The sequence below is a fragment of the Klebsiella sp. KTE92 genome (assembly GCF_000398905.1).
Classification (GTDB): domain Bacteria; phylum Pseudomonadota; class Gammaproteobacteria; order Enterobacterales; family Enterobacteriaceae; genus Klebsiella; species Klebsiella variicola.
On the sequence record NZ_KB976100.1, the window covers coordinates 89,300 to 132,599 of the forward strand.

At 55.2% G+C, this 43,300-nt stretch carries 34 protein-coding genes, 6 tRNA genes, 2 rRNA genes, 1 riboswitch and 1 other annotated feature (1 of these 44 only partly in view); of the genes, 28 read left to right on the forward strand and 14 right to left on the reverse strand.

Going from position 1 to position 43,300, the window contains the following annotated elements; all coding sequences use genetic code 11:
* The 3 genes from rrf (at nt 1) to birA (ending at nt 2,519) form a co-directional block, all read left to right on the forward strand.
* Nucleotides 1-105, forward strand: a 5S ribosomal RNA gene (gene rrf, locus A1WC_RS24415).
* A 426-nt stretch (nt 106-531) separates the two neighbouring features.
* The gene (gene murB / locus A1WC_RS24410; RefSeq protein ID WP_016160085.1) at nt 532-1,560 is read left to right on the forward strand and encodes a UDP-N-acetylmuramate dehydrogenase; all 1,029 of its coding nucleotides are present in this window, start codon (nt 532-534) and stop codon (nt 1,558-1,560) included.
* Entirely contained in the window at nt 1,557-2,519 is a 963-nt protein-coding gene (birA, locus tag A1WC_RS24405) for a bifunctional biotin--[acetyl-CoA-carboxylase] ligase/biotin operon repressor BirA (protein WP_008808010.1), read from the forward strand. Before murB ends, birA begins: the two co-directional genes overlap by 4 nt.
* 26 nt (nt 2,520-2,545) lie before the next feature.
* On the opposite strand, the gene coaA is transcribed toward birA, so the two are convergent.
* Nucleotides 2,546-3,496, reverse strand: coding sequence for a type I pantothenate kinase (gene coaA / locus A1WC_RS24400; RefSeq protein ID WP_012543215.1), 951 nt, complete (start codon nt 3,494-3,496; stop codon nt 2,546-2,548).
* A gap of 418 nt (nt 3,497-3,914) precedes the next feature.
* Here coaA and A1WC_RS24395 point away from each other — a divergent pair.
* The 14 genes from A1WC_RS24395 (at nt 3,915) to dcuB (ending at nt 19,955) form a co-directional block, all read left to right on the forward strand.
* Nucleotides 3,915-3,990, forward strand: a tRNA-Thr gene (locus A1WC_RS24395).
* 10 nt (nt 3,991-4,000) lie between these two features.
* A tRNA-Tyr gene (locus A1WC_RS24390) sits at nt 4,001-4,085 on the forward strand.
* 115 nt (nt 4,086-4,200) lie between these two features.
* Nucleotides 4,201-4,275, forward strand: a tRNA-Gly gene (locus A1WC_RS24385).
* Between the two features lie 5 nt (nt 4,276-4,280).
* Nucleotides 4,281-4,356, forward strand: a tRNA-Thr gene (locus A1WC_RS24380).
* Between the two features lie 115 nt (nt 4,357-4,471).
* The gene (tuf, locus tag A1WC_RS24375) at nt 4,472-5,656 is read left to right on the forward strand and encodes an elongation factor Tu (protein ID WP_012540432.1); all 1,185 of its coding nucleotides are present in this window, start codon (nt 4,472-4,474) and stop codon (nt 5,654-5,656) included.
* A gap of 338 nt (nt 5,657-5,994) precedes the next feature.
* Complete coding sequence (secE, locus tag A1WC_RS24370) at nt 5,995-6,378, forward strand: preprotein translocase subunit SecE (protein WP_016160087.1); 384 nt, start codon at nt 5,995-5,997, stop codon at nt 6,376-6,378.
* A 1-nt stretch (nt 6,379) separates the two neighbouring features.
* Nucleotides 6,380-6,925 carry a transcription termination/antitermination protein NusG gene (gene nusG / locus A1WC_RS24365; protein WP_007665882.1) on the forward strand — a complete coding sequence of 182 codons (546 nt, stop codon included), beginning with the start codon at nt 6,380-6,382 and terminating at the stop codon, nt 6,923-6,925.
* Nucleotides 6,926-7,081: 156 nt separating this feature from the next.
* On the forward strand, nt 7,082-7,510 hold the full coding sequence (gene rplK, locus A1WC_RS24360; protein WP_008808007.1) for a 50S ribosomal protein L11: 429 nt from the start codon (nt 7,082-7,084) through the stop codon (nt 7,508-7,510).
* Between the two features lie 3 nt (nt 7,511-7,513).
* Nucleotides 7,514-8,218, forward strand: coding sequence for a 50S ribosomal protein L1 (rplA, locus tag A1WC_RS24355; protein ID WP_008808006.1), 705 nt, complete (start codon nt 7,514-7,516; stop codon nt 8,216-8,218).
* Between the two features lie 413 nt (nt 8,219-8,631).
* Nucleotides 8,632-9,129 carry a 50S ribosomal protein L10 gene (rplJ, locus tag A1WC_RS24350; protein ID WP_001207203.1) on the forward strand — a complete coding sequence of 166 codons (498 nt, stop codon included), beginning with the start codon at nt 8,632-8,634 and terminating at the stop codon, nt 9,127-9,129.
* A gap of 66 nt (nt 9,130-9,195) precedes the next feature.
* Nucleotides 9,196-9,561, forward strand: a complete 366-nt coding sequence (rplL, locus tag A1WC_RS24345) for a 50S ribosomal protein L7/L12 (protein WP_002884142.1) — start codon at nt 9,196-9,198, stop codon at nt 9,559-9,561.
* A gap of 324 nt (nt 9,562-9,885) precedes the next feature.
* Nucleotides 9,886-13,914 carry a DNA-directed RNA polymerase subunit beta gene (gene rpoB / locus A1WC_RS24340; RefSeq protein WP_008808005.1) on the forward strand — a complete coding sequence of 1,343 codons (4,029 nt, stop codon included), beginning with the start codon at nt 9,886-9,888 and terminating at the stop codon, nt 13,912-13,914.
* 76 nt (nt 13,915-13,990) lie between these two features.
* The gene (rpoC, locus tag A1WC_RS24335; RefSeq protein WP_008808004.1) at nt 13,991-18,214 is read left to right on the forward strand and encodes a DNA-directed RNA polymerase subunit beta'; all 4,224 of its coding nucleotides are present in this window, start codon (nt 13,991-13,993) and stop codon (nt 18,212-18,214) included.
* A 400-nt stretch (nt 18,215-18,614) separates the two neighbouring features.
* Nucleotides 18,615-19,955 (forward strand): anaerobic C4-dicarboxylate transporter DcuB, encoded by a 1,341-nt coding sequence (dcuB, locus tag A1WC_RS24330; protein WP_016160088.1) that lies wholly within the window; start codon nt 18,615-18,617, stop codon nt 19,953-19,955.
* 43 nt (nt 19,956-19,998) lie between these two features.
* Here dcuB and A1WC_RS24325 read toward each other — a convergent pair whose 3' ends face one another.
* The 10 genes from A1WC_RS24325 to A1WC_RS24280 form a co-directional block, all read right to left on the reverse strand.
* Nucleotides 19,999-20,316 (reverse strand): PTS lactose/cellobiose transporter subunit IIA, encoded by a 318-nt coding sequence (locus tag A1WC_RS24325; RefSeq protein WP_008808002.1) that lies wholly within the window; start codon nt 20,314-20,316, stop codon nt 19,999-20,001.
* A 3-nt stretch (nt 20,317-20,319) separates the two neighbouring features.
* Entirely contained in the window at nt 20,320-20,625 is a 306-nt protein-coding gene (locus A1WC_RS24320) for a PTS sugar transporter subunit IIB (RefSeq protein WP_002884150.1), read from the reverse strand.
* 171 nt (nt 20,626-20,796) lie between these two features.
* Nucleotides 20,797-22,329 carry a sensor domain-containing diguanylate cyclase gene (locus A1WC_RS24315; RefSeq protein WP_012543212.1) on the reverse strand — a complete coding sequence of 511 codons (1,533 nt, stop codon included), beginning with the start codon at nt 22,327-22,329 and terminating at the stop codon, nt 20,797-20,799.
* Nucleotides 22,330-22,644: 315 nt separating this feature from the next.
* On the reverse strand, nt 22,645-23,778 hold the full coding sequence (gene thiH / locus A1WC_RS24310) for a 2-iminoacetate synthase ThiH (protein ID WP_016160089.1): 1,134 nt from the start codon (nt 23,776-23,778) through the stop codon (nt 22,645-22,647).
* Entirely contained in the window at nt 23,775-24,545 is a 771-nt protein-coding gene (thiG, locus tag A1WC_RS24305; protein ID WP_016160090.1) for a thiazole synthase, read from the reverse strand. The genes thiH and thiG overlap by 4 nt, the downstream gene beginning before the upstream one ends.
* Nucleotide 24,546: 1 nt before the next feature.
* The gene (gene thiS, locus A1WC_RS24300; protein ID WP_008807998.1) at nt 24,547-24,747 is read right to left on the reverse strand and encodes a sulfur carrier protein ThiS; all 201 of its coding nucleotides are present in this window, start codon (nt 24,745-24,747) and stop codon (nt 24,547-24,549) included.
* Complete coding sequence (thiF, locus tag A1WC_RS24295) at nt 24,731-25,486, reverse strand: thiazole biosynthesis adenylyltransferase ThiF (protein WP_012969180.1); 756 nt, start codon at nt 25,484-25,486, stop codon at nt 24,731-24,733. Before thiF ends, thiS begins: the two co-directional genes overlap by 17 nt.
* Nucleotides 25,479-26,114 (reverse strand): thiamine phosphate synthase, encoded by a 636-nt coding sequence (gene thiE, locus A1WC_RS24290; protein ID WP_012969179.1) that lies wholly within the window; start codon nt 26,112-26,114, stop codon nt 25,479-25,481. The genes thiF and thiE overlap by 8 nt, the downstream gene beginning before the upstream one ends.
* Complete coding sequence (gene thiC, locus A1WC_RS24285) at nt 26,114-28,009, reverse strand: phosphomethylpyrimidine synthase ThiC (protein ID WP_016160091.1); 1,896 nt, start codon at nt 28,007-28,009, stop codon at nt 26,114-26,116. Before thiC ends, thiE begins: the two co-directional genes overlap by 1 nt.
* An 86-nt stretch (nt 28,010-28,095) precedes the next feature.
* A riboswitch (TPP riboswitch) is annotated at nt 28,096-28,220 on the reverse strand.
* 53 nt (nt 28,221-28,273) lie between these two features.
* Complete coding sequence (locus A1WC_RS24280) at nt 28,274-28,771, reverse strand: Rsd/AlgQ family anti-sigma factor (RefSeq protein ID WP_002884324.1); 498 nt, start codon at nt 28,769-28,771, stop codon at nt 28,274-28,276.
* 93 nt (nt 28,772-28,864) lie between these two features.
* Between A1WC_RS24280 and nudC the strand changes: the two genes are divergently transcribed.
* From nudC to A1WC_RS24250, 6 genes are all read left to right on the forward strand, one after another.
* Nucleotides 28,865-29,638, forward strand: a complete 774-nt coding sequence (gene nudC, locus A1WC_RS24275; protein WP_008807994.1) for an NAD(+) diphosphatase — start codon at nt 28,865-28,867, stop codon at nt 29,636-29,638.
* Nucleotides 29,639-29,678: 40 nt separating this feature from the next.
* A complete protein-coding gene (hemE, locus tag A1WC_RS24270) occupies nt 29,679-30,743 on the forward strand; it encodes a uroporphyrinogen decarboxylase (protein WP_008807993.1) in 1,065 nt (354 codons plus the stop codon).
* A 12-nt stretch (nt 30,744-30,755) separates the two neighbouring features.
* Nucleotides 30,756-31,427 carry a deoxyribonuclease V gene (gene nfi / locus A1WC_RS24265; RefSeq protein ID WP_008807992.1) on the forward strand — a complete coding sequence of 224 codons (672 nt, stop codon included), beginning with the start codon at nt 30,756-30,758 and terminating at the stop codon, nt 31,425-31,427.
* Nucleotides 31,428-31,469: 42 nt separating this feature from the next.
* Nucleotides 31,470-32,060, forward strand: coding sequence for a YjaG family protein (locus A1WC_RS24260; RefSeq protein WP_012543208.1), 591 nt, complete (start codon nt 31,470-31,472; stop codon nt 32,058-32,060).
* Nucleotides 32,061-32,246: 186 nt separating this feature from the next.
* Nucleotides 32,247-32,519 (forward strand): nucleoid-associated protein HU-alpha, encoded by a 273-nt coding sequence (hupA, locus tag A1WC_RS24255; protein ID WP_002884342.1) that lies wholly within the window; start codon nt 32,247-32,249, stop codon nt 32,517-32,519.
* A 12-nt stretch (nt 32,520-32,531) separates the two neighbouring features.
* On the forward strand, nt 32,532-33,227 hold the full coding sequence (locus tag A1WC_RS24250) for a DUF1481 domain-containing protein (RefSeq protein ID WP_012969176.1): 696 nt from the start codon (nt 32,532-32,534) through the stop codon (nt 33,225-33,227).
* 3 nt (nt 33,228-33,230) lie between these two features.
* Here A1WC_RS24250 and zraP read toward each other — a convergent pair whose 3' ends face one another.
* The gene (gene zraP / locus A1WC_RS24245) at nt 33,231-33,668 is read right to left on the reverse strand and encodes a zinc resistance sensor/chaperone ZraP (RefSeq protein WP_012969175.1); all 438 of its coding nucleotides are present in this window, start codon (nt 33,666-33,668) and stop codon (nt 33,231-33,233) included.
* Nucleotides 33,669-33,927: 259 nt separating this feature from the next.
* Between zraP and zraS the strand changes: the two genes are divergently transcribed.
* Together zraS and zraR are read left to right on the forward strand one after the other, a co-directional pair.
* Nucleotides 33,928-35,322 carry a two-component system sensor histidine kinase ZraS gene (gene zraS, locus A1WC_RS24240; RefSeq protein WP_016160092.1) on the forward strand — a complete coding sequence of 465 codons (1,395 nt, stop codon included), beginning with the start codon at nt 33,928-33,930 and terminating at the stop codon, nt 35,320-35,322.
* Nucleotides 35,309-36,640, forward strand: a complete 1,332-nt coding sequence (gene zraR / locus A1WC_RS24235; RefSeq protein ID WP_016160093.1) for a sigma-54-dependent response regulator transcription factor ZraR — start codon at nt 35,309-35,311, stop codon at nt 36,638-36,640. The genes zraS and zraR overlap by 14 nt, the downstream gene beginning before the upstream one ends.
* On the opposite strand, the gene purD is transcribed toward zraR, so the two are convergent.
* Both purD and purH read right to left on the reverse strand, forming a co-directional pair.
* Nucleotides 36,630-37,925 carry a phosphoribosylamine--glycine ligase gene (gene purD / locus A1WC_RS24230; protein WP_016160094.1) on the reverse strand — a complete coding sequence of 432 codons (1,296 nt, stop codon included), beginning with the start codon at nt 37,923-37,925 and terminating at the stop codon, nt 36,630-36,632. The genes zraR and purD overlap by 11 nt on opposite strands.
* Nucleotides 37,926-37,940: 15 nt before the next feature.
* Nucleotides 37,941-39,530 carry a bifunctional phosphoribosylaminoimidazolecarboxamide formyltransferase/IMP cyclohydrolase gene (purH, locus tag A1WC_RS24225; protein ID WP_016160095.1) on the reverse strand — a complete coding sequence of 530 codons (1,590 nt, stop codon included), beginning with the start codon at nt 39,528-39,530 and terminating at the stop codon, nt 37,941-37,943.
* A 627-nt stretch (nt 39,531-40,157) separates the two neighbouring features.
* Here purH and A1WC_RS24220 point away from each other — a divergent pair.
* The 3 genes from A1WC_RS24220 (at nt 40,158) to A1WC_RS24210 (ending at nt 41,955) form a co-directional block, all read left to right on the forward strand.
* Nucleotides 40,158-41,697 (forward strand): 16S ribosomal RNA (locus A1WC_RS24220).
* Nucleotides 41,698-41,766: 69 nt separating this feature from the next.
* Nucleotides 41,767-41,843: transfer RNA gene (locus A1WC_RS24215), tRNA-Ile, on the forward strand.
* A gap of 36 nt (nt 41,844-41,879) precedes the next feature.
* A tRNA-Ala gene (locus A1WC_RS24210) sits at nt 41,880-41,955 on the forward strand.
* Nucleotides 41,956-42,132: 177 nt separating this feature from the next.
* Nucleotides 42,133-43,300, forward strand: a sequence feature (mutual gap in cmsearch alignment for this rRNA model is longer than 100); it runs 1,982 nt beyond the window's last position.

Genomic DNA, 43,300 nt, shown 5'->3' on the forward strand with positions numbered 1-43,300 from the left:
TAGCGCGGTGGTCCCACCTGACCCCATGCCGAACTCAGAAGTGAAACGCCGTAGCGCCGATGGTAGTGTGGGGTCTCCCCATGTGAGAGTAGGGAACTGCCAGGCATCAAACAAAGCAGAAAGCTCAGTCGAAAGACTGAGCTTTTTGTTTTGTCTGTTGTCTGTCGGTGAGCGCTGTCCTGAGGAGGACAAATCCGCCGGGAGCGGATTTGAACGTTGCGCAGCAACGGCCCGGAGGGTGGCGGGCAGGACGCCCGCCATAAACTGCCAGGCATCAAACAAGTAAAAAGCCCATCCTTACGGATGGGCTTTTTGCGTTTCTGTGGTCCGGCAACCGTGCCGGTATGTCTCCCCGGTGGCGCTGCGCTTACCGGGGCTACGGATTCGCACCCGCCCTGCACGACCTGTAGCCCGGACCGGTACACCGCATCATTACCGGTAACGCCCCCAATATCACTGCCCCTGCAATCAGGCAAGCCTTCCCCCGCCAGATACGGTAAACTAACGCCGATTTTGCATCAGGAAGCCACTATGAACCACTCCCTCAAACCCTGGAATACCTTTGGCATTGAGCGCTCCGCCAGGACGATTGTACGCGCCGAAACTGAGCAGCAGTTATTAAGCGCCTGGCAAACTGCTGTCGCGGCAGGCGAACCCACGCTGATCCTTGGGGAAGGTAGTAATGTCCTGTTTCTGAACGACTATGCCGGTACGGTGATCCTCAACCGAATTATGGGGATCGAGGTGAGCGAAACGCCGGAAGCCTGGTGCTTGCACGTCGGCGCCGGCGAAAACTGGCATCAATTGGTGCAGTTCACGCTACAGCATGCGATGCCAGGTCTGGAAAATTTGGCATTGATCCCTGGCTGCGCAGGATCTTCGCCGATCCAGAATATTGGCGCCTACGGTGTCGAGCTCCAGCGGGTTTGCAACTATGTGGACTGCATTGAGCTGGAAACGGGTCGTAAGCAGCGTCTTTCAGCGGCGGAATGCCGTTTCGGCTACCGTGACAGTATCTTTAAACATGAATACCAGGATCGCTACGCCATCGTCGCGATTGGTTTAACGTTAGCGAAAGCATGGCAGCCTGTACTGAGTTACGGTGATTTAACGCGTCTTGATCCACAGACCGTCACCCCGCAGCAGGTATTCGATTCCGTTTGTCATATGCGAATGACTAAGTTGCCGGATCCCAAGATTAACGGCAATGCCGGAAGTTTCTTTAAGAATCCGATCGTCAGCGCTCAGGTTGCTGAAGCGCTGCTGGCGCAATTCCCCCAGGCGCCGCATTATCCGCAGGCAAACGGCACCGTCAAGCTGGCCGCGGGCTGGTTAATCGATCAATGTCAGCTCAAAGGGCAACGCATTGGCGGCGCGGCCGTCCATCGACAACAGGCCCTGGTACTCATTAATGAAGATCGAGCGACCAGCGAGGACGTGGTAAAACTAGCCCATTACGTTCGCCAGCAGGTGGGTGAGAAATTCGATGTATGGCTTCAGCCCGAGGTGCGCTTCATTGGAACGCATGGTGAAGTCAACGCAGAGGAGAGCATTGCGTGAAAGACCATACTATTCCCTTAACGTTGATTTCTATCCTCGCTGATGGCGAGTTCCACTCAGGTGAACAGCTTGGTGAGCAGTTAGGTATGAGCCGGGCGGCGATTAATAAGCATATCCAGACCTTACGCGACTGGGGCGTCGATGTGTTTACAGTGCCAGGCAAGGGTTACAGCCTGCCGGAGCCCATTCATCTGTTGGATGAGAAAAAGATTTCCCAACAGATTGAACATGGCCGAGTGACGGTTCTCCCCGTGATTGACTCCACTAACCAGTATTTACTGGACAGGCTTGATGAGCTGACATCCGGGGATGCCTGTGTAGCTGAATATCAGCAGGCAGGGCGAGGACGGCGAGGTAGAAAATGGTTCTCGCCCTTTGGCGCCAATCTTTATCTCTCGATGTACTGGCGCCTGGAGCAGGGGCCGGCGGCGGCTATTGGACTCAGCCTGGTGATTGGTATCGTGATCGCTGAAGTTCTGCAGCAGCTCGGAGCCGATCAGGTTCGTGTGAAATGGCCAAACGATATTTACCTGCAAGATCGTAAACTGTCAGGGATCCTCGTGGAACTGACCGGGAAAACGGGTGATGCTGCACAAATCGTTAGTGGCGCGGGTATCAATCTTGTGATGCGTCGCGTGGAGTCTGACGTGGTCAATCAGGGGTGGATAAGCCTTCAGGAGGCGGGGGTTGTCATCGACCGCAACCTCCTCGCCGCGCGCCTGATTAAAGAGCTACGTCTGGGCCTGGAACTGTTCGAGCAGGAAGGGTTAGCGCCCTATCTGCCGCGCTGGGAGAAACTGGATAACTTTATTCATCGCCCGGTAAAACTCATTATCGGTGATAAAGAAATCTATGGAATTTCCCGGGGCATTGATGCGCAAGGCGCACTATTGCTGGAACAGGATGGGGTGATAAAAGCCTGGGTTGGCGGTGAAATATCATTGCGCAGCGCAGAATAAAAAAGGGAGCTTCGGCTCCCTTTGCTTTATTTACGTAAGCGTACTTGATTCACAGAATGATTGGCGCTTTTGGTCATGATCAGGCTGGCACGTTCGCGGGTTGGAAGGATGTTTTCTTTAAGATTCATTAAGTTAATCTCGTTCCATAGCGAGGTGGCAATATCCACCGCCTCTTCCTTCGACAGCTTAGCGTAATTGTGGAAGTAGGAGTCAGGATCGGTAAACGCCCCTTCTCGGAATTTGAGAAAACGGTTGATATACCAGCTTTTCAGTAATTCTTCCGGGGCATCGACATAAATAGAAAAATCGACAAAATCGGATACAAATACATGATGAGGATCGTGCGGATAATCCATTCCACTTTGCAGAACGTTGAGTCCCTCAAGAATTAAAATATCCGGCTGCGCGACGGTTTTATCGCCGTCGGGAATAACATCATAAATCAGATGGGAATAAACCGGCGCGGTTGCCTGCGGTACACCTGATTTAAGATCGGAGACAAACTTCACCAGTCGATGCATATCATAGGACTGCGGGAAGCCTTTCTTCTTCATTAATCCGCGTTCTTTCAATACTGAGTTAGGGTGCAAAAAACCGTCAGTAGTGATGAGTTCAACATGGCGGTGCTCCGGCCAACGGCTAAGCAAGGCCTGCAGTACACGCGCGGTGGTGCTTTTCCCCACCGCAACGCTGCCAGCGATGCTGATGATATAGGGAATGCGTTGACCGTTGGTGCCAAGAAATTGTTCGAGAACAGCCTGACGACGCAGGTTAGAACTGATATAGAAGTTGAGCAAACGCGACAGCGGCAAATAGATCTCGGCAACCTCTTCCAGAGAGAGATCTTCGTTGATGCCTTTTAACCGCGTGATTTCATCCTCGGTTAACGTCATCGGGACAGAATCACGAAGTGCAGCCCATTGGTGGCGGTTAAATTGTAGGTACGGTGTCATTAACGTCTGCTCTTTTTGGCTCATAAGCATGTTCTTACCATCGCCGTATACGTTGAAACGGCGATGCTTCACACGAGTTAATCAGGACAATGGGCAGGAGGGTAACACCAGATTGCCGGGAATAATAAGAAAAAAACTCATTGAATGCTGCTTTCTCGCGCCAGCATCACAAGAGAGGAATAAGTTTCTTATTCGTAGTAAACCAGCAGGATAGTGCTAACGGCCCGTTACCTTTCTGTCAGTCGTCCGCATACATCCTGGGCATCAGCGGGTGACTGGAACCGCTCCTGATGAGCTGGATTGCTGGCGAATATTTGCACTGCCCTGTTTGAAATTACACCGTTTTTTCGTGTAAGAGCACAAAATGTGAGCAAGAGAACGTTTTATGCAAATTTTTAGTTGCATGAACTCGCTCCTCTCCCTAGAATGCGCGCTACTTGATGCCGACTTAGCTCAGTAGGTAGAGCAACTGACTTGTAATCAGTAGGTCACCAGTTCGATTCCGGTAGTCGGCACCATAACAATTTGGGTGGGGTTCCCGAGCGGCCAAAGGGAGCAGACTGTAAATCTGCCGTCATCGACTTCGAAGGTTCGAATCCTTCCCCCACCACCACTTTCTGGCGACGCTTTGCGTAGCCGGAGTTGGTTGGGTAAACTAATCAGCTCAATACTAAAGAGAGCAGTCTCTTTAGTATTACAGAAAGAACTGGGTAGCCGAGTTTCAGGATGCGGGCATCGTATAATGGCTATTACCTCAGCCTTCCAAGCTGATGATGCGGGTTCGATTCCCGCTGCCCGCTCCAGACGTGCTGATATGGCTCAGTTGGTAGAGCGCACCCTTGGTAAGGGTGAGGTCCCCAGTTCGACTCTGGGTATCAGCACCACTTCTTTTCTCTCCTTCCCTGTTTCTCTTCTGTTATTTTCATTCAACAAGTCGGGCATGTTGCCTGGTTGATGTGGTGATATCACCGATTTATCCGTGTCTTAGAGGGACAATCGATGTCTAAAGAAAAGTTTGAACGTACAAAACCGCACGTTAACGTCGGTACTATCGGCCACGTTGACCATGGTAAAACAACGCTGACCGCTGCCATCACTACCGTTCTGGCTAAAACCTACGGTGGTTCTGCTCGTGCATTCGACCAGATCGATAACGCACCGGAAGAAAAAGCTCGTGGTATCACCATCAACACCTCTCACGTTGAATATGACACCCCGACTCGCCACTACGCGCACGTAGACTGCCCGGGCCACGCCGACTATGTTAAAAACATGATCACCGGTGCTGCGCAGATGGACGGCGCGATCCTGGTTGTTGCTGCGACTGACGGCCCGATGCCGCAGACTCGTGAGCACATCCTGCTGGGTCGTCAGGTAGGCGTTCCGTATATCATCGTGTTCCTGAACAAATGCGACATGGTTGATGACGAAGAGCTGCTGGAACTGGTTGAGATGGAAGTTCGTGAACTGCTGTCTCAGTACGATTTCCCGGGCGACGACACTCCGATCGTTCGTGGTTCTGCTCTGAAAGCGCTGGAAGGCGACGCAGAGTGGGAAGCGAAAATCATCGAACTGGCTGGCCACCTGGATACCTATATCCCGGAACCAGAGCGTGCGATTGACAAGCCGTTCCTGCTGCCGATCGAAGACGTATTCTCCATCTCCGGTCGTGGTACCGTTGTTACCGGTCGTGTAGAGCGCGGTATCATCAAAGTCGGTGAAGAAGTTGAAATCGTTGGTATCAAAGACACCGCGAAGACCACCTGTACTGGCGTTGAAATGTTCCGCAAACTGCTGGACGAAGGCCGTGCTGGTGAGAACGTTGGTGTTCTGCTGCGTGGTATCAAACGTGAAGAAATCGAACGTGGTCAGGTACTGGCTAAGCCGGGCAGCATCAAGCCGCACACCAAGTTCGAATCTGAAGTGTACATCCTGTCCAAAGACGAAGGCGGCCGTCATACTCCGTTCTTCAAAGGCTACCGTCCGCAGTTCTACTTCCGTACTACTGACGTGACTGGCACCATCGAACTGCCGGAAGGCGTAGAGATGGTTATGCCGGGCGACAACATCAAAATGGTTGTTACCCTGATCCACCCGATCGCGATGGACGATGGTCTGCGTTTCGCAATCCGTGAAGGCGGTCGTACCGTTGGCGCGGGCGTGGTTGCTAAAGTTCTCGGCTAATCGCTGATAACATTTGACGCAATGCGCAATAAAAGGGCATCATTTGATGCCCTTTTTGCACGCTTTCATACCAGAACCTGGCTCATCAGTGATTTTTTTTGTCATAATCATTGCTGAGACAGGCTCTGAAGAGGGCGTTTATACACCAAACCATTCGAGCGGTAGCGCGACGGCAAGTCAGCGTTCTCCTTTGCAATAGCAGGGAAGAGGCGCCAGAACCGCCAGCGTTGAAGCAGTTTGAACGCGTTCAGTGTATAATCCGAAACTTAATTTCGGTTTGGATCGCCTCGCCCCCGCGGGGTGAAATTGTTTGTAGAATACTTCTGACAGGTTGGTTTATGAGTGCGAATACCGAAGCTCAAGGGAGCGGGCGCGGCCTGGAAGCGATGAAGTGGATTATCGTTGCCGTGCTGCTGATCGTGGCGATCGTGGGCAACTTCCTTTATCGCGACATTATGCTGGCGGTGCGTGCGCTGGCCGTGGTTATTCTTATTGCTGCTGCCGGTGGCGTCGCGCTGTTGACGACGAAAGGTAAGGTGACCGTTGCTTTTGCTCGCGAAGCGCGAACTGAAGTGCGTAAAGTGATTTGGCCGACTCGCCAGGAAACGCTGCATACTACGCTGATTGTTGCTGCCGTGACTGCAGTAATGTCACTGATCCTGTGGGGACTGGATGGTATTCTGGTTCGCCTGGTCTCCTTTATCACTGGCCTGAGGTTCTGAGATGTCTGAAGCTCCTAAAAAGCGCTGGTACGTCGTTCAGGCGTTTTCCGGTTTTGAAGGTCGCGTAGCTACTTCGCTGCGTGAACATATCAAATTACACAACATGGAAGAGTTGTTTGGCGAAGTCATGGTTCCAACCGAAGAAGTGGTTGAAATCCGTGGCGGCCAGCGTCGCAAAAGCGAACGTAAATTCTTCCCAGGCTACGTTCTGGTTCAAATGGTCATGAACGACGCGAGCTGGCACCTGGTGCGCAGCGTACCGCGTGTGATGGGCTTCATCGGCGGTACTTCCGACCGTCCGGCGCCGATCAGCGACAAAGAAGTCGATGCCATCATGAACCGCCTGCAGCAGGTTGGCGATAAGCCGCGTCCGAAAACGCTGTTTGAGCCGGGCGAAATGGTTCGTGTCAACGATGGTCCGTTCGCTGACTTTAACGGCGTCGTTGAAGAAGTGGACTATGAGAAGTCCCGCCTGAAAGTTTCTGTTTCTATCTTCGGTCGTGCGACGCCGGTAGAACTGGACTTCGGTCAGGTTGAGAAGGCGTAAGCCGGCGATCAAAAAAGCAGCGATTTAATCGTTGCATAGGGCGCGAAATTGGCATACAATTTCGCGCCTTTTGTTTTTATGGGCCTGGCCCGTAAAACGATGTTTAATCACGGGGAGCTTCTCTGAAGCGTTAATACCCAATTTGAGGATTTAAGAATGGCTAAGAAAGTACAAGCCTACGTCAAGCTGCAGGTTGCAGCTGGTATGGCAAACCCGAGTCCGCCGGTTGGTCCAGCACTGGGTCAGCAGGGCGTTAACATCATGGAATTCTGCAAAGCGTTCAACGCAAAAACTGAATCCATGGAAAAAGGTCTGCCAATCCCGGTTGTTATCACCGTTTACGCTGACCGTTCTTTCACTTTCGTTACCAAAACCCCGCCGGCAGCAGTTCTGCTGAAAAAAGCGGCTGGTATCAAGTCCGGCTCTGGTAAGCCGAACAAAGATAAAGTGGGTAAAATTTCCCGCGCTCAGCTGCAGGAAATCGCGCAGACCAAAGCTGCCGACATGACTGGTGCCGACATTGAAGCGATGACTCGCTCCATCGAAGGTACTGCACGTTCCATGGGCCTGGTAGTGGAGGACTAAGAAATGGCTAAACTGACCAAGCGCATGTCCGTGATCCGTGACAAAGTTGATGCAACTAAACAGTATGACATCAACGAAGCCATCTCTCTGCTGAAAGAACTGGCTACTGCTAAGTTCGTTGAAAGCGTTGACGTTGCTGTAAACCTGGGCATCGATGCTCGTAAATCTGACCAGAACGTACGTGGTGCAACTGTACTGCCGCACGGTACTGGCCGTTCTGTTCGCGTTGCCGTATTTGCCCAGGGCGCAAACGCTGAAGCTGCTAAAGCTGCAGGCGCTGAGCTGGTAGGTATGGAAGATCTGGCTGACCAGATCAAGAAAGGCGAAATGAACTTTGACGTTGTTATTGCTTCCCCGGATGCAATGCGCGTTGTTGGCCAGCTGGGCCAGGTTCTGGGTCCGCGCGGCCTGATGCCAAACCCGAAAGTGGGTACCGTAACCCCTAACGTTGCTGAAGCGGTTAAGAACGCTAAAGCAGGTCAGGTTCGTTATCGTAACGACAAAAACGGCATCATCCACACCACCATCGGTAAAGTGGACTTTGACGCTGACAAACTGAAAGAAAACCTGGAAGCTCTGCTGGTTGCGCTGAAAAAAGCAAAACCGACTCAGGCGAAAGGCGTGTACATCAAGAAAGTTAGCATCTCCACCACCATGGGTGCAGGTGTTGCAGTAGATCAGGCTGGCCTGAACGCTTCTGCAAACTAATGCCTTTACGTGGGCGGTGATTTTGTCTACAATCTTACCCCCACGATTCTGTCAATAAGACAGACGCTATGCGAGTCATTTGAATTGCAGCAAGGCAGCAATCGAGTGAATCACCGGGAGTGTAGTTAACTACATGACCGGTGTGAACGAGAGCAGCTAACGCCGCTGCGGTTCGAAGGACGAAATCATAGGAAGAATTTGTTCGTTGGAGCCTGGCCTATCCAGGCCTCCGTCGAAGACCGCAGGTGTTTCGCAAGAAACTTAATCCCCTGCGTAGACGGTGACAGAACGCTAAGATTATTTTTGGATACTCTGGCTTGTTTCTGCTCACCGTATTTAGACGCTCTTTTCGTTGAATTGAGTGAAGTGAGTTCCAGAGCATAAGCTCTGGCAAACATCCAGGAGCAAAGCTAATGGCTTTAAATCTTCAAGACAAACAAGCGATTGTTGCTGAAGTCAGCGAAGTAGCCAAAGGCGCGCTGTCTGCAGTAGTTGCGGATTCCCGTGGCGTAACTGTAGATAAAATGACTGAACTGCGTAAAGCAGGTCGTGAAGCTGGCGTATACATGCGTGTTGTTCGTAACACCCTGCTGCGCCGCGTCGTTGAAGGTACTCAGTTCGAGTGCCTGAAAGACACGTTTGTTGGTCCGACCCTGATTGCATACTCTATGGAACACCCGGGCGCTGCTGCTCGTCTGTTCAAAGAGTTCGCGAAAGCGAATGCAAAATTTGAGGTCAAAGCCGCTGCCTTTGAAGGTGAGCTGATCCCGGCGTCGCAGATCGACCGCCTGGCAACTCTGCCGACCTACGAAGAAGCAATTGCACGCCTGATGGCAACCATGAAAGAAGCTTCGGCTGGCAAACTGGTTCGTACTCTGGCTGCTGTACGCGATGCGAAAGAAGCTGCTTAATCGCAGTTATCTTTATAAAGCATTCGCTTACGTATAAACTTATTCTGATATTCAGGAACAATTTAAATGTCTATCACTAAAGATCAAATCATTGAAGCAGTATCCGCTATGTCCGTAATGGACGTTGTTGAGCTGATCTCTGCAATGGAAGAAAAATTCGGTGTTTCCGCTGCTGCTGCTGTAGCTGTAGCTGCTGGCCCGGTTGAAGCTGCTGAAGAAAAAACTGAATTCGACGTAATTCTGAAAGCTGCTGGCGCTAACAAAGTTGCTGTTATCAAAGCAGTACGTGGCGCAACTGGCCTGGGTCTGAAAGAAGCTAAAGACCTGGTAGAATCTGCTCCGGCTGCACTGAAAGAAGGCATCAGCAAAGACGACGCTGAAGCTCTGAAAAAATCTCTGGAAGAAGCTGGCGCTGAAGTTGAAGTTAAATAAGCCAACCCTTCCGGTTGCAGCCTGAGAAATCAGGCTGAGGCTGGTGACTTTTTAGTCACCAGCCTTTTTGCGCTGTAAGGCGCCAGTAGCATTTCACACTGTTTGACTGCTGGTTTGCCTGACAATGCTTGTTTCTATCGACGACTTAATATACTGCGACAGGTTAGGGTTCCTGGGCTGTGTAAATCGCAACGAAATGGTTTAAGCGTGATAGCAACAGGTATTGCGGAAAGTGTTCCATTTTCCGGTCAACAAAATAGTGTTGCATAAAAAACTGCCTTACTTAGGCAGACGGGTCGACTTGTCAGCGAGCTGAGGAACCCTATGGTTTACTCCTATACCGAGAAAAAACGTATTCGTAAGGATTTTGGTAAACGTCCACAAGTTCTGGACATACCTTATCTCCTTTCTATCCAGCTTGATTCGTTCCAGAAGTTTATCGAGCAAGATCCTGAAGGGCAGTATGGTCTGGAAGCAGCCTTCCGTTCCGTATTCCCGATTCAGAGCTACAGCGGTAATTCAGAGCTGCAATACGTCAGCTACCGTCTGGGCGAACCTGTTTTTGATGTTAAAGAATGTCAGATCCGTGGCGTGACTTATTCTGCACCGCTGCGCGTAAAACTGCGTCTGGTGATCTACGAGCGCGAAGCGCCGGAAGGCACCGTTAAAGACATCAAAGAACAAGAAGTCTACATGGGCGAAATCCCGCTCATGACCGACAACGGTACCTTTGTTATCAACGGTACCGAGCGTGTTATCGTTTCTCAGCTGCACCGTAGCCCGGGCGTCTTCTTTGACAGTGACAAAGGTAAGACCCACTCCTCCGGTAAGGTCCTGTATAACGCACGTATCATCCCTTACCGCGGTTCCTGGCTGGACTTCGAATTCGACCCGAAAGACAACCTGTTCGTTCGTATCGACCGTCGTCGTAAACTGCCGGCAACCATCATTCTGCGCGCGCTGAATTACACCACTGAGCAGATCCTTGACCTGTTCTTCGAGAAAGTGGTCTTTGAAATTCGCGACAACAAGCTGCAGATGGAGCTGGTACCGGAGCGTCTGCGCGGTGAAACCGCCTCCTTCGATATCGAAGCCAACGGTAAAGTGTACGTTGAGAAAGGCCGTCGTATTACTGCGCGCCACATTCGCCAGCTGGAAAAAGACGATATCAAACATATCGAAGTTCCGGTTGAGTACATCGCGGGTAAAGTTGCTTCTAAAGACTACATCGACGAAGCGACCGGCGAACTGATCTGCCCGGCGAACATGGAGCTGAGCCTGGATCTGCTGGCTAAACTGAGCCAGTCCGGCCACAAGCGTATCGAAACGCTGTTCACCAACGATCTGGACCACGGTCCGTACATTTCTGAAACGGTACGCGTCGACCCGACCAACGATCGTCTGAGCGCGCTGGTAGAAATCTACCGCATGATGCGCCCTGGTGAGCCGCCGACTCGCGAAGCGGCTGAAAGCCTGTTTGAGAACCTGTTCTTCTCCGAAGACCGCTACGATCTGTCCGCGGTTGGTCGTATGAAGTTCAACCGTTCTCTGCTGCGCGACGAAATCGAAGGTTCCGGTATCCTGAGCAAAGACGACATCATCGAAGTGATGAAGAAGCTCATCGATATCCGTAACGGTAAAGGCGAAGTCGATGATATCGACCACCTCGGCAACCGTCGTATCCGTTCCGTTGGCGAAATGGCGGAAAACCAGTTCCGCGTTGGCCTGGTACGTGTAGAGCGTGCGGTTAAAGAGCGTCTGTCTCTGGGCGATCTGGATACCCTGATGCCTCAGGATATGATCAACGCCAAGCCGATTTCCGCAGCAGTGAAAGAGTTCTTTGGTTCCAGCCAGCTGTCCCAGTTTATGGACCAGAACAACCCGCTGTCTGAGATTACGCACAAACGTCGTATCTCCGCACTCGGCCCAGGCGGTCTGACCCGTGAACGCGCAGGCTTCGAAGTTCGAGACGTACACCCGACGCACTACGGTCGCGTATGTCCAATCGAAACGCCTGAAGGTCCGAACATCGGTCTGATCAACTCCCTTTCCGTGTACGCACAGACTAACGAATACGGTTTCCTTGAGACCCCGTATCGTAAAGTGACCGACGGTGTGGTTACCGATGAAATTCACTACCTGTCTGCTATCGAAGAAGGCAACTACGTTATTGCTCAGGCGAACTCCAACCTGGACGAAAACGGCCACTTCGTAGAAGATCTGGTTACCTGCCGTAGCAAAGGCGAATCCAGCTTGTTCAGCCGCGACCAGGTTGACTACATGGACGTATCCACCCAGCAGGTGGTATCCGTCGGTGCGTCCCTGATCCCGTTCCTGGAGCACGATGACGCCAACCGTGCATTGATGGGTGCGAACATGCAACGTCAGGCGGTTCCGACTCTGCGCGCTGATAAGCCGCTGGTTGGTACCGGTATGGAACGTGCTGTTGCCGTTGACTCCGGTGTTACTGCGGTGGCTAAACGTGGCGGTACCGTTCAGTACGTGGATGCTTCCCGTATCGTTATCAAAGTTAACGAAGACGAGATGTACCCGGGCGAAGCAGGTATCGACATCTATAACCTGACCAAGTACACCCGTTCTAACCAGAACACCTGCATCAACCAGATGCCTTGCGTGTCCCTGGGCGAACCCATTGAGCGCGGCGACGTGCTGGCCGACGGCCCGTCCACCGACCTTGGTGAACTGGCGCTGGGTCAGAACATGCGCGTAGCGTTCATGCCGTGGAACGGCTACAACTTCGAAGACTCCATCCTCGTCTCCGAGCGTGTTGTTCAGGAAGACCGTTTCACCACCATCCACATTCAGGAACTGGCGTGCGTGTCCCGTGACACCAAGCTGGGGCCGGAAGAGATCACCGCTGACATCCCGAACGTGGGTGAAGCTGCGCTCTCTAAACTGGATGAGTCCGGTATCGTTTATATCGGCGCGGAAGTGACCGGCGGCGACATTCTGGTTGGTAAGGTAACGCCGAAAGGTGAAACCCAGCTGACGCCGGAAGAGAAACTGCTGCGTGCGATCTTCGGTGAGAAAGCGTCTGACGTTAAAGACTCTTCTCTGCGCGTACCGAACGGTGTCTCTGGTACCGTTATCGACGTTCAGGTCTTTACCCGTGATGGCGTAGAAAAAGACAAACGTGCGCTGGAAATCGAAGAGATGCAGCTGAAGCAGGCGAAGAAAGACCTGTCTGAAGAACTGCAGATCCTCGAAGCCGGTCTGTTCAGTCGTATCTACGCGGTGCTGGTCTCCGGTGGCGTTGAAGCTGAGAAGCTCGACAAACTGCCGCGCGATCGCTGGCTGGAACTGGGCCTGACCGACGAAGAGAAACAGAATCAGCTGGAGCAACTGGCTGAGCAGTATGACGAACTGAAACACGAGTTCGAGAAAAAACTCGAAGCGAAACGCCGTAAAATCACCCAAGGCGACGATCTGGCACCGGGTGTGCTGAAGATTGTTAAGGTATACCTGGCCGTTAAACGCCGTATCCAGCCTGGTGATAAGATGGCAGGCCGTCACGGTAACAAGGGTGTTATCTCTAAGATCAACCCGATCGAAGATATGCCGCACGATGCTAACGGTACGCCGGTAGATATCGTACTGAACCCGCTGGGCGTACCGTCTCGTATGAACATCGGTCAGATCCTGGAAACTCACCTGGGTATGGCTGCGAAAGGCATCGGCGATAAGATCAACGCCATGCTGAAACAGCAGCAAGAAGTCGCGAAACTGCGCGAATTCATCCAGCGTGCTTACGATCTGGGCGCTGACGTTCGCCAGAAAGTTGACCTGAATACCTTCAGCGATGAAGAAGTTCTGCGTCTGGCTGAAAACCTGCGTAAAGGCATGCCGATCGCAACGCCGGTATTCGACGGTGCGAAAGAAGCTGAAATCAAAGAGCTGCTGCAGCTGGGCGACCTGCCGACTTCCGGTCAGATCACCCTGTTTGACGGCCGCACCGGTGAACAGTTCGAACGTCCGGTAACCGTGGGTTACATGTACATGCTGAAACTGAACCACCTGGTCGACGACAAAATGCACGCTCGTTCCACCGGTTCCTACAGCCTGGTTACTCAGCAGCCGCTGGGTGGTAAGGCGCAGTTCGGTGGTCAGCGCTTCGGTGAGATGGAAGTGTGGGCGCTGGAAGCTTATGGCGCGGCCTACACCCTGCAGGAAATGCTCACCGTTAAGTCTGATGACGTGAACGGTCGTACCAAGATGTATAAAAACATCGTGGACGGCAACCACCAGATGGAACCGGGCATGCCGGAGTCCTTCAACGTACTGTTGAAAGAAATCCGCTCGCTGGGCATCAACATCGAACTGGAAGACGAGTAACTCTCGCTCAAACAGGTCACTGGTGCCGGGATAAAACCCGGCGCCAGATTGTGCTAACTCCGACGGGAGCAAATCCGTGAAAGACTTATTAAAGTTTCTGAAAGCGCAAACTAAAACCGAAGAGTTTGATGCGATCAAAATTGCTCTGGCATCGCCAGACATGATCCGTTCATGGTCTTTCGGTGAAGTTAAAAAGCCGGAAACCATTAACTACCGTACGTTCAAGCCTGAGCGTGACGGTCTGTTCTGTGCTCGTATTTTCGGGCCAGTAAAAGACTATGAGTGCCTGTGCGGTAAGTACAAGCGCCTGAAACACCGCGGTGTGATCTGTGAGAAGTGCGGCGTTGAAGTGACCCAGACTAAAGTGCGTCGTGAGCGCATGGGCCACATCGAGCTGGCATGCCCGACGGCGCACATCTGGTTCCTGAAATCGCTGCCGTCCCGTATCGGCCTGCTGCTGGATATGCCGCTGCGCGATATCGAACGTGTACTGTACTTCGAATCCTACGTGGTTATCGAAGGTGGCATGACCAACCTCGAACGCAACCAGATTCTGACTGAAGAGCAGTACCTGGATGCGCTGGAAGAGTTCGGTGACGAATTCGACGCGAAAATGGGTGCGGAAGCGATCCAGGCGCTGCTGCGCAATATGGATCTGGAGCAGGAATGCGAACAGCTGCGTGAAGAGCTGAACGAAACCAACTCCGAAACCAAGCGTAAAAAGCTGACCAAGCGCATTAAGCTGCTGGAAGCGTTCGTTCAGTCTGGCAACAAGCCGGAATGGATGATCCTGACCGTTCTGCCGGTTCTGCCGCCAGATCTGCGTCCGCTGGTTCCGCTCGATGGCGGCCGTTTTGCGACTTCTGACCTGAACGATCTGTATCGTCGCGTCATTAACCGTAACAACCGTCTGAAACGTCTGCTGGATCTGGCTGCGCCGGACATCATCGTACGCAACGAAAAACGTATGCTGCAGGAAGCGGTTGACGCCCTGCTGGATAACGGCCGTCGCGGTCGTGCGATCACCGGTTCTAACAAACGTCCTCTGAAATCTTTGGCCGATATGATCAAAGGTAAACAGGGTCGTTTCCGTCAGAACCTGCTCGGTAAGCGTGTTGACTACTCCGGTCGTTCTGTTATCACCGTAGGTCCATACCTGCGTCTGCATCAGTGCGGTCTGCCGAAGAAAATGGCGCTGGAGCTGTTCAAACCGTTCATTTACGGCAAGCTGGAACTGCGTGGCCTGGCCACCACCATCAAAGCCGCTAAGAAAATGGTTGAGCGCGAAGAAGCCGTTGTTTGGGATATCCTGGACGAAGTTATCCGCGAACACCCGGTACTGCTGAACCGTGCGCCAACGCTGCACCGTTTAGGTATCCAGGCATTCGAACCGGTTCTGATCGAAGGTAAAGCTATTCAGCTGCACCCGCTGGTTTGTGCGGCCTATAACGCCGACTTCGATGGCGACCAGATGGCTGTTCACGTACCGCTGACGCTGGAAGCCCAGCTGGAAGCGCGTGCGCTGATGATGTCTACCAACAACATCCTGTCCCCGGCGAACGGCGAACCAATCATCGTTCCGTCTCAGGACGTTGTACTGGGTCTGTACTACATGACCCGTGACTGTGTTAACGCCAAAGGCGAAGGCATGGTGCTGACTGGCCCGAAAGAAGCGGAGCGTATTTATCGCGCCGGTCTGGCCTCTCTGCATGCGCGCGTTAAAGTGCGTATCACTGAATACGAAAAAGACGAGAATGGTGAATTCGTCGCGAAGACTAGCCTGAAAGACACGACCGTTGGCCGTGCCATTCTGTGGATGATCGTACCGAAAGGTCTGCCGTTCTCTATCGTGAACCAGGCGCTCGGTAAGAAAGCGATCTCCAAGATGCTGAACACCTGTTACCGTATTCTGGGCCTGAAACCGACCGTTATTTTTGCGGACCAGACGATGTACACCGGCTTTGCTTATGCAGCGCGTTCAGGTGCATCCGTTGGTATCGATGACATGGTCATCCCGGAGAAAAAATACGAAATCATCAGCGAAGCGGAAGCGGAAGTTGCTGAGATTCAGGAACAGTTCCAGTCTGGTCTGGTCACCGCGGGCGAGCGCTACAACAAAGTTATCGATATCTGGGCTGCGGCGAACGATCGTGTATCCAAAGCGATGATGGATAACCTGCAAACCGAAACCGTGATTAACCGTGACGGTCAGGAAGAGCAGCAGGTTTCCTTCAACAGCATCTACATGATGGCCGACTCCGGTGCGCGTGGTTCTGCGGCACAGATTCGTCAGCTGGCTGGTATGCGTGGTCTGATGGCGAAGCCGGATGGCTCGATCATCGAAACGCCGATCACCGCGAACTTCCGTGAAGGTCTGAACGTACTCCAGTACTTCATCTCCACCCACGGTGCGCGTAAAGGTCTGGCGGATACCGCACTGAAGACTGCGAACTCCGGTTACCTGACTCGTCGTCTGGTTGACGTTGCGCAGGACCTGGTTGTCACTGAAGACGACTGCGGCACCCTGGAAGGCATCACCATGACGCCGGTTATCGAAGGTGGCGACGTTAAAGAGCCGCTGCGCGATCGCGTACTGGGTCGTGTGACTGCTGAAGACGTTCTGAAGCCGGGTACCGCGGACATTCTGGTTCCACGCAACACGCTGCTGCATGAGCACTGGTGTGACCTGCTGGAAGAGAACTCCGTTGACTCCGTCAAAGTTCGTTCCGTTGTATCCTGTGACACCGACTTTGGTGTATGTGCGCACTGCTACGGTCGTGACCTGGCGCGTGGCCACCTCATCAACAAAGGTGAGGCTATCGGCGTTATCGCGGCACAGTCCATCGGTGAGCCGGGTACACAGCTGACGATGCGTACGTTCCACATCGGTGGTGCGGCATCTCGTGCGGCTGCTGAATCCAGCATCCAGGTGAAAAACAAAGGTAGCATCCGTCTGAGCAACGCGAAGTCGGTTGTGAACTCCAGCGGTAAACTGGTTATCACCTCTCGTAACACCGAGCTGAAACTGATCGACGAATTCGGTCGTACCAAAGAAAGCTATAAAGTGCCTTACGGCTCCGTTATGGCGAAAGGCGATGGCGAACAGGTTGCCGGCGGTGAAACCGTTGCAAACTGGGATCCGCATACCATGCCGGTTATCACCGAAGTGAGTGGTTTCGTCCGCTTCACTGACATGATCGACGGCCAGACCATTACTCGTCAGACCGACGAGCTGACCGGTCTGTCTTCGCTGGTGGTTCTGGATTCCGCAGAACGTACCTCCGGTGGTAAAGATCTGCGTCCGGCACTGAAAATTGTTGATGCTCAGGGCAACGACGTTCTGATCCCAGGCACCGATATGCCTGCTCAGTACTTCCTGCCGGGTAAAGCGATTGTTCAGCTGGAAGATGGCGTACAGATCAGCTCTGGTGACACCCTGGCGCGTGTTCCGCAGGAATCCGGCGGTACCAAGGACATCACCGGTGGTCTGCCGCGCGTTGCGGATCTGTTCGAAGCTCGTCGTCCGAAAGAGCCGGCAATCCTGGCTGAAATCAGCGGCATCATTTCCTTCGGTAAAGAAACCAAAGGGAAACGTCGTCTGGTTATCACCCCGGTAGACGGTAGCGAACCGTACGAAGAGATGATTCCGAAATGGCGTCAGCTGAACGTGTTCGAAGGCGAACGTGTAGAACGTGGTGACGTGGTTTCCGACGGTCCGGAAGCACCGCACGACATTCTGCGTCTTCGTGGCGTGCACGCGGTAACGCGTTACATCACCAACGAAGTGCAGGACGTTTACCGTCTGCAAGGCGTTAAGATTAACGATAAGCACATTGAAGTTATCGTTCGTCAGATGCTGCGTAAAGCGACCATCGAAAGTGCTGGTAGCTCCGACTTCCTCGAAGGCGAGCAGGTTGAATACTCCCGCGTTAAGATCGCTAACCGCGAGCTTGAAGCGAATGGCAAAGTGGCGGCAACCTATTCCCGCGACCTGCTGGGTATCACCAAAGCGTCTCTGGCAACCGAGTCCTTCATCTCCGCGGCCTCGTTCCAGGAGACCACTCGCGTGCTGACCGAAGCAGCCGTTGCGGGCAAACGCGACGAACTGCGCGGTCTGAAAGAGAACGTCATCGTGGGTCGTCTGATCCCGGCGGGTACCGGTTATGCGTACCACCAGGATCGTATGCGCCGTCGCGCAGCGGGCGAACAGCCAGCTGCCCCGCAGGTGAGCGTAGAAGAAGCGTCTGCCAACCTGGCAGAACTGCTGAACGCAGGCCTGGGCGGTTCTGACAACGATTAATCGTTGATGCACTGCTAAAAAGCCGGTCAGGTTTCCTGACCGGCTTTTTTATTGTTTGTCCGCCGCCTCACCCTCTTCTTTAATTACATTTACGACATATTAACGCCGCATATTTTTAGCAATTAATTCATATAAAATATTCATCCCCCGTTCACTGGAAAAACCTTTGTTTATCTATGGGTAAAAGTTCTACTCATATCAAAAAACAATCAATTCAAAGGCGATATATTCAAAATACCTAATGAATCATGGGATTACTTCTGCTGCTTTATCTTCGGAGCTACGGCTCTGGAGAGGGATCGCCGCATCTCATGCTTCTCCCGATAAGACGCAGAAATAATACCGGCAGGCAGGTGTTGGTCATTTCTTTTGGTCTGAGTGGACAGGCTCTGGGGGCTGCATGGAATTTGCGATACAACTCATTATTATCTTAATTTGTCTGTTTTATGGTGCCCGAAAAGGCGGTATTGCGCTGGGCCTGTTGGGCGGCATCGGTTTGGTTATCCTTGTTTTTGTGTTCCATCTCCAGCCGGGTAAACCGCCGGTTGATGTGATGTTAGTCATCATTGCCGTTGTGGCCGCTTCGGCGACGCTACAGGCGTCCGGCGGGCTGGATGTTATGTTACAGATTGCCGAGAAGCTGCTGCGGCGCAACCCGAAATATGTCTCGATCGTCGCACCTTTCGTCACCTGCACGCTGACCATTCTCTGCGGTACCGGACACGTGGTGTACACGATCCTGCCGATTATCTACGATGTCACCATTAAGAATAACATTCGTCCGGAGCGTCCGATGGCGGCCAGCTCCATAGGTGCCCAGATGGGGATCATCGCCAGCCCGGTCTCGGTAGCGGTGGTGTCGCTGGTGGCGATGCTGGGGAATTTTACCTTTAACGGTAAACACCTGGAATTTCTCGACCTGCTGGCGATAACCATTCCGTCCACGCTGCTGGGGATCCTGGCGATTGGTATCTTCAGCTGGTTCCGTGGCAAAGATCTGGATAAAGACGAAGCCTTCCAGGCGTTTATTGCGGTACCGGAAAATCGCCATTACGTCTATGGCGATACGGCGACGCTGCTGGATAAAAAGCTGCCGACCAGCAACTGGATTGCGATGTGGATCTTCCTTGCTTCCATCGCCGTGGTGGCCTTACTCGGCGCGTTTTCCGAACTGCGTCCGGCCTTCGACGGTAAGCCGCTGTCGATGGTGCTGGTGATCCAGATGTTCATGCTGCTCTCCGGGGCATTGATCATCATCATTACCAAAACCAACCCGGCGTCGATTTCTAAAAATGAGGTTTTCCGTTCGGGAATGATCGCTATCGTCGCGGTATACGGCATCGCGTGGATGGCGGAAACTATGTTCGGCGCGCATATGACCGAGATTAAAGGTGTGCTCGGGGAGATGGTGAAGGAGTACCCGTGGGCTTACGCCATCGTACTGCTGCTGGTTTCGAAGTTTGTGAACTCTCAGGCGGCAGCGCTGGCGGCGATTGTTCCGGTGGCGCTGGCCATCGGCGTCGACCCGGCCTATATCGTGGCTTCCGCGCCGGCCTGCTATGGCTACTATATTCTGCCGACCTACCCAAGCGATCTGGCGGCGATCCAGTTCGACCGTTCAGGGACCACCCATATCGGCCGCTTTGTCATTAACCATAGCTTCATCCTGCCCGGGCTCATCGGCGTCGGTGTCTCCTGCGTGTTTGGCTGGGTATTCGCCGCGATGTATGGTTTTCTTTGAGAGGGGACGGGCGCCGGCAGCGGCGCCCGTTAAATCCGCGAGATTACTGCGCGAGCGGCAGACGACGATAGAGTTCAATCATATCGGTCGCCAGATCCTGAATGACCATGGCGTTCATCAGGTGGTCCTGAGAGTGAACGGTGATCAGGTTGACCGGCAGCTTACCGGTGCCTTCATCCAGGCCGATGAGCTGGGTCTGGATTTTATGCGCATGTTTGACGAACTCATGGGACTCGGCCATGGCCTGCTCGGCTGCCGCAAAGTCACCTTTCCGTGCTAACTGGAGAGCAGTGAGCGCCGCGCTACGTGCGGAACCGGCATTAACCAACAGCTCCATGATGATCGTTTCTAAATCTTCCATCGATTACTCCAGCATCTTCAGGGCTTTATCCAGAACGGCATCGCCTTTCATCATGCCGTAGTCCATCATATCGATCACCGCGACTTTCTTGCCGAATGGATCGGCCAGCGCCTGCAGTTTCGCCTGCTCATATTTCACCTGCGGGCCGAGCAAAATAATGTCGGCGGCGGCCAGGTTATCTTTAAACTCGGCGACCGGGACGGCCTTGATAGAAACCTCAACACCTTTTTTCTGCGCGGCATCTTGCATACGCTGAACCAGCATGCTGGTGGACATACCGGCGGCACAGCACAAAACGATATTCTTCATAGTCAGTGGCCCTTGTGTTCCGTGATGTCTTATCTTTATCGCGGCCCTGGCGATGCGACAACCGCTTTACCGTGATTGTGTGTAAGTCATCACACAAAAATTGAAACCGGTTTCATTTTTGCCGATAAAAATAAAAAAGCCCACCGAAGTGGGCGGCCGCGTCCTGTTGTCTCACGCGCGGAGGATGCGGTTTTTACCTTGTTGCTTGGCTTTGTAAAGTGCCTCATCGACGCTCACCACCAGCTTATCCAGCGGCTCCATATTCCATTCCCCCAGTCCGGCGCTAAAGGTGACCGTCAGGCCATCTTCGCGCCAGGTACGCCGTTCGACGTTGACCCGCCATGTTTCCAGTAGCGTTCGGGCGTTATCGATGTGTTCGGCAGGAAAGACCACCGCGAACTCTTCACCGCCGTAGCGATAAAGGGAAATCTCCAGCGGCTGGAGGACCTGCAGCCCCTCGCGGGCGACGTTGCGCAGGACGATATCGCCGTTGAGGTGTCCCCAGGTGTCGTTGATCGATTTGAAGTTATCGATATCGACCAGGGCAAGGGCGAAAGGTTGGTGATCGTTCATCAGCGCGGCGATATCGCTGTCGAAGGCGCGGCGGTTTTTGCAGCCAGTGAGGGCGTCGATGGTGGCCTGGCGAACGTAGGTCAGTTCACGCTGTTTGTTGGTTTCAATGGCTTTACTCAGCATTGCCTCAAGGCGCGGAGCGCGTTTGACGTCGCCGGTTTTAATCGCATTGATGATATTCATCAGCACGGTACGGGAAGCATGACGCAGATAAAGGCCGAACAAGAGGATGATAATCGCCGCGAGTGAGAAACCGCCGATCACTAAGTTTGTCTCATGGCGCGTCAGATTGATCAGGGTGGCGTTATCGACACGGTAAATCACGAACCAGTCGGGATTGGTAAAGGAGTAGTAGTAATACCAGGTATCGCTCCTGACATCGTAAAGCTGCCCCTCTCCGCTGGTCATTTTATCCATCAGTTCGTCGCTGACGAAGGGTTTAAACAGCGCGCCCGGGTCGGAGTGCAGGACAACTTTGCCATCCCGCTGCACCACAAAAAATTCCCCCTGTACGGGGGCGACCATCTGCCGTAGCGCGAACCCCATGGAGGTGAGATCTAGATGAAAAGCCAGGCTGCCCTTGAGTTTACCCTCCGGAGTAATGATGGGTTTGAAAATGGTAATCGTCGGATGGTGGGTGAAAAAGTCCATATACGGGCTGGTGTAGTGGCTGAAGGTGCTGGCTTCTGCCTGTTTGATAAACCAGGGCCGCGTTTTGGGGTCGAAAGCCAGGCTGTCTTCATTTTTCAGTACTTCCGGGGCGCGCAGATAGTGGCCCTCGGTATCCGCCAGCGAGATGGATGAGACGCTTGGCATCATGTTCTGTAACTGCATTAGCGTGGTTAACCCTTTCTCCGGATCAACGTTCACCGCGCGGTTCAGTTCGTCATTACGGGCAAAGAAGGTGGCCGCGCGGCCGAGGATAAAATCATTTTCCCGCAGCAGCGTTTCCGTATAGTTGATGGCCAGGTTGTGGGTAAAGTTGCGGTTAATATCGTGATAATCTTCGAGAAAATCTTTCCGCTGTGCCAGGGTGACAAAAGTAGCAATCAGCATGAAACTGAGCAAAATGCCGGCAAACCCCACGACGATTGGTGTCGTAAAAGAGAGTTTTCTGTTGTGTAGCGCCATGAATCGTTAATCGTCCCGGATGTATAAACCAAGGGTCCGAACGCAGCTTGTGTCAGCGAGCCTGCCGATCGAATCAGTTAACTATTGCTCAATTATAACTCTGAGGCCTTCATCTATCGTGATTTATATTCGTCGATAATGAATCGGCCCTCGCGCAGCGCGGAGAGGCAGGGCGAAAATGAGGAAGAAAACGTTCGCCCTGGTCAGCGTCCGCTGCTGACCCGGGCAGAATAGAAAAACGGCGGCAATCGGGCGACTCCCCGTTTTTCATCTCTCGTGCAGGCACGCAAAATAATCAGCGGCTTGCAACATACTTCATGATGATTGCGAGGCGCGTCCCAGCCAGCTGTCCCAGTCTTTCCATACCGGCTGCAGGCCACGGGCGGCTAGTGCGCTGGCGACCTCTTCAGGGCGGCGATCGTCATGTGGGGCAAATTGCTCGAGCTCCGGATGATCGTCGGCGTAGCCGCCGGGCTGCGTTTTAGAGAAGGCGCTGACGTTATTGATCGCCAGCGGGATCACCCGGTCGCGGAACCAGGGTGATTCACGGGTTGAAAGCGACAGCTCAACCTCCGGCGCCAGCAGGCGGAAGGCGCAAATGGTCTGCACCAGCTGGCGCTCATCCATCAGCGAAGCTGGTTCAATACCGCCGGCGCAGGGACGCAGGCGCGGGAAGGAGACCGAGTAGCGGCTGCGCCAGTAGCGCTGCTGCAGCCACAGCAGGTGCTCGGCGACCATAAAGCAGTCCACCCGCCAGCTGTCGGAAAGACCAATCAACGCGCCGAGGCCGATCTTATCGATCCCCGCCTCGCCCAGGCGATCCGGTGTATCCAGCCGCCAGAAGAAATCCTGTTTTTTCCCTTTCAGATGGTGCTGGGCATACATGCTTTCATGGTAGGTCTCCTGATAGACCATTACCCCGTCGAGCCCCAGCGTTTTCAGCTCGGCATACTCTTCGGTCGCCAGCGGCTGCACCTCCATATGCAGCGAGGCAAACTGGCTGCGGATAGCCGGCAGGTGCTGGCGGAAATAATCCATTCCCACCTTGCCCTGATGCTCGCCGGTCACCAGCAGCAGATGCTCAAAGCCCAGGTCGCGGATCGCGGCGCACTCGCGGGCAATCTCGGCGGCATCCAGCGTCTTGCGCTTAATGCGATTGCTCATTGAGAAGCCGCAGTAGGTGCAGTCATTGGCGCACAGGTTGGAGAGATACAGTGGTACGTAAAAGCTGACGGTATTGCCGAAGCGTTGCCGGGTGAGCCGCTGCGCACGCTGGGCCAGCGGTTCAAGATAGTTGACCGCCGCCGGTGAAAGCAGGGCCATCATGTCGTCACGGGTGAGCTGTTTGGCCGCCAGCGCCCGTTCGACGTCTGCGGCGGTTTTGCTGTTGATGCGCAGGCGGATGTCGTCCCACTCCAGCTCCCGCCAGCGATCGCTGAAGGTTTTCATGCCAGCGCCTCCAGGAATCCGGTCAGCGGGCTGGTGGCCTGCGCCTGCGTACTGCGTGCCCCCGGTCCGGCCTGACGCGCCAGTAATCCGGCATCGACTGCCATACGGAAGGCGCGGGCCATGGTCACGGGGTCGTCGGCGACGGCAATGGCGGTATTGACCAGCACCGCATCTGCGCCCATCTCCAGCGCCTGCGCCGCATGGCTCGGCACGCCGATCCCGGCATCAACCACCACCGGTACCGTCGCCTGTTCGATAATAATCTCCAGCATAGCCCTGGTTTCCAGCCCCTGATTGGAGCCGATCGGCGCACCCAGCGGCATCACCGCCGCGCAGCCAGCCTCTTCCAGCCGTTTACACAGCACCGGATCGGCGCCACAGTAGGGCAGGACGACGAACCCTTCGCGCACCAGCAGCTCCGCCGCCTTCAGGGTTTCAATCGGGTCAGGCAGCAGCCAGCGGGCATCCGGGTGGATCTCCAGCTTCAGCCAGTGGGTGCCCAGGGCTTCCCGCGCCAGGCGGGCGGCAAACACCGCCTCTTCCGCCGTCTTGGCGCCTGAGGTATTCGGCAGCAGGTTAACGCCCGCCGCCAGCAGCGGCGCGAGAATCGCGTCATTGTTCTGGCGTAAATCGACGCGCTTCATCGCCAGCGTCACCAGCTGGCTTCCCGAGGCGCGAATCGCCTCAACCATCACCTCCGGGGCGGCGAATTTGCCGGTACCGGTAAAAAGATGGGATTCAAACGTTTTGTCTGCAATACGTAACATGTCAGCCTCCAGCGATAACCTGAAAAAGCAGGATCCGATCGCCTTCCTGTAAGAGATGATCTTCCCACCGGTCGCGCGGCAGGATGTGTTGATTAAGCGCCAGCGCAACGCCCGGCTGCAGCTGTTCGAGCTGGGTCAGTAGGGCGCTGACGCTGAGATTGTCGGCACATGCCAGCGGCTCGTCGTTAAACCAAATCTGCATGCCGCCCTCCGCACACCGGGCAATTTCGGGAGCGCTGTAGCGCCAGATTACGCCAGTTGCTGGTGCGGGCGTCGAACAGCCGCAGGGTATTACGCGGCGTCGTCATGCCGCTGAGCAGCTTAATCGCCTCCAGCGCCTGCAGCGTGCCCATCATGCCGACGACCGGGCCGACGATCCCCGCGGTGCGGCAGTTGCGCTGCGGTTCGTCGCTATCCGGCCACAGGCAGCGATAGCAGCCCTGCGCCCAGGGGGGAGTGAGCACCATCAACTGACCGCCGAAGCCGACGGCGCTGGCGGTCACTAACGGGGTGTCGAGGGCCACACAGGCGGCGTTGATTGCCTGGCGGGTCACCATGTTATCGGTGCAGTCCAGCACCACGTCCGCTTTCGCCACCTCAGCGCGCAGCGCCTCGCCGCTCAGACGTTGCTGGAGCGCAACCAGTTTGATCTGCGGGTTTAGCTGACTGAGCCGGGTCTTTGCCGCCGCGGCTTTTGGCCGGTCGATATCTTCGCTGGTGAACAGGATCTGCCGCTGCAGGTTGCTGAGATGCACGGCGTCGTCATCGGCCAGGGTCAGCGTCCCGACGCCCGCTCCGGTAAGATAGAGCGCCGCCGGGGAGCCCAGCCCGCCAAGGCCGATAATCAGCACCCGGCTGGCTAACAGCTTCTGCTGACCCTCGATGGCAATATCCTCCAGCAGCAGCTGGCGGCTATAGCGCATAAAGTCGTGATCATTCATCGCCTGCTCCCGCCAGCGCCAGCAGCTGGTCTGTCGCTGCCCGCCAGTCCGCCGCCTGGGTAATAGCGCTGACCACCGCGATGCTGCCGACGCCGGTCGCCAGCACCGCCGGAGCCTTTTCAAGACTAATTCCACCGATCGCGACGGTGGGGTAATCCGCCAGGCGTTGAATATGTCTGGCTAGCTGGTCGAGTCCCTGCGGCGCGGAAGGCATCTGTTTGGTTTGCGTCGGGAAGACGTGGCCCAGCGCGATGTAAGAGGGGCGCGCCGCCAGCGCGACATCAATTTCCATATCGTCGTGAGTAGAGACGCCCAGACGCAGTCCGGCTTTGCGGATAGCGCTCAGATCGGTGGTTTCCAGATCTTCTTGCCCCAGGTGTACCCCGTAGGCCTGATGCTTAATCGCCAGCTGCCAGTAATCGTTAATGAACAACCGGGCGTGATAGCGGCGGCCAAGGGCGATGGCGGCGATCACGTCATCCTCCACGTCGCTGTCACGTTGGTCTTTGATGCGCAGTTGAAGAGTACGCACTCCCGCCTCCAGCAGGCGCTCAATCCACGCCACGCTGTCAACCACCGGGTAGAGTCCAAGACGAAATGGGACGGGTGGAAAATCAGGTTGATACATCAGGCTTCCTCCTGTTTCAGGTAGATTTCGCCGCCACGGGCGCGGAAGTGATGCGACATATCGGCCATGCCAGCTTCGATATTTTGCTTCGCGGCGTAGTCGCGGACTTCCTGGGTGATTTTCATCGAACAGAATTTCGGCCCGCACATGGAGCAGAAATGGGCGACCTTGCCGGACTCCTGCGGCAGGGTTTCATCGTGATAGGCCCGCGCGGTGAAGGGGTCGAGCGCGAGGTTGAACTGGTCTTCCCAGCGGAATTCGAAACGCGCTTTGGACATCGCGTTGTCGCGGATCTGCGCCCCGGGGTGGCCTTTCGCGAGGTCGGCGGCGTGGGCGGCGATTTTGTAGGTAATCAGCCCCTGTTTCACATCCTCTTTGTTGGGCAGGCCGAGATGCTCTTTTGGCGTGACGTAGCACAGCATCGCGCAGCCAAACCAGCCGATCATCGCCGCGCCGATACCGGAAGTGAAATGATCATAGCCCGGCGCGATGTCGGTGGTGAGCGGGCCTAAGGTGTAGAATGGCGCTTCGTGGCAATGCTCCAGCTCTTCGGTCATATTGCGGCGGATCATCTGCATCGGCACGTGGCCGGGGCCTTCAATCATCACCTGCACGTCATACTCCCAGGCGATTTTCGTCAGTTCGCCCAGCGTATGCAGCTCGGCGAACTGCGCCTCGTCGTTGGCGTCCTGGATCGAGCCGGGGCGCAGACCATCGCCGAGGGACAGCGACACGTCATAGGCGGCGCAGATTTCACAGATTTCGCGGAAGTGCTGGTAGAGGAAGTTTTCCTGATGGTGCGACAGGCACCATTTGGCCATGATGGAACCACCGCGCGACACGATACCTGTCAGGCGCTTCGCGGTCATCGGCACGTAGCGCAGCAGTACGCCGGCGTGAATCGTGAAGTAGTCGACGCCCTGTTCGGCCTGTTCCAGCAGGGTATCGCGGAAGGCTTCCCAGGTCAGGTTCTCGGCAATGCCGTTGACCTTCTCCAGCGCCTGGTAAATCGGAACGGTACCAATCGGCACCGGGCTGTTGCGCAGGATCCACTCGCGGGTTTCGTGGATATAGCGGCCGGTGGAGAGGTCCATCACCGTGTCGGCGCCCCAGCGGGTTGACCAGACCAGTTTTTCCACCTCCTCTTCGATGGAAGAGGTCACCGCCGAGTTGCCGATATTGGCATTCACTTTCACCAGGAAATTGCGGCCGATAATCATCGGCTCAGATTCCGGGTGGTTGATGTTGGCGGGGATGATGGCGCGTCCGGCGGCAACTTCATCGCGGACGAACTCGGGGGTAATGTTTTCCGGCAGGCGGGCACCGAAGCCTTCCCCGGCATGCTGCTGGCGCAGAACCTCGCTGCGGATACGTTCGCGACCCATGTTTTCGCGAATGGCGATGAACTCCATCTCCGGGGTGACGATCCCCTGGCGGGCGTAGTGCAGTTGGGTAACGCATTTCCCGGCGACGGCGCGTTTGGGCGTCAGCAGGCCGCTGAAGCGCAGCTCATCGAGACCGTCATCGGCCAGCCGCGCTTTGGTATAGGCCGAGCTGCGTTCGCTGAGCGGCGCGCAGTCGTTACGCGCGTCGATCCACGGCTGGCGCAGCTTTGCCAGCCCCTGGCGGACATCAATGCCAATATCCGGGTCGCCATAAGGGCCGGAGGTGTCATATACCGGGATCGGTTCATTGGCTTCGTACCGGGGGTTATCTTTATCGCCGCCGACGAGGGTCGGGCTGAGCTCAATTTCACGCATCGGGACGCGGATATCCGCTTGTGAGCCGTGAACGTAGATGCGGCGTGAATTGGGAAAAGCGGTACCTGCCAGCGTATCAATGAATCGCTGCGCGTGCTCGCGTTGTTCCCGACGGGTGAGTTTGGTAGTAGACATAGCGCATTCCAGTTAAAAAAGGAGATGGCTTGTCAGACGACGGATGGAGTAACAGATGCGACCGATCCAGAACGGACAGGTGCGACCAGCAGTTTACTCTTGTTCCCTTCGCAGGTATTAGCCTGATCAGGTTCCGCGGATCCCGAATTAACGGTCTCAGCCTTTTCCACTTTAGCCAGCGCATGGAAAATAGGCACTCCGACAAGATGACGTCCCCTCCGGAGAGGGGGAATGGAGGTAAACTACTCGTTAATTGCGCACAACTCAAGCGGTCGGCGCAATATTATCGCGCACGTCGTTGCTCAGATTATGCGCGACGGCGAGGGCGATCAGTTTATCCTCCAGCGCGAAACGTGCTTCCAGCGACTCGCCGATATCCGACAGCGCCTGCTGAAATTCAAGGTAGTTATCGTGATCGATAGCGTTTTCGAGGCAGGTATCGTAGTAGTCCATCATCTGCTGGGTATTGGCTTCCAGCTGTGGATAAAGCCGGGTGGCGGCTAAAAGTGGGGTATCGCCTTCCATTTCGCCAATAATGCGTTCATAAATACTAAAATGACCGGATGAGAGGTAATCCACCAGACTTTGGCAAAAGTCATCCAGCGCCTTTTCGTTTAGCCGCATAAATGACTCTTTGCCCGGTTTCAGGCCAACCAGATTGTAGTAAGCCACGAGCAGATGCTTACGCACTTGTAGCCAGCGATCGACCAGTTCATTACTACCGCCAACGCGCTCCGTCAGATTTTCCAGCTGGTTTAGCATGATTGACTCCGCTAGTTTTGATTTAAATCTGCTCACCAAAATGTAAATATAATGTTAACAACATGCCAGTGAAGCAAAGGTAGTGCAATAGATATGGATCGTATTATTGAAAAATTAGATCGCGGCTGGTGGGTTGTCAGTCACGAACAAAAATTATGGTTGCCTGGTGGAGAATTACCACATGGCGAAGCGGTTAATTTCGATCTTGTCGGACAGCATGCGCTGCATATTGGCGAGTGGCAGGGCGAGTCCGTCTGGATGGTGCGCCAGGATCGCCGCCATGACATGGGATCGTTACGCCAGGTTCTGGATCAGGATCCGGGTCTCTTCCAGCTGGCGGGGCGAGGGATCCAGCTCGCCGAATTTTATCGATCGCATAAATTTTGCGGCTACTGTGGCCATCCGATGCATGCCAGCAAAAGCGAATGGGCGATGCTGTGCAGCCACTGCCGTGAACGCTATTACCCGCAAATTGCCCCCTGCATTATCGTCGCTATCCGTCGCGATGATTCGATCCTGTTGGCGCAACATACCCGCCATCGTAACGGCGTGCACACCGTGCTGGCCGGGTTTGTCGAAGTGGGTGAAACCCTTGAGCAGGCAGTGGCCCGCGAGGTGATGGAGGAGAGCGGCATCAAGGTGAAAAACCTGCGCTATGTGACCTCTCAGCCGTGGCCGTTTCCGCAGTCGCTGATGACCGCCTTTATGGCGGATTACGCGGATGGCGATATCGTGGTCGACAAAAAAGAGCTGCTGACCGCGGACTGGTACCGCTATGACAATCTACCGCTCCTGCCACCGCCGGGCACGGTGGCGCGTCGGCTTATCGAAGATACGGTGGCGATGTGTCGGGCAGAGTTCGAGTGACATGTTACACTGGGCGCATCAACGCTAAAGGAATGTAAAAATGACCGAACTGAAAAACGATCGTTACCTGCGCGCGCTGCTGCGTCAGCCGGTTGATGTCACCCCGGTGTGGATGATGCGCCAGGCGGGCCGCTATTTACCGGAGTACAAAGCCACCCGTGCGCAAGCGGGCGACTTTATGTCGCTGTGTAAAAATGCCGAGCTGGCCTGCGAAGTGACGCTCCAGCCGCTGCGCCGTTACCCGCTGGATGCGGCGATCCTCTTTTCGGACATCCTGACGATCCCGGACGCCATGGGTCTGGGGCTGTACTTTGAAGCTGGCGAAGGTCCGCGCTTCACCTCGCCGATAAAAAGCAAAGCCGACGTCGACAAGCTGCCAATCCCGGATCCGGAGCAGGAACTGGGCTATGTCATGAACGCCGTGCGTACCATTCGCCGCGAACTGAAAGGCGAAGTGCCGCTGATCGGCTTCTCCGGTAGCCCCTGGACGCTGGCGACCTACATGGTGGAAGGCGGCAGCAGCAAAGCGTTCACCGTGATCAAAAAGATGATGTACGCCGAACCGCAGGCGCTGCATGCGCTGCTGGAGAAGCTGGCGAAAAGCGTCACCTTGTACCTCAACGCGCAGATCAAAGCCGGCGCGCAGTCGGTGATGATTTTCGACACCTGGGGCGGGGTGCTGACCGGTCGCGACTATCAGCAGTTCTCGCTCTACTACATGCATAAAATTGTCGATGGCCTGCTGCGGGAGAACGAAGGCCGCCGCGTGCCGGTGACCCTGTTCACCAAAGGCGGTGGCCAGTGGCTGGAAGCGATGGCGGAGACCGGCTGTGACGCGCTGGGGCTCGACTGGACCACCGATATCGCTGATGCTCGCCGTCGTGTAGGTCACAAAGTGGCGCTCCAGGGCAATATGGACCCGTCGATGCTGTATGCGCCAGCCCCGCGTATTGAAGAGGAAGTGGCGACTATTCTCGCCGGCTTCGGCCAGGGCGAAGGTCATGTCTTTAACCTTGGTCACGGCATCCATCAGGATGTCGACCCGCAGCATGCGGGCGTCTTTGTTGAGGCGGTGCATCGTCTTTCCACACCCTATCATCAATAGGAGATAAGCCGTATGGATTTAGCCGCGCTACGTACCCAACAACAACAGTTAGCCGCGTCGGTCGAGCGAGCGGATCGACTGGATCGCGACCCGCCGGCGTTGATCGGCGGCGCGGATGTCGGGTTTGAGCAGGAAGGGGAAGTGACCCGGGCTGCGATGGTGCTGCTGACCTGGCCTGAGCTTGAGCTGGTGGAGTATCAGGTGGCGCGCGTCGCCACCACCATGCCCTATATTCCCGGCTTTCTCTCGTTTCGCGAAACACCTGCGCTGCTGGCGGCGTGGGAGCAGCTTTCGCAAAAACCGGACCTGCTCTTCGTCGACGGCCACGGTATCTCCCATCCCCGGCGGCTCGGCGTCGCCAGCCATTTTGGTCTGATGATTGACGTGCCGACCATCGGGGTGGCGAAAAAACGGCTGTGCGGAAAAATCGGCGAACTGGGTGATGAGCCCGGCGCACTGGCCCCGCTGATGGATAAAAATGAGCAACTGGCCTGGGTCTGGCGCAGCAAAGTGCGCTGCAACCCGCTGTTTATTAGCACCGGTCACCGGGTGGGCATGGACAGCGCCTTAATGTGGGTTGAACGCTGCATGCGAGGCTATCGTCTCCCCGAGCCGACGCGCTGGGCCGATGCGGTGGCGTCCCGTCGTCCGTCGTTTGTGCGTTGGCAAGCAAATCACGGCTGATTCAGGTACACTGCGCCTAATTTCTGACTTCGAGAATTCATCATGTTACAAAACCCGATTCACCTGCGCCTGGAGAAGCTGGAAAGCTGGCAGCATGTCACCTTTATGGCTTGCCTGTGCGAGCGTATGTACCCTAACTACGCCATGTTCTGCAAGCAAACCGAGTTCGGCGACGGCCAGCTGTACCGTCGTATCCTGGACCTGATCTGGGAAACGCTGACGGTTAAAGATGCGAAGGTGAATTTCGACAGTCAGCTGGAGAAGCTGGAAGAGGCCATCCCGGCGGCAGATGATTTCGACCTGTACGGTGTTTACCCGGCTATAGACGCCTGCGTGGCGTTGAGCGAACTGATCCATTCGCGTCTGAGCGGTGAAACACTTGAGCACGCGATTGAGGTGAGCAAGACATCCATCACCAGCGTGGCGATGCTGGAAATGACCCAGGCCGGTCGCGAAATGACCGATGAAGAGCTGAAAGCGAACCCGGCGGTAGAGCAGGAATGGGATATTCAGTGGGAAATTTTCCGCCTGCTGGCCGACTGCGAAGAGCGTGACCTTGAGCTGATAAAAGGTCTGCGCGCGGACCTGCGTGAGGCCGGTGAGAGCAATATTGGTATAAATTTTCAGCAGTGAGACCAGAAAACGTGATTTACCGCCTGAATTGTAGCGTCTGAAGGCTTCCATTCCGCCCCCCGTCTGGTCTACATTTGGAGGGCGAAAAAAAGTGGCTATCGGTGCGTGTATGCAGGAGGGTGCTTTTTTGGCATTTCCGTCGCACTCGATGCTTAGCAAGCGATAAACACATTGTAAGGATAACTTATGAACAAGACTCAACTGATTGATGTAATTGCGGACAAAGCTGACCTGTCCAAAGCACAGGCTAAAGCTGCCCTGGAATCTACCCTGGCTGCAATTACTGAGTCTCTGAAAGAAGGTGATGCTGTTCAACTGGTTGGTTTCGGTACCTTCAAAGTGAACCACCGCGCTGAGCGTACTGGCCGCAACCCGCAGACCGGTAAAGAGATCAAAATCGCTGCAGCTAACGTGCCGGCATTTGTTTCTGGCAAAGCACTGAAAGACGCAGTTAAGTAAGACCGCGTGGCAGTGAACAGTTTTATCGAAGGGGCTATTAAGCCCCTTTTGTCTGTCTGGCGCCGGCCTCTGGCGCTGGCGGGCATCCTGTTGCTGACTGCCTGCAGCCACGACGCCTCGCTTCCACCGTTTACCGCCAGCGGTTATGCGGATAATCAGGGGGCGATGCGTATCTGGCGTAAAGATTCAGGTGATGAAGTCCATCTTCTCGCCGCTTTCAGCCCGTGGCGTCACGGGGATACCTCGACCAGTGAATATCGCTGGCAGGGCGATCAATTGACGTTTATCGAACTCAATGTCTACGGTAAGCCGCCGGAACATATTCGCGCCCGCTTCGACGCGCAGGGCGATCTCAGCTTTATGCAGCGGGAAGTCGACGGGCAGAAGCAACAGCTCTCCAGCGACCAGGTCGCACTGTATCGTTATCGCGCCGAGCAGATCCGCCAGACCAGCGATGCTCTCCGGCAGGGACGCGTCGTCCTGCGTCAGGGGCGCTGGAACGCTGCCGCGCATACCGTGTTGACCTGCGAAGGTCAGACGGTGAAGCCTGACCTCGATAGCCGGGCCCTGGCGCATATTGAACGTCGCCAGAGTCATTCCTCCGCCGCGGTGAGCATCGCCTGGCTGGAGGCGTCTGAAGGCTCTCAACTATTGCTGGTCGCCAATGAAAACTTCTGCACCTGGCAGCCGACAGAAAAAAGCTTCTAACGATTACCAGTGGTTCATGCCCCTATGACCACCGCCGTTACCGCGGCAGCCGTTGTATCCCATTCCTGCGCCACGGGGAACGCCCGCCTCAGCCAGGGCGACATCAAACTTCACCCGCTGCTGATCCAGCTTCTGGCGTAAGCCTTCCATCTCCTGAGCGACAGCTTCAATCTTTCCACTGTCCGGCTTTTGCGTCGTGAGCAGCGCATTGTACTCATAGCGTTTGGACTGCAGCTGCTGGCGCAGGGCGCTGGTTTGCGCAGCGTAATCGTTATGCAGCTTTTGCGCGGTAGCCTGCTGCTCCTGGGTCAGCTGGCTGTAACCCTGATTGCCCATCCCGGTGTTATTGCCCCAGTGATGGTTGGCCCAGGCCGCGTTGCTGCCAAAGGTCAGTACGGCAAGGGTGACGAGGGTGAGAGGTAAGTTACGGTTCCGTTTCATAGCATTATCTCCTGTGTGGTTTCTCTCGTTACTGCATCTTCCATGCCAGCCTGAAAAAGCCCGCCCGTACGGGCCTGCCGGAGGAGCCGATGGGGAAGGTGAGTAAAAATGACCCGTTCCTGGCGGGTCAGGTGGGTCATTTTTACTCGCTAAACCGCAGGCGATATGTTTGAGAACAGGATTGACGGCGTGGGAAAATGGCATGATTTCTGCTGAAGGATCCTGCAGAAAGCAAAAAGGATATGACAAGGACTCACCGATGAAGATCAAACCTTTCTCCCGGCACGCCGCTGCGGACGCCCTGAGCTGGCTGCTGACCGGCGCAATGGTGCTGTTGGTCATGCTGTTCTCCGTAATGATCGTCCGCGACTACGGTCGTGAGACGACCGCCGCCCGACAAACCATTGAGGAGAAGGGGAGCGTGCTGATCCGCGCGCTGGAGTCTGGCACGCGCGTCGGGATGGGGATGCGTATGCATCATGCGCAGCTGCAGGCCCTGCTGGAAGAGATGGCCTGGCAGCCTGGAGTGCTGTGGTTCGCGGTGACCGATGAAAACGGTAAAATCATCGCCCATAGCGATCCGCAACAGGTGGATAACGCGCTGTACAGTCCGGCGCAGATGCGCGAACTCCACGTGAGCGAACAGGCCCGCTGGCGCCGGCTTAGCGAACCGCAGCCGGCGCTGGAGATCTATCGCCAGTTCCGCCCGCTCAATCCTTCTCGCGGCCATCATATGGGGATGATGAAGCGCTGCAACAGCGCGCTGGCTCAGCCCAATGTTCCACAGGTGATTTTTATCGCCTTTGATAGCCGCGAGCTGGATGCGGCGCAGGCCCGCGGCCAGCGTAACATGATGATCATGCTGGTGGCCGCGGCGCTGGTCATCGTCGCGACGATCCTCGCTCAGTTCTGGTTCCGCCGCTACCGTCGTTCACGTCAGCAGCTACAGGAGGCGATGGCCCGCAAAGAAAAACTGATGGCCCTTGGGCATCTGGCGGCTGGCGTCGCGCATGAGATCCGCAACCCGCTCTCTTCGATTAAAGGACTGGCAAAGTATTTTGCCGAGCGTACGCCGCCGGGCGGCGAGGCGCAGGAGTTAGCGCTGGTGATGGCGAAAGAGGCCGACCGCCTGAACCGGGTCGTCAGCGAACTGCTGGAGCTGGTTCGCCCTGCCCATTTAAACTACCAGCCGGTCGATATTAACGCGCTTATCCATCACTCATTGCAGCTGGTAAGCCAGGATGCGCAGAGTCGCGGGATCGAACTGCAATTTACTCCGCGCCCTGAATTAACCTCGATTAAAGCCGACCCCGACCGTCTGAACCAGGTGCTGTTGAATCTGTATCTGAATGCGATGCAGGCTATTGGCCGCGACGGCGTCATTCACGTATCGGCAAGCGAAGCCGATCGGCAACGTGTGAAAATTGTCGTCAAGGATAGCGGTAAGGGGATGAGCGATGAAGAGCTGCAGGCCATCTTCACTCCTTATTTCACCACCAAGGCGGACGGCACAGGGCTGGGGCTGGCGGTGGTACAGAATATTATCGAACAACATGGCGGGACGATCCGCGCCGAAAGTCAGCCGGGAGCCGGAGCGATATTTACGCTTTGGCTACCAGTAGATGCTCAACGGAGGGAAGATGAGCAGCGATAAAGTACAGATTCTGGTTGTCGATGATGACGTCAGCCACTGCACGATCCTGCAGGCGCTGCTACGCGGCTGGGGCTATCAGGTGGCATTAGCTCACAACGGCCTGCAGGCGCTGGAGCAGATCCATCACCAGGTCTTCGACCTGGTGCTGTGCGATATCCGTATGGCGGAGCTGGACGGTATCGCGACGTTAAAAGAGATAAAAGCCTATAACCCGGCGATACCGGTGCTGATCATGACGGCGTTTTCCAGCGTCGGCACGGCGGTGGAGGCCATTAAGTCCGGGGCGCTGGATTATCTGGTCAAACCGCTGGATTTTGACACCCTACAGCAGACGCTGGTTCAGGCGCTGGCACACACCCGGCAGAGCGAGGGCGATTTCAGCGGCGCGACAGAATTACGATGGGGAATGATTGGCGATAGCCCGGCAATGCAGGCGCTTATCAACAATATTACGCTGGTGGCGCCCTCGGATGCGACGGTGCTGATCTGCGGCGAATCGGGAACCGGTAAAGAACTGGTGGCGCGCGCCATTCACGCCTGCAGCGAACGCCGCGAGAAGCCGCTGGTGACGCTAAACTGCGCGGCGCTGAATGAGTCGCTGCTGGAGTCCGAGCTGTTCGGTCATGAAAAAGGGGCGTTTACCGGGGCGGATCGGCGGCGGGAAGGGCGTTTTGTCGAGGCGGATGGCGGCACGCTGTTCCTTGATGAAATTGGTGATATCTCACCGCTGATGCAGGTGCGTCTGCTGCGGGCGATTCAGGAACGCGAGGTGCAGCGCGTTGGCAGTAACCAGACGCTTGCCGTTGATGTGCGGCTGATTGCCGCTACCCATCGTAATCTGGCGGAGGAGGTGAGCGCCGGGCGCTTTCGCCAGGATCTCTATTATCGCCTGAACGTCGTGACCATTGATATGCCGCCGCTGCGTCAGCGCCGGGAAGACATTCCTCTACTGGCGCAACACTTTCTTAAGCGCTATGCCGAACGCAATCGCAAAACGGTGCAGGGGTTTACGCCGCAGGCGATGGATCTGCTGATCCACTACCCCTGGCCGGGTAATATCCGTGAACTGGAAAACGCGGTGGAGCGGGCGGTGGTGCTGCTGACCGGAAACTATATCTCCGAACGAGAACTGCCGCTGGCGATAGCGGGCACGCCGTTGCCGTCGGGTGGTAGCGAGAACGCGCTGATTCAGCCGTTAGTGGAAGTTGAAAAAGAGGTGATTCTGGCGGCGCTGGAAAAAACGGGCGGCAACAAAACTGAAGCCGCCCGTCAGTTAGGCATTACGCGGAAAACGCTGCTGGCAAAACTTAGCCGTTAGCTTTTTCACGTTCGATGGCGCGCCAGCCGATATCGTTACGGCTAAAGCTGCCGTCCCAGCGAATATCGGTCAGCAGTTGATAGGCGCGCTGCTGCGCCTGCGCCACGGTTTCACCCAGCGCGGTCACGCACAGCACGCGCCCGCCGTTGGTGACGACGCGCTGGTCGTCTGCCAGTTTGGTGCCGGCATGGAAGACTTTACCATCTGCCGCTTCCTGCTGCGGCAGGCCGAAGATCTCATCACCCGTGTTGTAATTGCCCGGATAGCCGCCGGCGGCAACCACCACACCCAGCGACGCGCGGTCATCCCACTCGGAGGTTTTCTCGTCCAGTTTGCCCGCGCAGGCGGCGAGGCACAGATCTACCAGGTCGGACTTCATGCGCAGCATGATCGGCTGGGTTTCCGGATCGCCAAAGCGGCAGTTGAACTCAATTACCTTCGGGTTACCCTGTTTGTCGATCATCAGACCGGCATACAGAAAACCGGTATAGGTATTGCCTTCAGCGGCCATGCCTTTCACGGTTGGCCAGATAATCCGCTCCATGGTGCGCTGATGGACTTCATCAGTCACGACCGGCGCCGGAGAATAAGCGCCCATCCCACCGGTGTTCGGGCCGGTATCGCCGTTGCCGACGCGTTTGTGATCCTGGCTGGTGGCCATCGGCAGGACGTGCTCGCCGTCGACCATCACAATAAAGCTGGCCTCTTCGCCATCGAGGAACTCTTCAATCACGATACGGTGGCCAGCATCGCCAAAGGCGTTGCCGGCCAGCATATCTTCGACCGCCGCTTCGGCTTCCTCAAGGGTCATCGCCACGATAACGCCTTTACCTGCCGCCAGACCGTCGGCTTTGATGACGATCGGCGCGCCTTTCTCCCGCAGATAAGCCAGCGCAGGCTCGACCTCGGTGAAGTTCTGGTATTCCGCCGTCGGGATATGATGACGGGCGAGGAAATCTTTGGTGAAGGCTTTTGAGCCTTCCAGCTGCGCGGCGCCTTCGGTTGGCCCAAAGATGGTCAGCCCTGCGGCACGAAACGCGTCAACCACGCCAATGACCAGCGGCGCTTCCGGGCCAACGATGGTCAGATCGATGTTCTCATCCTGCGCAAAGCGAAGCAGCGCCGGAATATCGGTGACGCCGATGGCGACGTTTTGCAGCGCCGGCTCCAGGGCGGTACCTGCGTTGCCCGGCGCGACGTAGACGGTATCAATCAGCGGCGACTGGGCCGCTTTCCAGGCCAGCGCGTGCTCACGCCCGCCGTTGCCGATTACTAATACTTTCATCTGTAGCTCCGTGAATTAATGGCGGAAGTGGCGCATGTCGGTGAAGATCATGGCGATACCATGTTCGTCAGCGGCAGCAATCACTTCGTCGTCGCGGATAGAGCCGCCCGGCTGGATCACACAGGTGATGCCCACTGCGGCTGCGGCATCAATGCCGTCGCGGAACGGGAAGAAGGCGTCAGAGGCCATGGCGGAACCTTTCACTTCCAGACCTTCGTCACCGGCTTTAATCCCGGCAATTTTCGCTGAGTAGACGCGGCTCATCTGACCGGCGCCTATCCCGATGGTCATATTGTCTTTGGCATAGACGATGGCGTTGGATTTGACGAATTTCGCTACTTTCCAGCAGAACAGCGCATCGCGCAGTTCCTGCTCGCTTGGCTGACGTTTGCTGACTACGCGCAGTTCGCCCGCGGTGACCATGCCGAGATCGCGGTCCTGAACCAGCAGGCCGCCATTGACACGTTTGAAATCGAGGCCGGCAACGCGAGTATCCCACTGGCCACAGACCAGTACGCGGACGTTCTGTTTCGCGGCGGTGATCTTCAGCGCTTCTTCGCTGGCGGACGGCGCGATGATCACTTCGACGAACTGGCGAGAGATGATCGCCTGCGCGGTTTCTGCATCCAGCTCGCGGTTAAAGGCGATGATGCCGCCGAACGCGGAGGTTGGGTCGGTTTTGTATGCGCGATCGTAGGCGTCGAGAATCGAGTCGCTGACGGCAACGCCGCATGGGTTAGCGTGCTTGACGATCACGCAGGCTGGCTCATTGAACTCTTTCACGCACTCCAGCGCCGCATCGGTATCGGCAATGTTGTTATAGGAGAGCGCTTTACCCTGCAGCTGGGTAGCGGTTGCCACGGAAGCTTCTTTGACATTCTCTTCTATATAGAAGGCAGCCTGCTGGTGACTGTTTTCGCCGTAGCGCATATCCTGCTTCTTAATGAAGTTCAGATTCAGGGTGCGCGGGAAGCGGCCAGCGGCTTCTTTGCTTTCGCCGTGATAGGCCGGAACCATGCTGCCGAAGTAGTTAGCGATCATGCTGTCGTAAGCTGCGGTGTGTTCGAAGGCTTTAATGGCGAGATCGAAGCGGGTGTTCAGCGTCAGGGAGCCTTCGTTGGCGTCCATCTCATTAATGATGGCGTCATAGTCGCTGCTCTTCACTACGATAGCGACGTCTTTATGGTTCTTCGCTGCGGAGCGCACCATAGTCGGGCCGCCGATATCAATGTTTTCCACCGCGTCTTCCAGCGAGCATCCTTCACGAGCGACGGTCTGGGCAAACGGGTAAAGGTTAACGACCACCATATCGATAGGCGCAATACCGTGCTGCTGCATGATACCGTCATCCTGACCGCGACGACCGAGGATGCCGCCGTGTACTTTCGGATGCAGGGTCTTCACGCGTCCATCCATCATTTCCGGGAAACCGGTGTAGTCAGAGACTTCGGTAACCGGCAGGCCTTTATCTGCCAGCAGGCGGGCGGTGCCGCCGGTGGACAGCAGCTCGACACCACGAGCGGAAAGCGCCTGCGCGAATTCGACGATACCGGCCTTGTCAGAAACACTGAGCAGAGCGCGGCGGACTGGACGACGTTGTTGCATGGTATTAAATCCCCAGGATTTGAACATTACAGAGAGCGTTAGGTGAGTTTTTGCCTAAAAACTCACCTAACGCACCCAACCGGGCATCCGTGTCATAGCGCGGCATTGTAACGAAAACGTTTGCGCAACGCTCGCGAATTTTTATCTTTCTCTTTCAGCCACCGTTTCTTCTTTATATAGAAGCTGACCCACCGGGCTTTTGTCGCCCTTTCATCGCGCTTCTGTGGATAATTCTGTGTGTAAAAGGGTATAAAGCGGGGTTTTGCTGGGGAATGCAGCAGTCAGTCATTTTTCTGCCATTTTTCTATTGCAGGCGCTCGAGAACTCCCTATAATGCGCCTCCATCGACACGGCGGATGTGAATCACTTCACACAAACAGCCAGTTCGGTTGAAGAGAAAAATCCTGAAATTCAGGGTTGACTCTGAAAGAGGAAAGCGTAATATACGCCACCTCGCGACAGAGCGCTAAAGCGCGTCGCAACTGCTCTTTAACAATTTATCAGACAATCTGTGTGGGCACTCAAAGTGACATGGATTCTTAATGTCTTCGGACAATAAATGAATACCAAGTCTCTGAGTGAACATACGTAATTCATTACGAAGTTTAATTCACGAGCATCAAACTTAAATTGAAGAGTTTGATCATGGCTCAGATTGAACGCTGGCGGCAGGCCTAACACATGCAAGTCGAGCGGTAGCACAGAGAGCTTGCTCTCGGGTGACGAGCGGCGGACGGGTGAGTAATGTCTGGGAAACTGCCTGATGGAGGGGGATAACTACTGGAAACGGTAGCTAATACCGCATAACGTCGCAAGACCAAAGTGGGGGACCTTCGGGCCTCATGCCATCAGATGTGCCCAGATGGGATTAGCTGGTAGGTGGGGTAACGGCTCACCTAGGCGACGATCCCTAGCTGGTCTGAGAGGATGACCAGCCACACTGGAACTGAGACACGGTCCAGACTCCTACGGGAGGCAGCAGTGGGGAATATTGCACAATGGGCGCAAGCCTGATGCAGCCATGCCGCGTGTGTGAAGAAGGCCTTCGGGTTGTAAAGCACTTTCAGCGGGGAGGAAGGCGGTGAGGTTAATAACCTCATCGATTGACGTTACCCGCAGAAGAAGCACCGGCTAACTCCGTGCCAGCAGCCGCGGTAATACGGAGGGTGCAAGCGTTAATCGGAATTACTGGGCGTAAAGCGCACGCAGGCGGTCTGTCAAGTCGGATGTGAAATCCCCGGGCTCAACCTGGGAACTGCATTCGAAACTGGCAGGCTAGAGTCTTGTAGAGGGGGGTAGAATTCCAGGTGTAGCGGTGAAATGCGTAGAGATCTGGAGGAATACCGGTGGCGAAGGCGGCCCCCTGGACAAAGACTGACGCTCAGGTGCGAAAGCGTGGGGAGCAAACAGGATTAGATACCCTGGTAGTCCACGCTGTAAACGATGTCGATTTGGAGGTTGTGCCCTTGAGGCGTGGCTTCCGGAGCTAACGCGTTAAATCGACCGCCTGGGGAGTACGGCCGCAAGGTTAAAACTCAAATGAATTGACGGGGGCCCGCACAAGCGGTGGAGCATGTGGTTTAATTCGATGCAACGCGAAGAACCTTACCTGGTCTTGACATCCACAGAACTTTCCAGAGATGGATTGGTGCCTTCGGGAACTGTGAGACAGGTGCTGCATGGCTGTCGTCAGCTCGTGTTGTGAAATGTTGGGTTAAGTCCCGCAACGAGCGCAACCCTTATCCTTTGTTGCCAGCGGTTAGGCCGGGAACTCAAAGGAGACTGCCAGTGATAAACTGGAGGAAGGTGGGGATGACGTCAAGTCATCATGGCCCTTACGACCAGGGCTACACACGTGCTACAATGGCATATACAAAGAGAAGCGACCTCGCGAGAGCAAGCGGACCTCATAAAGTATGTCGTAGTCCGGATTGGAGTCTGCAACTCGACTCCATGAAGTCGGAATCGCTAGTAATCGTAGATCAGAATGCTACGGTGAATACGTTCCCGGGCCTTGTACACACCGCCCGTCACACCATGGGAGTGGGTTGCAAAAGAAGTAGGTAGCTTAACCTTCGGGAGGGCGCTTACCACTTTGTGATTCATGACTGGGGTGAAGTCGTAACAAGGTAACCGTAGGGGAACCTGCGGTTGGATCACCTCCTTACCTTAAAGAACCTGCCTTTGTAGTGTCCACACAGATTGTCTGATGAAAAACAGCAGTAAAAACCTCTACAGGCTTGTAGCTCAGGTGGTTAGAGCGCACCCCTGATAAGGGTGAGGTCGGTGGTTCAAGTCCACTCAGGCCTACCAAATTTGCGAAGCAAATTTGAAGAGGTTGCAAACGATGGGGCTATAGCTCAGCTGGGAGAGCGCCTGCTTTGCACGCAGGAGGTCTGCGGTTCGATCCCGCATAGCTCCACCATCTTTACTGCAAACACAAGAAAACTTCAGAGTGAACCTGAAAAGGTGCACTGCGAAGTTTTGCTCTTTAAAAATCTGGATCAAGCTGAAAATTGAAACGACACACAGTTAATGTGTGTTCGAGTCTCTCAAATTTTCGCGACACGATGATGTTTTACGAAACATCTTCGGGTTGTGAGGTTAAGCGACTAAGCGTACACGGTGGATGCCCTGGCAGTCAGAGGCGATGAAGGACGTGCTAATCTGCGAAAAGCGTCGGTAAGGTGATATGAACCGTTATAACCGGCGATGTCCGAATGGGGAAACCCAGTGCAATTCGTTGCACTATCGTTAACTGAATACATAGGTTAACGAGGCGAACCGGGGGAACTGAAACATCTAAGTACCCCGAGGAAAAGAAATCAACCGAGATTCCCCCAGTAGCGGCGAGCGAACGGGGAGCAGCCCAGAGTCTGAATCAGCTTGTGTGTTAGTGGAACGGTCTGGAAAGTCCGACGGTACAGGGTGATAGTCCCGTACACCAAAATGCACAGGTTGTGAACTCGAAGAGTAGGGCGGGACACGTGGTATCCTGTCTGAATATGGGGGGACCATCCTCCAAGGCTAAATACTCCTGACTGACCGATAGTGAACCAGTACCGTGAGGGAAAGGCGAAAAGAACCCCGGCGAGGGGAGTGAAAAAGAACCTGAAACCGTGTACGTACAAGCAGTGGGAGCACCTTTATGGTGTGACTGCGTACCTTTTGTATAATGGGTCAGCGACTTATATTCTGTAGCAAGGTTAACCGTATAGGGGAGCCGCAGGGAAACCGAGTCTTAACTGGGCGTTAAGTTGCAGGGTATAGACCCGAAACCCGGTGATCTAGCCATGGGCAGGTTGAAGGTTGGGTAACACTAACTGGAGGACCGAACCGACTAATGTTGAAAAATTAGCGGATGACTTGTGGCTGGGGGTGAAAGGCCAATCAAACCGGGAGATAGCTGGTTCTCCCCGAAAGCTATTTAGGTAGCGCCTCGTGAATTCATCTTCGGGGGTAGAGCACTGTTTCGGCTAGGGGGTCATCCCGACTTACCAACCCGATGCAAACTACGAATACCGAAGAATGTTATCACGGGAGACACACGGCGGGTGCTAACGTCCGTCGTGAAGAGGGAAACAACCCAGACCGCCAGCTAAGGTCCCAAAGTCATGGTTAAGTGGGAAACGATGTGGGAAGGCACAGACAGCCAGGATGTTGGCTTAGAAGCAGCCATCATTTAAAGAAAGCGTAATAGCTCACTGGTCGAGTCGGCCTGCGCGGAAGATGTAACGGGGCTAAACCATGCACCGAAGCTGCGGCAGCGA

Bases quoted from the DNA above. Each gene is read 5' to 3' on its own strand.
- thiF (WP_012969180.1), bottom strand. From the start codon at position 25,486: ATGAATGATCACGACTTTATGCGCTATAGCCGCCAGCTGCTGCTGGAG.
- rplK (WP_008808007.1), top strand. From the start codon at position 7,082: ATGGCTAAGAAAGTACAAGCCTACGTCAAGCTGCAGGTTGCAGCTGGT.
- coaA (WP_012543215.1), bottom strand. From the start codon at position 3,496: ATGAGCCAAAAAGAGCAGACGTTAATGACACCGTACCTACAATTTAAC.
- A1WC_RS24280 (WP_002884324.1), bottom strand. From the start codon at position 28,771: ATGCTAAACCAGCTGGAAAATCTGACGGAGCGCGTTGGCGGTAGTAAT.
- hemE (WP_008807993.1), top strand. From the start codon at position 29,679: ATGACCGAACTGAAAAACGATCGTTACCTGCGCGCGCTGCTGCGTCAG.
- hupA (WP_002884342.1), top strand. From the start codon at position 32,247: ATGAACAAGACTCAACTGATTGATGTAATTGCGGACAAAGCTGACCTG.
- nfi (WP_008807992.1), top strand. From the start codon at position 30,756: ATGGATTTAGCCGCGCTACGTACCCAACAACAACAGTTAGCCGCGTCG.
- thiE (WP_012969179.1), bottom strand. From the start codon at position 26,114: ATGTATCAACCTGATTTTCCACCCGTCCCATTTCGTCTTGGACTCTAC.
- thiG (WP_016160090.1), bottom strand. From the start codon at position 24,545: ATGTTACGTATTGCAGACAAAACGTTTGAATCCCATCTTTTTACCGGT.
- purH (WP_016160095.1), bottom strand. From the start codon at position 39,530: ATGCAACAACGTCGTCCAGTCCGCCGCGCTCTGCTCAGTGTTTCTGAC.
- murB (WP_016160085.1), top strand. From the start codon at position 532: ATGAACCACTCCCTCAAACCCTGGAATACCTTTGGCATTGAGCGCTCC.
- tuf (WP_012540432.1), top strand. From the start codon at position 4,472: ATGTCTAAAGAAAAGTTTGAACGTACAAAACCGCACGTTAACGTCGGT.
- A1WC_RS24315 (WP_012543212.1), bottom strand. From the start codon at position 22,329: ATGGCGCTACACAACAGAAAACTCTCTTTTACGACACCAATCGTCGTG.
- rplJ (WP_001207203.1), top strand. From the start codon at position 8,632: ATGGCTTTAAATCTTCAAGACAAACAAGCGATTGTTGCTGAAGTCAGC.
- nudC (WP_008807994.1), top strand. From the start codon at position 28,865: ATGGATCGTATTATTGAAAAATTAGATCGCGGCTGGTGGGTTGTCAGT.
- thiH (WP_016160089.1), bottom strand. From the start codon at position 23,778: ATGAAAACCTTCAGCGATCGCTGGCGGGAGCTGGAGTGGGACGACATC.
- A1WC_RS24325 (WP_008808002.1), bottom strand. From the start codon at position 20,316: ATGGAAGATTTAGAAACGATCATCATGGAGCTGTTGGTTAATGCCGGT.
- purD (WP_016160094.1), bottom strand. From the start codon at position 37,925: ATGAAAGTATTAGTAATCGGCAACGGCGGGCGTGAGCACGCGCTGGCC.
- A1WC_RS24320 (WP_002884150.1), bottom strand. From the start codon at position 20,625: ATGAAGAATATCGTTTTGTGCTGTGCCGCCGGTATGTCCACCAGCATG.
- A1WC_RS24260 (WP_012543208.1), top strand. From the start codon at position 31,470: ATGTTACAAAACCCGATTCACCTGCGCCTGGAGAAGCTGGAAAGCTGG.
- dcuB (WP_016160088.1), top strand. From the start codon at position 18,615: ATGGAATTTGCGATACAACTCATTATTATCTTAATTTGTCTGTTTTAT.
- zraS (WP_016160092.1), top strand. From the start codon at position 33,928: ATGAAGATCAAACCTTTCTCCCGGCACGCCGCTGCGGACGCCCTGAGC.
- secE (WP_016160087.1), top strand. From the start codon at position 5,995: ATGAGTGCGAATACCGAAGCTCAAGGGAGCGGGCGCGGCCTGGAAGCG.
- rplL (WP_002884142.1), top strand. From the start codon at position 9,196: ATGTCTATCACTAAAGATCAAATCATTGAAGCAGTATCCGCTATGTCC.
- nusG (WP_007665882.1), top strand. From the start codon at position 6,380: ATGTCTGAAGCTCCTAAAAAGCGCTGGTACGTCGTTCAGGCGTTTTCC.
- thiC (WP_016160091.1), bottom strand. From the start codon at position 28,009: ATGTCTACTACCAAACTCACCCGTCGGGAACAACGCGAGCACGCGCAG.
- rplA (WP_008808006.1), top strand. From the start codon at position 7,514: ATGGCTAAACTGACCAAGCGCATGTCCGTGATCCGTGACAAAGTTGAT.
- thiS (WP_008807998.1), bottom strand. From the start codon at position 24,747: ATGCAGATTTGGTTTAACGACGAGCCGCTGGCATGTGCCGACAATCTC.
- zraP (WP_012969175.1), bottom strand. From the start codon at position 33,668: ATGAAACGGAACCGTAACTTACCTCTCACCCTCGTCACCCTTGCCGTA.
- rpoB (WP_008808005.1), top strand. From the start codon at position 9,886: ATGGTTTACTCCTATACCGAGAAAAAACGTATTCGTAAGGATTTTGGT.
- zraR (WP_016160093.1), top strand. From the start codon at position 35,309: ATGAGCAGCGATAAAGTACAGATTCTGGTTGTCGATGATGACGTCAGC.